Below are 57,671 nucleotides of genomic sequence, written 5' to 3' on the forward strand. Positions count from 1 at the left end.
CGGTATTGACCTTTACGCTACCGCTGGCTGAACCGCAGCCGTTAAGCGGACAGACTTATACCTTTTCAACGTTTGATCCCTCTTATTATGTCGATATGCATTATGACCAGGCCAGCGATATCACGATGCCGGAACCGCTGCGCGAAAAGTGTCGGATTCAGGTTTATACTCCTGCGCCCGGCGAAGAGACGCTACGTTTCGCCCAGTCGCTGGATAAGGAGGACGCGCCGCCGGAGGATATGGATTTAGGTAAACAGTTTGCCCAAACGGTGACCTTGCAATGTCAGTAATTTTTTCTCAACGCACTCCGGGGCGACGCTGGCTCTCGCTGTGGCCATTGGCGTTATTCCTGCTGCTAATGCTGGTTGGCGGTCTGTGGATATGGCAGGCCTGGCCGCAGGTGATGTTGAAAAGCGCTCTTTGGCAGCGGGACGTAAATCAGCAGTTGAGCGCGCTGCTTAATGCGGTGGCGACGCATCCTGAGCGGGCGGGCGGATCGTTGCTTCTGCTGAGTTTTATGTATGGCGTGCTTCATGCGCTGGGGCCGGGGCACGGCAAAGTGGTGATCGCGACATGGCTGGCGACGCATCCTTCGAAGCTGAAATCGAGTATCGTGTTAACCCTCGCCGCCGCGTTATTGCAGGGGCTCGTGGCTATCGGGTTGGTGGTGGGCGTGCTGACCGTATTGCAACTTCCGGCCAGGCAGCTCCATCTGAGTGGTTTCTGGCTGGAAAAGGGGAGCTATGCGTTAGTTGGCGGGCTGGGCATCTTGCTGTGCTGGCGGGCCATAAAAAGGTTACGCGCGCTGCTACGTAAACCTGTCTTTATCGCTTTTACGCCGCGCCATGTTCACCATGAAAAATGCGGCTGCGGACATCAGCATCTACCGACGCAGGAACAATTGCATAGCGGCGATGACTGGCGCGCGCGACTCATGATCGTACTGTCTATGGGGATGCGGCCCTGTTCCGGCGCGATAATGGTGCTGTTATTCAGTAAAGTGATTGGTGTTTTTAGCTGGGGAATGGCGTCGGTACTGGCGATGGCGGCGGGAACCTCGCTAACGATTACTTCGCTGGCGCTGCTGGTACACACTTTTCGTGATCTGGCGGTGAAGCTCAGTGGAAACAAAGCGCCGGCGTTATGGCGGCAGGTAGGCTGGTCAACGCTGGCGCTGGCCGGAGGGGTGATACTGCTTGTCGCGGCGCTGGTCATGTGGTTTAGCGTGCCGCAGCCTGTGGGCGGGCTGCGGCCATGGCGTGGTTGATTAGTGCCCGGCGGGTTTGAGATGCATCCGCGCGACGGATTCGTCTTCGGCCCAGTAAATGCGTTCGGCGACCATCGCTTCCGGATTGAGCTGAACGCCGCGCAGTACCCGTTCTTTAAAACGCAGGTAGCCGCCTTTGTCGATCAGATGGCCCATATGTAGATAGATCGGTTTTCCGCCGAGCATCTCTTTTTCAAATTCATACAGGTTAACGATCACCTGCTTTATCACATCTTCAGTCACCCAGTTGAGGAAGAGCTTGCCGACGCGCGGCGTCTTTTTACTGGTGCGTCCGCCCAGACGGACTTGCCAGAGCTGATCCGGCTTACGTTGCCAGGCCAGCGTCGGACAGGCCAGCACGCACTCGCCGCAGCCGATACAGGCGGACTCTTCTTTGAGCGCTTTGCCGTTCTTCAGCGCCAGGCAGCCTACCGCGTGGTGACTACAGGCCTTCACGCAGGCGCCGCAACCGATACAGCGATCGGCAGTGAAGCGCATTTTCGCCACGCCAATAATTCCCAGATCTGCCATTGACGCCTTCGCGCAATCATTCGGGCAGCCAACGATGACCGTTTTGAGATGATAAGGGCTGGGATAGACCAGTTTTTCAAGACGACGGGACAGACCGGTCGTGTCAGTGTTGGCTTTCTGGCAAATGCGGTTCCCCTGACAGGCGACAATATTTCGCCCGCCAATAGCGAGATAGCCCGCTTTGGTATCCTCAACCTGGACGTCGCACAGTTCTATTTCAATCTCGCGAAGAAATGGCTCCAGCGCAGCGTTCACGTTGTCGATATCTTCGTAACGGATACCCGGCATCGCCAGCTTCTGGCGGGTAGTGAGGTGAATTTGTCCGTTGCCCCAGGTTTCGGCGATGTCACGCGCCACCGTTAGCAAATGCGCGGGCAAAATACCGCCGGGAATGCGGACGCTGATCATGGCTTCGCCGCGCACTTTTGACAGGCGATATTCGTTTTTCGCACGGGCTTTAATGATATCAATATCAATGCTCATGATGTTCTCCTTAATCGGCAAAACGTTGCGCGACGGCGTAGTTAAATATCGGGCCGTCGGTGCAGACATACACTTCGCCCATACGGCAGTGGCCGCACTTCCCGACGGAGCAGGCCATCCGGCGTTCGTAGTCCACCCAAATTTGCTCCGGCTTGAGCCCTTTTTGCAGCAGCATTTTTACGGTAAAGGTAATCATTATTGGCGGCCCAACGACGATGGCCTGCATGGTGTCGATATCGCTAAGCGTCATGTCGGCAAGCCGATCGGTCACCCGACCAATCTGGTAACGGTCATCAGCCTCGCCTTCATCCAGCGTGAGCACCAGATTATGTTTGCCGCGCCACGTCGCCATTTCTTCTTTGTACAGCACGCAATCGCGATTTTTATAGCCGAGAATCATATCCAGTTGACCAATTTCCTGGGGATTCTCAACGAAATAGCGCATTAAGCCTTTCACCGGCGCGACGCCCGTGCCGCCTGCGACAACCAGTAAGGGTTTATGGCGCAGCGTATCGACCGGATAGCCATTGCCATAGCAGCCGCGTAGCCACACGTTGTCGCCTTCTTTCAGCGTAAAGAGGGCGCTGGTCACTTTTCCGACATTACGGATCAGCAGATCTATCCAGCCGTCGCCATAGTCGGAAACGGAGATGGGCGCTTCGCCGACGCGCGGCAGCGACACCTCAACAAATTGCCCCCAGTGCGCAGGAAAATCGACGGCCACGCGGAAATTCCACTCCAGCGGCGTGTGGCGAGTAATACTGAGGATGCGGTACGCCGCAGGCAGCAAACTGTGCTGCGGTTTATCATGACAGGAACAATGTGACATGCGTTATGCCTCCTCTGCCAGCGCCTGCCGAACGGCAGCGGTCATTTTATTGATAATCAAAGAAAATTTGATGTATTGCGGGCAGCGATCGTCGCAGCGGCCGCAGCCGACGCACATATGTTCAATGCCGTTGCGCGCTTTGTAGTCATTGACCTTATGCAGGGCGCGGTAGCGCAGACGCTCGCCGGGTTTTTCGCGAAAACCATGACCGCCGGCCATGTCGCTAAAGCCCGGCACCATGCAGCTTGCCCACTGGCGGCGGCGTTCGCCGCGCTGCGGATTTTCATCATAGGCGACGTCAAAGACGCTATAGCAGGTACAGGTTGGGCACCCGGTAGTGCAGCGGCCACAACTGATGCAGCGGCTGTCGTAAGCGTCCCATAGCGGATGGCGGGTGAGAATGTCGCGAATTTTTTGCGGATCGTGGCAAACGCTGTCCGGCGTGACGACGGTTTCCCGGTTTTCGCTGACGAAAGAGGGGGTATAGTCAGCCTCCTGCCCCAGCCCTTGTATCGCCGCCTCAATAAAGGGATCGCGGATGCTGACAAGCGCGCCCTCATCGCTAAAACGCATGGCGGCGCTATAACAGTCAGTTTTATTGGTACCCATTGAGACGCAGAAACAATTTTCGAAGCTTTCTTCACACTCAATAAGGACGAAACGAATATGCTCCCGTAGCAGTTGATAACTGTAATCGGAATTATTCCCATTTGATAAATACATATAATCCAGCCGCGACATGGCGTTAATGTCGCAGGCGCGGGCAAAGATGATTATCGGGGAAGTGTCTGTCTCGGCAATTTGAATGGTGTCTTTATCGAAATAAAAGAGCGTTTCGGTGATAGGGGCGATAATGGTATTCGGCGACATGTGCGATTTCTCGTGCCAGATGAGATCGCGCCAGCCGCTAATCCGTTGATAAATAATGTTGTCAGTGTCGGAAAAACGTCCGCCGCGAAACTCTGCGGACGGGGCAAACACGCGCCATTTTTTGTTTAATCGCTGGATAAGCAAACTAAACTCGTCAGGCGTAATTTTGATAGCCATCACATACTCCACAGTAATATTCAGGAAAAACAAATGAAAATAAATTGTTATAAAAATCAGTTGAATATTACTGTTACGCTAGCGCTAATCCACCGCCTTCGCTAACGGGAAAAAATGGTTTTTACTATCGGTATAATAAATATATTCTTAATCATAAAATATGCATATATACAGCGTCGCGCTATTTAGCGGATAGCGCGGTCTGAATAAATTTAATCATTGCATCACGGTAAAGGTTTGCATAACGTCCGGAAAAAGCATCAATGTGATCGCCGTCAGGAATGAAGATTTTTTGTTTGGGCTCCCGGGCGAGGGCATATAATTTCTCACTGTCCTGCCAGGGAATAACATGGTCTGCCGTGCCATGAAGAATCAATACCGGAATGGGGCTGACGCTGGCAATATTGCGATCCGCGCTATAGCGGTCATCAAGCAAATAGCCGCTGCCCGGGATCATCTGGTTGGCGATGGAGGAATAGGATAAAAACGTTGAGTCGAGAATAATCGCACGTATGCCCGCCTGGTCGGCGTAGCGCATATTTGCGCAGCCTACGCAGTGGCCTACGGCGGCCAGTACATTATTGCCGCCCAGGCTCTGCCCCAGCAGTACCAGGCGCTCGGGGTTAACGTCGGCGCGATGCCGCACATAATCTATCGCGCTTTTCGTATCGTCCAGTAGCCCCTCTTGTGATGGGGTACCCTCCGATTCGCCAAAACCACGGTAATCAAACATAAACAGGTTTACGTTGCGTTCTGGCAGCCAACTGATTAACGGCCAGTGCGCCGACATATTTCCGGCGTTGCCATGGACATGAATCACCGTCGCGACGGCGTTTTCCGGCCTGCCGAAAGCAGTGGGAATAAACCAGCCGTGCAGATGCGTGCCATCTTTGGCGGTAAAGGTAATGGATTCAGCTTCGGCAGGGGTTGGCCCATAGACTTTATTGTCCGGGTAATAAAAGGCATTGATCGCTACGCGGGGTAGCAGATAAATACAGACCACAATGATAAACAGAATAAAAAGGGATTTGACGATGCGTCGGGTATGTTGAAGGGTCATGTTCGCTTCCTTGCCGCTTTATGCCAATAGCGGAGCAGGGAGCGATCGTACAAAAACATGCAGGCAAGTAAAGCGATGAGGCTGTGTTTAGGAAAAACGCCTGAAAAGGCACGGCGGATGAGTGGCCCCATCCGCCGAAGAGACTTAGCGCTTCAGCGCATCGCTCAGTTCGTCGCGCATATTCGCCAGCATGGCTTTAACGACGCGCGGATTCCCCGCCACGATATTACCGGTCATCATGTAGTTATGACCTCCGGTGAAATCGCTGACGATACCGCCCGCTTCACGAACCAGCAGTTCGCCCGCGGCGAAATCCCACGGACGAAGGCCAATTTCAAAGAAACCATCGACACGACCTGCAGCCACATAGGCCAGATCCAGCGCGGCGGAACCGGTGCGGCGGAAATCGGCGCATTCGGTGAACAGCTTGCCGATAATATTAATGTAGGTGGTCGCGTATTGTTTGGCTTTGAACGGGAAGCCGGTAGCGAGGATAGTGCCGTCCAGATCGCGAGCGGTACTGCCGCGCAGACGGTAGCCGTTCAGCTGTGCGCCCTGACCGCGGGTGGCGGTGAACAGTTCGTTACGCATCGGATCGTACACGACAGCCACTTCAGTACGGCCTTTAATGCGTACAGCAATGGAAACAGCGAAGTGTGGCAGACGTTTGATGAAGTTGGTGGTGCCATCCAGCGGATCGATAACCCATTGAACATCCTGATCTGTGCCAACGTGCTCACCGCTTTCTTCGGTGATAATAGTGTGTTGCGGGTAAGATTTGCGAATGGTGTCGATAATCACCGCTTCAGCGGCCTTATCTACATTGGTCACAAAATCGTTACTGCCTTTTTGGCTCGCTTCTACAGCGTCCGGAGTTTCATAGTTTTTGGCAATTACATTACCCGCCTTGCGCGCTGCGCGCACGGCGATGGTCAGCATCGGATGCATCGGTCTCTCTCACTGGATGTTAAAGAACGGGAAAACGGCGCAGAGTATAGCAGCGAGATCGGAATCTGTCTTGGTTTTATGGTAAGATGTCAGAATAATCTTTAGCTGAAGAAAGACAATGCTGCAAAACATTCGAATTGTGCTGGTGGAAACCTCCCACACCGGCAATATGGGCTCCGTGGCTCGCGCTATGAAAACCATGGGCTTAACTAACCTGTGGCTGGTAAACCCGTTGGTGAAACCGGACTCCCAGGCCATCGCCCTGGCGGCAGGCGCCAGCGATGTGATCGGTAATGCGCAGATCGTCGATACGCTGGATGAAGCGTTGGCTGGCTGTAGCCTAGTGGTCGGCACCAGCGCCCGTTCCCGCACTTTGCCGTGGCCGATGCTTGATCCGCGCGAGTGCGGCTTAAAAAGCGTGGCGGAAGCGGCAAATACGCCGGTTGCGCTGGTTTTTGGTCGTGAGCGTGTCGGGCTGACTAACGATGAGTTGCAAAAATGCCATTATCACGTCGCTATTGCCGCTAACCCGGAGTACAGCTCGTTGAATCTGGCGATGGCGGTACAGGTCATCGCGTATGAAGTCCGCATGGCCTGGCTGGCGACGCAGGAAAACGGCGACGCGGCAGATCATGAAGAGACGCCGTATCCGCTGGTGGACGATCTTGAACGCTTCTACGGCCATCTGGAGCAAACGTTGCTCTCCACTGGCTTTATTCGCGAAAACCATCCGGGGCAGGTGATGAATAAATTGCGCCGTCTGTTTACCCGCGCCCGACCGGAAAGCCAGGAGTTGAATATTCTGCGTGGGATTCTGGCGTCTATTGAGCAGCAGAATAAAGGCAAGTAACCGCATCAATATCGCACGGAACGCTAAATACCTGACTAATTTACTCAAGTAAATAGTTGACCAAATTACTCGGGAATGTCAGACTTGTCCCTGCTATGCAATACCCCCATTTTACAATAAAAAACCCCGGGCAGGGGCGAGTTTGAGGTTAAGTAAGACATGAGACTGACATCTAAAGGGCGTTATGCCGTGACCGCAATGTTAGACGTTGCGCTCAACTCCGAAGCGGGCCCGGTACCGTTGGCTGATATTTCTGAACGTCAGGGGATTTCCCTTTCTTATCTGGAACAGCTATTTTCCCGTTTACGTAAAAACGGTCTGGTTTCCAGCGTACGCGGGCCGGGCGGCGGTTATCTGCTGGGTAAAGATGCTGGCAGTATCGCGGTCGGCGAAGTGATCAGCGCGGTTGATGAATCCGTTGACGCGACCCGTTGCCAGGGCAAAGGCGGCTGCCAGGGCGGCGATAAATGCCTGACCCATGCGCTGTGGCGTGATTTAAGCGATCGTCTGACCGGTTTTCTCAACAATATTACCTTAGGCGAGCTGGTGAATAACCAGGAAGTTCTGGATGTGTCTGGTCGCCAGCACACGCATGACGCGCCGCGCGCCAGTGGTCGTGCGCAGGACGCTATCGACGTTAAATTACGCGCTTAATTAAAATATTACGCCATCTCTTCTGGCGGCCTCATGCGGTGAATGCCGCGGTCGTCTGAAAGATGAAGCGTAAAAAAGAATTCAGAATCAGGCCGGGACGCGGACGTCCCGTCAACACGGTCGTACATCCAGCCGGTTGCCTGATTCCTTGCATTGAGTGATGTACGGAGTTTAAGAGCAATGAAATTACCGATTTATCTCGACTACTCCGCAACCACGCCGGTGGACCCGCGTGTTGCCGAGAAAATGATGCAGTTTCTGACCCTGGACGGAACCTTTGGGAACCCGGCGTCTCGTTCACACCGTTTCGGCTGGCAGGCTGAAGAAGCCGTCGATATCGCCCGCAACCAGATTGCTGAACTGGTCGGCGCCGACCCGCGTGAAATCGTCTTTACCTCAGGGGCGACGGAGTCCGATAACCTGGCGATTAAAGGCGCTGCCAACTTTTATCAGAAAAAAGGCAAGCACATCATCACCAGCAAGACCGAGCACAAAGCGGTGCTGGACACCTGCCGTCAGCTTGAGCGCGAAGGGTTTGAAGTGACCTACCTGGCGCCGCAGCGCAACGGCATCATCGATCTCAACGAGCTCGAAGCAGCGATGCGTGACGACACCATTCTGGTTTCCATCATGCACGTGAACAACGAAATCGGCGTGGTGCAGGATATCGCGACCATCGGCGAAATGTGCCGCGCGCGCGGTATCATCTACCACGTTGACGCCACCCAGAGCGTGGGCAAACTGCCTATCGACCTGAGCCAACTGAAAGTGGATCTGATGTCCTTCTCCGGTCATAAAATTTATGGTCCGAAAGGCATTGGCGCGCTGTATGTGCGTCGTAAGCCGCGTATTCGCATTGAAGCGCAGATGCATGGCGGCGGGCACGAACGCGGTATGCGCTCTGGTACTCTGCCTGTCCACCAGATCGTCGGCATGGGCGAAGCTTACCGTATCGCGAAAGAAGAGATGGAGACCGAAATGGCCCGTCTGCGCGGTCTGCGTAACCGTCTGTGGAACGGCATCAAAGATATTGAAGAAGTTTACCTGAACGGCGACCTTGAGCAGGGCGCGCCAAACATTCTCAACGTGAGCTTTAACTACGTTGAAGGCGAGTCGCTGATCATGGCGCTGAAAGACCTGGCGGTCTCTTCCGGTTCCGCCTGCACCTCCGCCAGTCTGGAACCGTCCTACGTGCTGCGCGCGTTGGGCATGAATGACGAGCTGGCGCATAGCTCTATCCGTTTCTCTTTAGGTCGTTTTACCACTGAAGAAGAGATCGACTACACCATTGATCTGGTTCGTAAATCCATTGGCCGTCTGCGTGACCTTTCTCCACTGTGGGAAATGTACAAGCAGGGTGTGGATCTGAACAGCATCGAATGGGCACATCATTAATCGGTATCGGAATCAGGAGAATTTATAATGGCTTACAGCGAAAAAGTAATCGATCACTATGAGAACCCGCGTAACGTAGGGTCGTTTGACAACAACGACGATAACGTGGGAAGCGGCATGGTTGGCGCGCCGGCCTGCGGCGACGTTATGAAGTTGCAGATTAAAGTTAACGATGAAGGTATCATTGAAGACGCGCGCTTCAAGACTTACGGCTGCGGTTCCGCTATCGCCTCCAGTTCTCTGGTAACGGAGTGGGTGAAAGGAAAATCCCTGGACGAAGCGCAGGCGATTAAAAACACCGACATTGCAGACGAACTGGAGCTGCCGCCGGTGAAAATTCACTGCTCTATTCTGGCGGAAGACGCGATTAAAGCCGCTATTGCGGATTACAAAAGCAAACGCGAAGCGAAATAAAATAGAACGTTAACATTGAGGTTTTGTTATGTCGATTACACTTAGCGACAGTGCAGCAGCGCGAGTTAATACCTTCCTGGCCAACCGTGGTAAAGGGTTTGGTCTGCGTCTGGGCGTGAGAACCTCCGGCTGCTCAGGTATGGCTTATGTACTGGAATTTGTTGACGAGCCAACGGCGGAAGACACCGTGTTTGAAGACAAAGGCGTTAAGGTAGTGGTTGACGGCAAGAGCCTGCAATTTCTGGACGGTACACAGCTGGACTTCGTAAAAGAAGGTCTGAACGAAGGGTTTAAATTCTCCAACCCGAATGTGAAAGATGAGTGTGGTTGCGGCGAAAGCTTCCACGTGTAACCGTGTTCCGCTGTTATACCGAGCATTCGTGCTGTAGAAAAGCGGCAAGCGAGTGAATCCCCAGGCGCTTACTTGAGTAAATGACTGGGGGAACCCGCGCAGACAACGCATCTGCGGCGCGAAGTAAGAAGGTATAACCCCACCGTGGTCGCCTGCGTGTGGGGTTTGTTCTGACAGGCTATCCCTGAGAATGTTATGGATTACTTCACCCTCTTTGGCTTACCAGCCCGTTATCAGATTGACACCCAGGCGCTGAGCCTTCGTTTTCAGGATCTGCAACGCCAGTATCACCCTGACAAATTTGCCAACGGCACTCAGGCGCAGCAGCTTGCCGCCGTCCAGCAATCCGCCACGATCAACCAGGCCTGGCAAACGCTGCGTCACCCTTTGACGCGCGCGGAGTATCTGCTTTCCTTACACGGGTTCGATCTGGCCAGCGAGCAACATACGGTACGCGACACCGCGTTTCTGATGGAACAACTCACGCTTCGCGAAGAGCTGGACGATATCGAACAATCAAAAGACGACGTGCGGCTGGAAAGCTTCATCAAACGCGTACAAAAGATGTTTGATGCTCGTCTTCAGCAAATGGTGGAACAGTTGGACAACGCCGCGTGGGACGCGGCGGCGGATACGGTGCGCAAACTGCGGTTTCTCGATAAACTGCGAAGCAGCGCAGAACAACTCGAAGAAAAGCTGCTCGATTTTTAACTGGAATCTAACATGGCCTTATTACAAATTAGTGAGCCTGGTCTGAGCGCCGCGCCGCATCAGCGTCGTCTGGCGGCGGGCATCGACTTAGGCACTACCAACTCTCTGGTTGCGACGGTTCGCAGCGGCCAGGCGGAAACTCTGCCTGACCACGAAGGGCGCCACCTGTTGCCTTCAGTGGTTCACTATCAGCAGCAGGGCCATATGGTCGGTTACGCTGCGCGTGACAATGCCGCGCAGGATACGGCCAACACTATCAGCTCTGTGAAACGCATGATGGGACGCTCGCTGGCGGATATCCAGGCGCGCTATCCGCATCTGCCTTACCGGTTTAAGGCAAGCGTTAATGGGCTGCCGATGATTGACACGGCGGCTGGATTGCTCAATCCGGTACGCGTATCGGCTGATATTCTCAAAGCGCTGGCCGCGCGGGCTAGCGAATCGCTCTCCGGCGAGCTGGATGGCGTGGTGATTACCGTTCCCGCCTATTTCGATGATGCCCAACGTCAGGGGACGAAAGACGCCGCGCGGCTGGCTGGCCTGCATGTGCTGCGCCTGCTCAACGAACCGACGGCGGCGGCGATTGCCTACGGTCTGGACTCAGGCAAAGAAGGCGTTATTGCTGTTTACGATCTCGGCGGCGGTACCTTCGATATCTCTATTTTACGCCTGAGCCGCGGGGTGTTTGAAGTGCTGGCGACGGGCGGTGATTCTGCGCTCGGCGGCGACGACTTTGACCATCTGCTGGCGGACTATATTCGCCAGCAGGCGGGAATTGTCGATCGTAGCGACAATCGCGTTCAGCGCGAACTGCTGGATGCCGCGATTGCGGCGAAAATCGCCTTAAGCGATGCCGATACCGTTCGCGTTAACGTTGCGGGCTGGCAGGGGGAGATCACTCGCGAGCAGTTTAACGATCTCATTTCCGCGCTGGTTAAGCGCACGCTATTGGCCTGCCGTCGCGCATTGAAAGATGCCGGCGTTGATCCCCAGGACGTTCTGGAAGTGGTCATGGTCGGCGGTTCGACCCGTGTACCGCTGGTGCGTGAGCGAGTGGGCGAATTTTTTGGCCGCACGCCGTTAACCGCTATCGACCCGGATAAAGTGGTCGCTATTGGCGCAGCGATTCAGGCCGATATTCTGGTCGGCAACAAGCCGGACAGCGAAATGCTGCTGCTGGACGTGATTCCACTCTCTCTTGGGCTGGAAACGATGGGTGGCCTGGTGGAAAAAGTCATTCCGCGCAACACCACTATCCCGGTGGCGCGCGCGCAGGATTTCACTACCTTCAAAGACGGTCAGACCGCGATGTCTATCCATGTGATGCAGGGCGAACGCGAACTGGTGCAGGACTGCCGTTCGCTGGCGCGCTTTGCGCTGCGCGGGATTCCGCCGCTGCCGGCGGGCGGGGCGCATATTCGCGTGACCTTCCAGGTAGACGCCGATGGCCTGTTGAGCGTCACCGCAATGGAAAAATCCACCGGCGTCGAGGCCTCCATTCAGGTCAAACCTTCCTATGGCCTGACCGATGGCGAAATCGCCTCGATGATCAAGGATTCCATGAGTTTTGCCGAGCAGGACGTGAAAGCGCGTATGCTGGCGGAGCAAAAAGTCGAAGCCGCGCGCGTGCTGGAAAGTTTGACCGGCGCGCTAACTGCCGACGCCGCGCTGTTAAGCGCCGCAGAACGTCAATGCATTGATGATGCCGCCGCACATTTAAGCGCGGTCGCACAAGGTGATGATGTTGACGCCATAGAACAAGCCATTAAAAACGTAGATAAACAAACCCAGGAATTTGCCGCTCGCCGCATGGACCAGTCGGTTCGTCGCGCGTTGAAAGGCCATTCCGTAGACGAGGTTTAACATGCCGAAGATTGTTATTCTGCCTCATCAGGATCTTTGTCCGGATGGCGCAGTTCTGGAAGCTGAGACCGGTGAAACCATTCTTGACGTTGCGCTGCGCAACGGCATCGAGATTGAACACGCCTGTGAGAAATCGTGCGCCTGCACCACCTGTCACTGTATTGTACGTGAAGGCTTCGACTCCTTGCCGGAAAGTTCGGAAGAAGAAGACGATATGCTGGATAAAGCGTGGGGGCTGGAGCCGGAAAGTCGACTGAGCTGCCAGGCCCGCGTTACCGACGACGATCTGGTTATCGAAATTCCACGTTACACAATCAACCATGCGCGTGAGCATTAACAGAGGGTAGTATGGGACTCAAGTGGACCGATAGCCGCGAGATCGGCGAAGCGTTATACGACGCATATCCTGATGTCGATCCTAAAACCGTTCGTTTCACCGATCTGCATCAGTGGATCTGCGAACTGGACGATTTTGACGACGACCCTAACGCATCCAATGAAAAAATTCTGGAGGCGATTCTGCTAGTCTGGTTGGATGAAGCAGAGTAATTTTTGCGTCATGATCCTCGCCGCAGGTGCGTTGGCTACGTTCGCTCACCCCAGTCACATAGTTTGCTATGCTCCCGGGGATTCGCTCACTTGCCGCCTTCCTGCAACGCGAATCATTTAGCAAAAGATCTAACGGGCTGCCCTACGGCGGCCCGTTTGCTAATAAGGAAAATAACAATGACAGAAGCCATGAAAATTACGCTTTCCACGCAGCCTGCCGATGCGCGCTGGGGCGATAAAGCCACTTACAGTATTAATAACGACGGTATTACCTTGCATCTTAACGGTAAAGACGATCTGGGGTTGATCCAGCGTGCGGCGCGTAAAATCGACGGCCTGGGAATAAAACAGGTCGCGCTGACAGGCGAAGGATGGAATACCGAGCGTTGTTGGGCATTCTGGGCGGGTTACAAAGGACCAAAAGGCGTCCGTACCGTAATGTGGCCGGATTTAGACGATGCCCAACGTCAGGAGCTGGATAACCGCCTGACCATTATTGACTGGGTGCGCGACACCATTAATGCTCCGGCGGAAGAGCTTGGGCCGGAGCAACTGGCGCAGCGCGCGGTGGATCTGCTGTGCAGCGTCGCGTGCGATAGCGTCACTTACCGTATCACCAAAGGCGAAGATCTGCGCGAGCAGAACTATATGGGGCTGCATACCGTAGGCCGTGGTTCTGAGCGTCCGCCGGTGCTGCTGGCGCTGGATTACAACCCGACGGGAGACAAAGATGCGCCGGTTTACGCCTGCCTGGTCGGTAAAGGTATCACCTTTGACTCCGGCGGTTACAGTATCAAACAAAGCGCTTTTATGGACTCAATGAAATCCGATATGGGCGGCGCGGCGACAGTAACGGGCGCGCTGGCGTTCGCCATTACCCGTGGGCTGAATAAACGCGTAAAACTGTTCCTGTGCTGCGCCGATAATCTGATCAGCGGCAATGCGTTTAAACTGGGCGATATTATTCGCTACCGTAATGGTAAGAATGTCGAAGTCATGAATACCGATGCGGAAGGGCGACTGGTACTGGCGGATGGCCTGATTGACGCCAGCGCGCAACACCCGCAGCTAATCATTGATATGGCGACGTTAACCGGCGCGGCGAAAACGGCGCTGGGTAACGACTACCATGCGCTATTCAGTTTTGACGATACGCTGGCGGGGCGCTTGCTGACCAGCGCGGCGCAAGAGAATGAACCGTTCTGGCGTCTGCCGCTGGCGGAGTTCCACCGTAACCAGCTGCCGTCTAACTTTGCGGAACTGAACAACACCGGCAGCGCGGCGTATCCCGCTGGGGCAAGCACCGCCGCGGGTTTTCTGTCGCACTTTGTTGAAAATTACCGCGAAGGCTGGCTGCACATTGACTGTTCCGCCACTTATCGCAAAGCGCCGGTTGAGCAGTGGGCTGCCGGGGCAACCGGTCTGGGTGTGCGCACCATCGCGAATCTGCTGACCGCCTGAACGGTGTTTTTGTAGGCCGGGTAAGCGAAGCGCCACCCGGCATTTTGCCTGATGACGCCGTGCGTCTTATCAGGCCTACAACCCATATACATAATTTGTGATTCCTATGTCCGAAACTAAAAATGAATTAGAAATTTTGCTGGAGAAAGCGGCGACTGAGCCCGCGCATCGTCCGGCATTTTTCCGTACCTTACTGGAGTCCACCGTCTGGGTGCCGGGCAGCGCTGCCGAAGGCGAGGCGATTGTGGAAGACAGCGCTCTGGATTTGCAGCACTGGGAAAAAGAAGACGGCACGACCGTCATTCCCTTCTTTACTTCTCTGGAGGCGCTGCAGCAGGCCGTGGAAGACGAACAGGCGTTTGTGGTGATGCCGGCGCGCACGCTGTTTGAAATGACGCTTGGCGAAACGCTATTCCTCAACGCTAAATTGCCGACCGGCAAAGAGTTTATGCCGCGTGAAATCAGCCTGCTTCTCGCTGAGGAAGGCAGTCCGTTAAGTACGCAGGAAGTGCTGGAAGGCGGCGAGTCGCTTATTTTATCCGAAGTGGCCGAGCCGCCGTCGCAGATGATTGATTCCCTCACTACGCTGTTTAAAACCATCAAACCGGTGAAACGCGCATTTCTTTGCGCGATTAAAGAACATGCGGACGCCCAACCCAATCTGCTGATTGGCATTGAGGCTGACGGCGATATTGAAGAGATCATTCACGCAGCGGGCAATGTGGCGACCGACACGTTACCGGGTGACGAACCGATCGATATTTGTCAGGTGAGGAAGGGCGAGCAGGGTATCAGCCACTTTATCACCGAGCATATCGCGCCGTTCTACGAGCGCCGCTGGGGCGGGTTCCTGCGCGATTTTAAACAGAACCGCATCATCTGAAGAAAAGAAAGCCGCCCAACAGGGCGGCCTCCTGGCTTACCTGCTCTGGACGTTGAGCGTTACGGGAACAGAATTACCTGGGTAGCTTCTGTCTGCGTGAAGACACAACGTGCCAGAAACAAGAAGCACGACACAAAAGCATCGTACCTTCATGTTGCGGTCCTTGCGAAGACCGCATCACGGCAGCACCGCTGGCGATAATGCCGTGATAGCAGGCACTACGGTGTGCCTGCGCTTACGGCCATGGGTTATCCTCTCCTGAAGCCAGCGCCCGTTTGCGAGACGGCGGAAAGGGCCGGGAAAGATAATACCTCAAATGTTGAATAGTTTCCCGGTAAATCATATTGACATTTGCTCCCTTAAAAGGGAGTATTAATCCCCTACGGTGTGCCTGCGTTGCTATGGCAACAAAGCCTGCTGGAAAGGCCGCGAACCGGACCAGCACAAAAAAACCGCTCAATTGAGCGGTTTTTTTGTGGCCTGCTTAAACAGAATTTATGTAGATTCGCTTTAAATCAGCCTGAACGGTAGGCCGGATAAGCGTGAGCGCCACCCGACATCATGTCGATTAATCGACGAGCGCGTCCAGTTTTGCCCAAAACGCCTCATGATAATCCTCCAGGTCAAGTAAAGCGGCATCGCGTTGTTCATTCATTTTTTGCTGTGCCTTCCATTGCGGAAGATGTAAATCCTCTTCGGTAAAGCCAATGTCTTTAGCGCCCGAAATAATATTATAGAGATATTCCACCAGAGAAGACTCCGCCAGCCAGAATTCATTACGTTCCATGCGGGCAATAGGGTATTCGCCGTTGGCATCCCGTTCTGTGATATAGATAAAAATGGCCTGATCGCCGACATGATCGATACGAATTAATGCCGGAAGACGGGGATCGTTACTCCAGACAGGCATCAGATCTTCAATATCAATACCTGAGCTATCCATGCCAGCGCCGTAATACGCCTCTTCATCAGGGGAGTAAGAATGAATTACTCCCTCGTTATCAATAGATCTTTGTAATGTTTCAATCACAGGCATATTATAATTGCTAAGTAGATCGCGGTCGTAGGCCAGTAGCGCCTTCAGGCTTTCAGGTAACTCAGTGGTTTCCGTATTTTGCGGATCGCGATACTTACGCACTCGCAGACGACTTATTTCCTCGGCAGGCATAGGATTAGGCACCTTATTGCGGTTAACCTTTTTAACCAACTCAATTAAATTAGCGAGTGAAATATCCATTTTCCATCCTTAAAAAATTATATTTACAGGAGTTATTTCCCGGTGAAAACCAAAACAGCGGTGATGATACTCCTTATACCCGACGTAAAGTATTTACCGATAAAAAATAGGATTTTATTAAGAGAAAATAATGACCGTTTGCAGGACAGTGGAAAACAGCTGAATAAAAGCAATGTCTGTAGATCGTTTTACATCAGCCTGAACGGTAGGCCGGATAAGCGTGAGCGCCATCCGGCATGGCAGATATTAAGCGGGTTCAACCGGTAAATCGGTACGCGCGCCCCATTCGCTCCACGCGCCGTCGTAAAGCGTGACGTCAGGCACATCCAGCGTGGCGAGCGCCAGCACCACGACCGCGGCCGTCACGCCGGAACCGCAACTGGCGATAATCGGTCTGTCGAAACTCACGCCGTGGCTGAAAAAAACCTCATTCAGTTCGTCAGTGGTCTTTAATTCGCCCTCATACACCAGTTCCGTCCACGGGACGTTTAGCGCGCCAGGAATGTGTCCGCGCCTCAGTCCCGGACGCGGTTCATCAGCCTGAGCGTTAAAACGCGCCGCCGGACGCGCGTCAACGATTTGCGCGGTTTTTTCATGGCTTGCCAGCAATACGTCGGTGAGGCGCACCACGGCTTGCGGCATGAATTTCGCCTCAAACTCGCCTCCTTCATGCGCCTCCTCGCCTTCGCGCAATAGCCATTCGTCGCGCTGCCAGCCCGCCAGCCCGCCCGCCAGAATGGACACTTTCTCGGCACCGAACGTGCGCAGCATCCACCATGCCCGCGGAGCGGAGAACAGATTGCCTTCATCGTATATGACCAGGTGTTTATCCTGACGAACACCCAGTTCACGCATGGCCACCGCAAACGCTTCCGGGCGCGGCATCATATGCGGCAACGGCGATGCGCGATCGGAAAGCGCTTCAATATCAAAAAACAGCGCGCCGGGAATATGTCCGGCGCGATATTCGCCCGCCATATCACGATGTTCCTGTCCTGGCGGCGCCATACGGGCGTCAAGAATCTGTATTTCCGGATCATCAATATGTTCGGCAAGCCAGTCGGCGGCGACAAAAAAGGCGGTGGTCATGGGCATCTCCATTGTTACCTGATTATGGTCAAATTGTCGGACGTTTCCCGAAAAGGGACAAGTAGAAGAGGCTGTTTTGGCTGGCGAAACCACATTTCTGCGTAAAATTTTCGCATCATCACAGTAATACGGACTTACACAATAAAATTTCTCGCGCATAATATCTCATCAACCGTTGCTGACAGGCCGTTAAGGCCAGGGATGAAAGATGAAACATTTACGCGTGGTGGCCTGCATGATCATGCTGGCGCTGGCGGGATGCGATAACAACGATAAAACCGCCCCGACGACTAAAAGCGAAGCGCCAGCCGTAGCGCAGCCCTCGCCCGCGCAAGACCCGGCACAGCTACAAAAGCTGGCGCAGCAAAGCCAGGGCAAAGCGCTCACGCTATTAGACGCCTCCGAAGCGCAGCTCGACGGCGCGGCGACGCTGGTGCTGACGTTTTCAATTCCTTTAGATCCTGAACAGGATTTCTCCCGTGTGGTTCACGTGGTTGATAAGAAAAGCGGCAGCGTTGACGGCGCATGGGAGCTGGCGCCAAATTTAAAAGAGCTAAGGTTACGTCATCTGGAACCTGAGCGCGTGCTGGTGGTCACGGTTGATCCCGCCGTTAAGGCGCTGAATAACGCCACCTTCGGCAAGTCTTATGAAAAAACGATTACCACGCGTGATGTCCAGCCCAGCGTCGGCTTTGCCAGCCGGGGATCGCTGCTACCGGGGAAAATCGCGGAAGGACTGCCGGTCATGGCGCTTAACGTCAACCACGTTGATGTGAACTTTTTCCGCGTTAAGCCCGGATCGCTGGCGTCATTTGTCAGCCAGTGGGAGTACCGTAGTTCTCTCTCTAACTGGGAGTCCGACAATCTGCTGAAAATGGCGGATCTGGTTTATACCGGTCGTTTTGATCTTAATCCGGCGCGCAATACGCGTGAGAAACTGCTGCTGCCATTAAGCGATATTAAGCCGCTGCAACAGGCGGGCGTATATGTGGCGGTAATGAATCAGGCTGGACACTACAACTATAGTAATGCCGCTACGTTGTTTACCCTTAGCGATATCGGCGTGTCCGCGCACCGTTACCATAATCGGCTGGATATCTTTACGCAAAGCCTGGAAAACGGCGCGGCGCAGTCGGGAATTGAGATCGTTCTTCTGAATGATAAAGGTCAGACGCTGGCGCAGGCGACGAGCGACGCGCAGGGACATGTGCAACTGGAGGCTGATAAAGCGGCGGCGCTATTACTGGCGCGTAAAGAGGAGCAGACCACGCTGCTCGATCTCACGCTTCCGGCTCTGGATCTGTCGGAATTTAATGTCGCTGGCGCGCCCGGCTACAGCAAGCAGTTCTTTATGTTCGGCCCGCGCGATCTCTACCGACCGGGCGAAACGGTTATCCTCAACGGATTACTGCGCGATAGCGACGGTAAAACGCTGCCCGATCAACCCGTTAAGCTGGAAGTGGTAAAACCAGACGGACAGGTGATGCGTACCGTCGTCAGCCAGGCGGAAAACGGGCTATACCGTTTGAATTATCCGCTGGATATCAACGCGCCGACCGGCTTGTGGCATGTCCGCGCCAACACCGGCGATAATTTGCTGCGGAGTTGGGATTTCCACGTGGAAGACTTTATGCCGGAGCGGATGGCGCTCAACCTGACGGCGCAAAAAACACCGCTGGCGCCTGCGGATGAGGTGAAATTCTCCGCTGTCGGCTATTACTTGTATGGCGCGCCTGCTAACGGCAATACCCTGCAAGGGCAACTTTTCCTGCGTCCGCTGCGCGACGCTGTCGCGGCGTTGCCTGGCTTCCAGTTCGGCAATATTGCCGAAGAGAATCTTTCGCGCAGCCTGGACGAAGTTCAACTGACGTTGGATAAAGGCGGACGTGGTGAAGTGAGTGCTGCCAGCCAGTGGCAAGAAGCGCATTCGCCGCTGCAGGTAATTCTACAGGCCAGCCTGCTGGAGTCTGGCGGTCGTCCGGTCACTCGTCGCGTAGAGCAGGCGATTTGGCCTGCCGATACGTTACCGGGAATTCGTCCACAGTTCGCCGCCAAAGCGGTATACGACTACCGTACGGATACCACCGTTAATCAACCGATTGTCGACGAAGACAGCAACGCCGCATTCGATATTGTTTACGCCAACGCGCAGGGCGAGAAAAAAGCGGTGTCCGGTTTACAGGTGCGGCTCATCCGCGAGCGTCGCGACTATTACTGGAACTGGTCGGAAAGCGAAGGCTGGCAGTCGCAGTTTGATCAAAAAGATCTGGTGGAGGGCGAGCAGACGCTGGATCTGAACGCGGATGAAACCGGAAAAGTCAGCTTCCCGGTGGAATGGGGCGCGTACCGTCTGGAGGTCAAAGCGCCGAATGAGACGGTCAGCAGCGTTCGTTTCTGGGCCGGCTATAGCTGGCAGGATAACAGCGACGGTAGCGGCGCGGCGCGTCCGGATCGCGTCACCCTCAAACTGGATAAAGCGAGTTATCGTCCAGGCGATACCATGAAATTGCATATCGCCGCGCCGGTCGCTGGTAAAGGTTATGCGATGGTGGAGTCCAGCGACGGTCCGCTGTGGTGGCAGGCGATCGATGTGCCGGCACAAGGTCTGGAGCTCACGATTCCGGTGGATAAAACCTGGAATCGCCACGATCTCTATCTCAGTACGCTGGTGGTGCGTCCCGGCGATAAATCTCGTTCCGCGACGCCAAAACGCGCCGTGGGGTTACTACACCTACCGCTGGGGGATGAAAACCGCCGCCTCGATCTGGCGCTGGAAAGCCCGGCTAAAATGCGCCCGAATCAGCCGCTCACCGTCAGGGTGAAAGCCAGCGTTAAACACGGCGAAATGCCAAAACAGATCAACGTGCTGGTCTCCGCGGTCGATAGCGGCGTATTGAATATCACCGATTACGCGACGCCGGACCCGTGGCAGGCGTTCTTCGGTCAAAAACGCTACGGTGCGGATATCTACGATATTTACGGCCAGGTCATTGAAGGGCAGGGGCGGCTGGCGGCGTTGCGTTTTGGCGGCGATGGCGACGACCTTAAGCGCGGCGGAAAACCGCCGGTAAACCATGTCAATATCATCGCGCAGCAGGCGCAGCCGATCACGCTCAATGAGCAGGGCGAAGGGGTCGTAACGCTGCCGATTGGCGACTTTAACGGCGAACTGCGGGTTATGGCGCAGGCATGGACAGCGGACGATTTTGGTCGCGGCGAAAGCAAAGTCGTTGTCGCCGCGCCAGTGATTGCCGAGCTGAATATGCCGCGTTTTCTGGCGGGAGGGGATGTTTCGCGACTGGTGCTGGACGTCACCAATCTGACCGACCGCCCGCAGACGCTGAATATTGCGCTCGCCGCCAGTGGGTTACTGGAACTGCTTAGCCAGCAGCCGCAACCGGTCAACCTGGCGCCGGGCGTGCGCACCACCTTATTCGTTCCGGTACGCGCGCTGGAAGGTTTTGGCGAAGGCGAAATCCAGGCGACCATTAGCGGTCTGAATCTGCCGGGAGAAACCCTCGGCGCGCAGCATAAGCAGTGGCAAATCGGCGTGCGTCCGGCCTGGCCTGCCCAAACGGTAAATAGCGGCATTGCGCTGGCGCCGGGAGAGAGCTGGCATGTACCAGATCAGCATCTGGCAAACGTCTCGCCAGCCACGTTACAGGGACAACTGCTGTTAAGCGGAAAACCGCCGCTCAATCTGGCGCGCTACATTCGCGAGCTGAAAGCATATCCGTACGGGTGCCTGGAACAAACCACCAGCGGGTTATTCCCGGCGCTGTATACCAATGCCGCTCAATTGCAGTCGCTCGGTATTACCGGCGATAGTGATGAAAAACGGCGCGCCGCGGTGGATATCGGCATCTCCCGCATACTACAGATGCAGCGTGATAACGGCGGTTTTGCGCTATGGGATGAAAATGGGGCGGAAGAGCCCTGGCTAACGGCCTACGCGATGGATTTCCTTATTCGCGCGGGCGAGCAGGGATATAGCGTCCCGCCGGAGGCCATTAACCGGGGCAATGAGCGACTGCTGCGCTATCTGCAGGATCCCGGTACGATGCTGATTCGTTATAGCGATAATACTCAGGCCAGTACTTTTGCCGCTCAGGCTTACGCTGCGCTGGTACTGGCGCGTCAGCAGAAAGCGCCGCTCGGCGCGCTGCGCGAAATCTGGGAGCGCCGTAGTCAGGCGGCTTCAGGACTGCCGCTGATGCAATTGGGCATCGCGTTAAACACGATGGGTGATGCCAGACGCGGCGAAGAGGCCATTACGCTGGCTCTGAATACGCCGCGTCAGGACGAACGGCAATGGATAGCGGATTACGGCAGTTCTCTGCGCGATAACGCTCTGATGTTGTCGCTACTGGAAGAGAACAACCTCAGACCGGACGCGCAAAACGCGCTATTAAGCTCGCTTTCTGAGCAGGCCTTCGGTCAGCGCTGGCTCTCTACCCAGGAGAACAATGCCTTGTTCCTCGCCGCGCATTCGCGACAGGCCAGCGCGGGCGCCTGGCAGGCGCAGACCTCGTTAGAGGCGCAGCCGCTGTCGGGCGACAAGGCGCTGACCCGTAATCTGGATGCTGACCAGTTGGCCACCCTTGAGGTGACGAACACCGGTAGCCAGCCGCTATGGCTGCGTCTGGATAGCAGCGGCTATCCCTCATCTGCGCCTGAGCCTGCCAGCAACGTTTTGCAGATTGAACGACAAATACTGGGGACCGATGGTCAGCGCAAATCGCTGTCCTCGTTGCGTAGCGGCGAACTGGTGCTGGTCTGGTTAACGGTAGTGGCCGATCGCAATGTGCCGGATGCGCTGGTGGTGGACCTGCTCCCGGCCGGGCTGGAGCTGGAAAACCAGAATCTGGCTGACAGCAGCGCCAGCCTGCCGGAGAGCGGTAGCGAAGTGCAAAATCTGCTTAATCAGATGCAGCAGGCGGATATTCAGTATATGGAATTCCGCGACGATCGGTTTGTGGCTGCCGTCGTTGTCAATGAGGGCCAGCCCGTGACGCTGGTCTACCTGGCGCGCGCGGTAACGCCGGGGACGTACCAGCTTGCGCAACCGCAGGTGGAATCGATGTATGCGCCTCAGTGGCGGGCAACCGGCGCGAGCGAGGGGCTGCTGATTGTGACGCCTTAAATGAACGGTTGGCGTGGTAAACGTGGCCGCTGGCTGTGGCTGGCGGGCGCGCCGCTTTTTATTTTCCTGGCGTTATGGGCAGCGGATAAACTCTGGCCGCTGCCGCTCAATGAGGTCCATCCTGCGCGGGTCGTGGTAGCCCATGACGGTACGCCGCTGTGGCGCTTTGCCGACGCCGGGGGGATCTGGCGTTATCCGGTGACGATTGAAGAGGTCTCTCCCCGCTACCTGGAGGCCCTAATCAATTACGAAGATCGCTGGTTCTGGCGGCACCCTGGCGTTAACCCTTTCTCCGTCGCGCGCGCGGCATGGCAGGATCTTACCGCCGGGCGCGTTATTTCCGGCGGCAGTACGCTGACTATGCAGGTGGCGAGACTGCTGGACCCGCATTCGCGCACGTTCGGCGGTAAAATCCGCCAGCTTTGGCGCGCCCTCCAGCTTGAATGGCATTTGTCCAAGCGCGATATCCTGACGCTGTACCTGAACCGCGCGCCGTTCGGCGGCACGCTACAGGGTATTGGCGCTGCAAGCTGGGCCTACTTCGGCAAGCCGCCCGCGCGCCTGAGCTACGCTGACGCGGCGCTGCTGGCCGTATTGCCGCAGGCGCCGAGCCGGTTACGCCCCGACCGCTGGCCTGCGAGAGCCGAAGCGGCACGAAATAAAGTGCTGGATCGGATGGCGGCGCAGGGCGTCTGGCCTGCCGAAACGGTACGCGAGTCGCGTGAAGAACCGGTCTGGCTGGCGCCGCGTCAAATGCCGCAACTGGCGCCGCTTTTTGCCCGAATGATGTTGAGTAAAAGCCAGAACGACAAAATTGTGACCACGCTGGACGCCGGGTTGCAGCGGCAACTGGAAGATCTGGCGCGGGCATGGAAAGGGCGGCTGCCTGCACGCAGTTCGTTGGCGATGATCGTCGTCGATCATACCGATATGAGCGTGCGCGGCTGGGTAGGATCGGTAGACCTTAATGACGACAGCCGTTTTGGTCATGTCGACATGGTAACGGCGATCCGATCGCCGGGATCGGTACTCAAACCCTTTGTGTATGGTCTGGCGCTGGATGACGGCTTGATCCATCCCGCATCATTATTACAGGACGTTCCGCGCCGTACCGGAGATTACCGCCCGGGAAACTTCGACAGCGGATTTCACGGCCCGGTCAGCATGAGCGACGCGCTGGTACGCTCGCTGAATCTGCCAGCCGTTCAGGTGCTTGAAGCCTATGGGCCGAAACGATTTGCGGCAAAACTGCGTAACGTCGGCCTGCCGCTATATTTGCCTGCTGGCGCGGCGCCCAATCTTTCGCTGATTCTGGGCGGCGCGGGCGCGCGGCTTGACGAGATGGCGGCGGCATACAGCGCGTTCGCTCGTCATGGGAAAGCGGCGAAACTACGGTTACAGCCGGACGATCCGCTGTCGGAAAGACCATTAATGTCGCCGGGAGCGGCGTGGATCATTCGGCGGATTATGGCGGATGAAGCGCAACCCTTACCGGATAATGCGCTGCCGCGCATTGTGCCGTTGGCATGGAAAACCGGCACCAGCTACGGCTATCGCGATGCGTGGGCTATTGGCGTTAACGCGCGCTATATCATCGGCATCTGGACAGGCAGACCCGACGGCACGCCTGTGGTGGGGCAATTTGGTTTTGCCAGCGCGGTGCCATTGCTTAATCAGGTCAATAATCTGTTACTGGCGCATACGGGACGCCTGCCGGAAGATCCGCGTCCGCAGGCGGTAAGCCGCGGCGTCATTTGCTGGCCGGGCGGACAGACTCTGCCTGCCGGAGACAGCAACTGTCGCCGCCGCCTGGCGACATGGCTTCTCGATGACAGCCAGCCGCCCACGCTGCTGTTACCTGAGCAGGAAGACATCAACGGTATTCGTTTCCCGGTCTGGCTGGATGATACGGGGCGGCGTGTCGCTGCCGACTGTCCGCTGGCGCGTGCGCATACGTTTATCGTCTGGCCGCGGCCGCTGGAGCCGTGGCTGCCGCCTGCGGAAAGACGTAGCGCCCGCTTGCCCGCGGCGTCCGACCACTGTCCGCCGCTAAAGGGCAGTGATGCCGCGCCGTTAATGCTGTCAGGAGTGAGGGATGGCGCGGTGATCAGGCAATTGCCAGGCCAGGAAAACGTTACGCTGCCCGTCTCGACTACCGGCGGTAAAGGGCGTCGCTGGTGGTTTTTAAATGGCGAACCTGTTAATGGCGAAAATAATCGCCTTTCTTTATTACTCAATATCGCTGGACGTTATCAACTTGTCGTAATGGATGAGTCCGGTCAGGTTGCAGCGGTTAATTTTGAATTAATACGTTAACAACTCTTCAGAATAAATTATGAATTTCATTTAATTTAAAGTTAATGAGAATTATTAATTTTTCCGGAATTACCCTTAATGAGGGAGCTTGATAAATATCAAGAGAACCAGCGCATAAAAACGTGAGAATGGGTTTTTATTTGACGAGTCGGATCATGAAAAATATAAAAAGCCAGGGAAATGGCGAACAGCCCGCTATTTCTCGCCGCCACTTTATCCAGGCCAGCTCCGCGCTTATTGCGTTACCGTTTGTCTCCTCGCCAGCTACCGCTCAGGCGCGCGCTGTGACGGCAACTGAAAACAGGCCTGCGGAAAAAGTCGTTCAGACATGCAGCACTTTTGACTGCGGGGGCAAATGCGATATTCGGGCGTATGTTAGTGACGGTATCGTGACGCGAATTTCAACGCGACCGGATAATGCGCTGGATGCGCAAATGCCGGTGATGCGTGCCTGTGTTCGTGGACGCGCATACCGTAAATTTGTTTATCACCCCGATAGACTTAAATATCCCATGAAGCGTGTAGGAAAACGCGGTGAAGGAAAGTTCGAGCGAATTTCCTGGGATGAAGCGACAACCTTAATCGCCGATAATTTAAAATCGATTACTGAAAAATATGGCCCGGCTTCGCGCTATGTTCATGTTGGCACCGCCGTTTCCGGCGGCACCTTTTCCGGCGATAAAATGGCGCGTCGCCTGCTGAATCTGACCGGCGGCTATCTCGAAAGCTACCATTCTGTGAGTATGGGCAATACGGCGGCCGCGACGCCTTATACTTACGGCATTGCCGCCAGCGGCAGTTCGCTGGATACGCTTTTGGACACCAAACTGGTGATTCTGTGGGGCCATAACCCGACGGAGACCATTTTTGGTCATACCAACTATTTCTTGCAGAAGATGAAGCAGAACGGTACGCGGTTTATCGTGGTCGATCCGCGCTATTCCGACACCGTTTCCTCGCTGGCGGATCAGTGGATCCCGCTGCTGCCCACCACCGACAATGCGCTGATGGACGCGATGATGTACGTCATCATCAGCGAGAATCTGCACGATCGCGCATTTATTGCGCGCTACGCTATCGGTTTTGACGAAGACTCAATGCCGGAAGGCGTACCGGCTAACGAATCGCTGGTGGCGTATCTGACCGGCGCCAAAGACGGTGTCGTTAAGTCCCCCGAGTGGGCGGAAAAGATCACCCATGTGCCGGCGCAAACCATACGCCAGTTAGCGCGTGATTACGCGAATACCAAACCCGCCGCGTTGATTCAGGGGTGGGGACCACAGCGCCACAACTGCGGCGAGCGCACCGCGCGCGGCTCGACCCTACTGGCGACCATTACCGGTAATGTCGGCATCAAAGGCGGTTGGGCTGCGGGTTACGGCGGCTGCGCTAACCGTAAATTTGCCGCGGGTCCGGAGATGCCGGATAACCCGGTAAAAGCCAAAATTTCGGTGATGAACTGGGTGCAGGCCGCAGACGACGCCAGCAAAGTGACGCCGGATATGGGGCTGAAAGATGCCGATAAGCTGGACAGTAACATCCGTATTCTGTTCTCGCTGGCCGGGAACTATCTGGCGAATCAGAACCCCGATCTGCACCAGGCGGTACGCGTACTGGAGGATGAATCAAAGATCCAGTTTATTGTCGCCAGCGATCTGTTTATGACGCCGAGCGCGAAATACGCTGATCTACTGCTGCCGGAAACCAGCTTTATGGAACGCTGGAACATCGGTGAAACCTGGGGCACGGCAAGCTACCTGATACTCTCTGAAAAACTGATCGAGCCTGAATTTGAGCGTCGCTCCGACTACGACTGGCTACGTGAGGTGGCGGCGAAATTAGGCATTGAGAATGAATTTAGCCAGGGGCGCGATGAGAAAGCGTGGATTGAACACATCTGGGAACAGACGCGCCTGGCGATGCCGGACGAAAATCTGCCGGATTTCGCCACGCTGCAAAAGACCCGTCAGCATCTGTTCAAAAGCGCGCCATTTATCGCCTTTGAAGACAATATTCGCGATCCGGAAAATCATCCGTTCCCGACGCCGTCAGGGAAAATAGAGATCTTCTCGAAGCGTCTGTATGACATGCAGCATCCGGAAATCCCGGCGTTATCGCACTACGTTCCCGCGCATGAAGGCCCGGAGGATGCGCTGGCGAAAGATTTTCCGCTCCAGTTAATTACGTGGAAAGGAAAAAACCGCGCCAACTCAACACAATACGCTAACCCGTGGCTGATTGAAGTGCAGCAGCAGACATTGTGGATCAACCCGCAGGATGCGCAAAAGCGCGGCATTACGCATGGCGACATGGTGCGTATTCATAACTCACGCGGGATTTGCGAAATCCCGGCGGAAGTGACGCCGCGCATTATTCCCGGCGTTGTCGCGATGCAGGCTGGCGCCTGGTGGCAGCCGGATGAGAACGGTATTGATAAAGGCGGCTGTGCGAACGTCCTCAGCTCGGCCCGTATTACCGCCCTGGCGAAGGGAAATTCACATCAAACCATGCTGGTGGAGGTGGCTAAAGCATGAGTCAGTTTACACATTACCCGCCGGTGAGCGATAAACAACTGGGGTTTTTCATCGACTCCTCACGCTGCTCCGGTTGTAAAGCCTGCCAGGTGGCCTGCAAAGACAAAAACAATCTGGAAGTAGGCCGTCGTTTCCGCCGCGTCTATGAAGTCAAGGGCGGAAGTTTCATCCCGACCGGGCAGGGCGGGGTCAGCAATAACGTATTTGCTTATACGCTTTCTATTTCCTGCAACCACTGTGCAGACCCTGTCTGCACCAAAAATTGCCCGACTACCGCTATGCATAAACGCCCGGGCGACGGCATTGTGCGCGTTGATACCGACAAATGCGTCGGCTGTGGCTATTGCGCCTGGTCCTGCCCTTATGGCGCGCCACAGCTTAACGAGCAGACCGGCCAAATGTCCAAGTGCGACATGTGCGTTGATTTACTGGCGAAAGGTGAATCGCCCGTCTGTGTCGCGACCTGTCCGCTTGAGGCCATCAAGTTTGGCCCGATTGATGAACTGCGCGCGAAGTACGGTAGCGTATGCGACGTTAACGGGCTGCCAGATTCATCAATAACCAAACCTAATCTGGTTGTCAAAGCGCATCAGGGCGCAGAAAAAGAGGGTAAACGCCATGCATGAGTTACCGCTGCTGATTTTTACGCTCTGTTTGCAAGGGTCTGTGGGCGTGACTCTGTGGCTGGCGTTGGGCCGCCAGTACGCCGTAGAGGGACGGGTGCCTGCACACGGCGCGCTTCCCGCGATGGCGGGGGCGTTTGTACTGGCCTGCGTGGGGCTGCTTGCTTCAGCGCTGCACATGGGCTATCCCCTGAATGCGCTAAATGCGTTACGTCATGTCGCCAGTTCGTGGCTGAGTCGCGAAATCGTCTTTGCCAGCCTTTATCTGGCGGCGCTGGGACTGGGGGTTGTGCTGCTGTTTTTCCGAAAGCCAGGCTGGCAGCCGCTGCTGGCGCTGGCGGCAGCGTTCGGGCTGGTGGATGTATTCTGCATGGCGCAGGTTTATATCCATGCCTCGGTGGCGACCTGGCAGCATAGCAACACGCTGGCGCTGTTCTTTGGCACGTCAGGCATTATCGGCTCGGTAGTCATTGCGCTGGCTTATCTGCGCAACGCTGGCGCCGCAATGCGCTGCGCTGTGGTGGTGGTCGCACTGATGGTGCTGATTCGCCTGATCATGCAGCCGCTATGGCTGGCGGATATTAATGCGGTGGATACGACGGTCGTCACTTTCCCGCATCATCCGCTACAGGCGCTGGCGCAGTTGCGTGACGTCTATCTTCTCGGCTGGTGTGTCTCAGCGGCGGGAATGCTCTGCTTTGCCGCAGGCGGTCTGCGAAACGCCAGAGGGACTCTGGTGGCGGGCAGCGTATTGCTGCTTCTCGGCGAGATTATGCTGCGCTACGTCTTCTTTAGTATTGGCTGATGGTTAACCTGACGATCGATCCGGCGGTAGACGTGACGCAGGCCTGCGTCCGTCGTCGCTTTCGTTTTTCTTCCTGCCGCGCTTGCGCCGATATTTGTCCGGCGCAGGCGTTTTCGCTGGCGCAGGGGCAGGTCAGCATAGATACGACGCGCTGCATAGCCTGTGGCGACTGTCTGTTTGTCTGTCCTGTTGACGCCATTACCGGTATCAAACCGGTTAAACGCTTTGTGCAGGGGGATACGTTGGTGGGGCCGTTTTCGCTACAGGCGCCAACGGTCGATGAACTGCTTCTCTGGCACAGCCAGTACGGTATTCGCTTTATTGATATTGCGGTGGAGCGATCGGCGCAGTGGCTGATGGCGCTGGCGAGGCTAAATTTAGCGCTGCGCCGCTACGGCGAGCCGGGCTGGTCTTTCAAACACGTTGTCGGCGCGGAGATTAACGCCTCGCGGCGTACTCTGTTTCATGTTCCGCGCGACGCCATTACCCCGTGCGCCGTCGAGCCGGGGAAACGGCGTCTCAGACAGGCGTTTTCCGCGTTCAGCGAATGCGTACCCGAAATCAGTCCGCAAGAGTGCAGGATGTGCGGCGCCTGCTGGCGAAGCTGCCCGGAGAACGTTATCCAGTTTGACGACAATACCCTGACGATAGTGGCGGCGCGTTGTACGGGATGCGGCGGCTGTGCGGCGGTATGTCCGCATCAGGCGCTGCGGCTGCGGTTTGACGTGGAACCCGCGTCAACGCGGCATAGTGCGGCGTATACGCTCACCTGCGAAAGCTGCAAACGTACTTTCCATGCTCTCACGCCTGAACACACGCACTGCGTGCTGTGTCAGTCCCCTGAGTTTGCTGTGCGCCTTTAACTTTTGTTGCTAATGCTCATTTTATTTTAAAAAAATGTTACCTATATCCATAGGCAATTGATGGGATGCTCTTTATAATCCGCGCCTGACATAACAACAGAACATATTTCAGAGGTAAACATGGCTATTGAACGGACTTTTTCCATCATTAAACCCAACGCGGTGGCAAAAAACGTTATTGGCAGCATCTTTGCGCGCTTTGAAGCTGCAGGGTTCAAAATTGTTGGCACTAAAATGCTGCACCTGACCGTTGAGCAGGCGCGCGGCTTCTATGCTGAGCACGACGGCAAGCCGTTCTTTGACGGTCTGGTGGAGTTCATGACCTCTGGCCCTATCGTGGTATCCGTGCTGGAAAGTGAAAATGCGGTGCAGCGTCACCGCGATCTGCTTGGCGCCACCAATCCGGCGAACGCGTTGGCGGGTACGCTGCGCGCCGACTACGCTGATAGCTTAACTGAAAACGGCACCCACGGTTCGGATTCGCTGGAATCCGCGCAGCGCGAAATCGCCTTTTTCTTCGGTGAAGGCGAAGTGTGCCCGCGCACCCGTTAATCTCCTTCGTCTTTCACGCTGTAAATGCGTTGGCGATAAATTATCGGTTCAAATATTATTTTTGCTAATGCCGCGTGCAGACGTGGCATCCTTACGCCAGAATTTGTACAATGCAGCGCCCCCGGACGAGCAGTAAGCTTACCGGGGCGTTTCTTTTTTCAACCCTCCAGGGGCCATAACGTGTAATAACGAGGCCGGAATAGCATATGTCTGAACAAATTGTCACACCTGAAAGCAGTACCCCGGTAGTTCTTAACAACGAAACAAAAATCAACCTGCTGGATCTCAACCGTCAGCAGATGCGCGAGTTTTTTAAAAACTTAGGTGAAAAGCCTTTCCGCGCCGATCAGGTGATGAAATGGATGTATCACTATTGCTGCGATAATTTTGATGAGATGACCGACATCAACAAAGTGTTGCGCGGCAAATTAAAAGAGGTCGCGGAAATCCGCGCGCCGGAGGTCGTTGAAGAGCAGCGTTCCTCAGACGGCACCATCAAGTGGGCGATTGCTGTCGGCGATCAGCGCGTTGAAACGGTCTATATCCCGGAGGACGACCGCGCTACGCTGTGTGTCTCTTCACAGGTAGGATGCGCGCTGGAGTGCAAGTTTTGTTCAACTGCGCAGCAGGGCTTTAACCGCAACCTGCGCGTATCGGAAATTATCGGTCAGGTCTGGCGTGCGGCGAAAATCGTCGGCGCGGCCAAAGTCACCGGCCAGCGTCCGATCACCAACGTGGTCATGATGGGGATGGGCGAGCCATTGCTTAACCTGACCAATGTCGTACCGGCGATGGAAATTATGCTCGATGACTTTGGTTTCGGCCTGTCCAAACGTCGTGTCACGCTCTCAACGTCAGGCGTGGTGCCTGCGCTGGATAAACTGGGCGATATGATAGATGTCGCGCTGGCTATCTCCTTACATGCGCCGAATGACACTATTCGCGACGAAATCGTCCCGATCAACAAAAAATACAATATCGAAACGTTCCTGGGCGCGGTTCGCCGCTATCTGGAGAAATCCAACGCCAATCAGGGGCGCGTGACGATTGAATACGTGATGCTTGACCACGTCAACGACGGCACTGAACACGCGCATCAACTGGCGGAGCTATTAAAAGAGACGCCTTGCAAGATTAATCTGATTCCGTGGAACCCGTTCCCTGGCGCGCCGTATGGCCGCAGCTCTAACAGCCGTATCGATCGCTTTTCTAAAGTTTTGATGAGTTATGGTTTCACGACCATCGTACGCAAGACGCGTGGCGATGACATTGATGCGGCATGCGGACAGTTGGCTGGCGATGTGATTGACCGTACCAAACGTACCCTGCGTAAGCGTATGCAGGGAGAGGTGATTGACATCAAGGCTATTTGATAGCAGTTGCGCCACGGGGCATTCATTATACCGTGGCGCAATGTCAGTTGAATAATGTCTGGCGTTGTACTTGTCTGGTCAATAATAACGGTGCGTTTTTGTCGACTTTAAGGCAGTATGTAATGGTGCAACAAGAGTTTAGCCTTGTGTCTTAGCGGTTTTGTCATCTGCGGCCTGACAGGCTTATACTGTCTGACTAAGGTTAACTAACCTGATGTTTCGCGGTGTGGGCGGGCATTACGGCTCGTCGGCGCCTGAATCCTAATTTACACGTACCTGTAGCTGTAGCGAATGAATACTGAAGCCACGCACGACCAAAATGAAGCACAAACCACCGGCGTTCGTCTGCGCAATGCCCGTGAACAACTCGGACTCAGCCAGCAGGCTGTCGCTGAGCGACTTTGCCTGAAGGTTTCTACGGTACGCGATATTGAAGAAGATAAGGCGCCGTCCGATCTTGCTTCAACCTTCCTGCGCGGATATATCCGCTCATATGCGCGTCTGGTGCATGTTCCAGAAGAGGAACTGTTGCCGGGGCTGGAAAAGCAGGCCCCGCTGCGCGCCGCCAAAGTCGCCCCGATGCAGAGTTTCTCATTAGGAAAGCGTCGTAAAAAACGCGACGGCTGGTTAATGTCTTTTACCTGGCTGGTACTGTTTGTGGTCGTAGGGCTGACCGGCGCCTGGTGGTGGCAGAACCATAAGGCGCAGCAGGAAGAGATCACGACAATGGCCGATCAAAGCACGGCTGAACTGAACGCAGATAAGGACAGCGGCCAAAGCGTACCGCTGGACACCCGTGACGCGACAAGCCAGGATACGACGCCAGCGCAAACGGCTCCGGCGCCTGCGACGCCGGTTGATTCGACGGCGGCGACGCAAACGCCAGCGCCAACGGCGGCGGCGACGCAAAATACGGTAGTCGCGCCTTCGCAGGCGAATGTCGATACGGCTGCGACATCTGCCGCGCCAGCGGCAACGGAGACGCCGTCCGCGCTGCCGACCAGTCAGGCTGGCGTAGCGGCGCCTGCTGCCGATCCGAACGCGCTGGTGATGAATTTTACCGCTGACTGCTGGCTCGAAGTCACTGACGCCACGGGTAAGAAGCTGTTTAGCGGTATGCAGCGTAAAGATGGTAATTTAAACCTAACCGGTCAGGCGCCTTATAAACTTAAAATTGGCGCGCCGGCCGCGGTGCAGATCCAGTATCAAGGAAAACCTGTCGATCTGAGCCGCTTTATCAGAACTAATCAGGTTGCGCGTCTGACCCTTAATGCCGAACCGACACCGGCGCAGTAACAGACGGGTAACGCGGGAGATTTTTCATGCATAACCAGGCTCCGATTCAACGTAGAAAATCGACACGTATTTACGTTGGGAATGTGCCGATTGGCGATGGCGCCCCCATCGCCGTCCAGTCGATGACTAACACGCGTACCACTGACGTGGAAGCGACGGTTAATCAGATCAAAGCGCTGGAACGTGTTGGCGCAGATATTGTTCGTGTTTCTGTACCGACCATGGACGCCGCCGAAGCGTTCAAGCTTATCAAACAGCAGGTTAACGTCCCGCTGGTTGCCGATATTCACTTCGACTACCGCATTGCGCTGAAAGTAGCGGAATACGGCGTTGACTGCTTGCGTATCAACCCCGGCAATATCGGTAACGAAGAACGCATTCGCATGGTGGTGGACTGCGCGCGCGACAAAAACATCCCTATTCGTATAGGCGTAAATGCCGGATCGCTGGAAAAAGATCTGCAGGAAAAATACGGTGAGCCGACGCCGCAGGCGCTGCTGGAATCAGCCATGCGCCATGTCGATCATCTCGATCGTCTCAACTTTGATCAGTTCAAAGTGAGCGTAAAAGCGTCCGATGTATTCCTTGCCGTTGAGTCTTATCGTTTGTTGGCTAAACAGATCGATCAGCCGCTGCATCTGGGGATCACCGAAGCGGGCGGCGCGCGTAGCGGGGCGGTCAAGTCGGCGATCGGTTTAGGTCTGCTGTTATCGGAAGGTATCGGCGACACGCTGCGCGTATCGTTGGCGGCCGACCCGGTGGAAGAGATCAAAGTCGGTTTCGATATTCTGAAGTCGCTGCGCATTCGCGCGCGCGGCATCAATTTCATCGCCTGCCCGACCTGTTCTCGCCAGGAGTTCGACGTTATCGGCACGGTGAACGCGCTGGAGCAGCGTCTGGAAGATATCATCACCCCGATGGACGTCTCGATCATCGGTTGCGTGGTGAACGGACCGGGCGAAGCGCTGGTATCGACGCTGGGCGTGACGGGCGGCAATAAGAAAAGCGGCCTGTATGAAGACGGCGTGCGCAAGGACAGACTCGATAACGACGATATGATCGCGCAGCTTGAATCCCGTATTCGCGCGAAAGCAAGTCAACTTGATGAAGCGCGTCGGATTGACGTGCTGCAGGTTGAAAAATAAGAACGTGATGGGAAGCGGCGCGCTTCCCGTGTATGATTGAACCCGCATGGCTCCCGGTTCGTTCGGGGAAGCGCTGAGGGTTCATTTTTATATTCAGAAAGAGAATAAACGTGGCAAAAAACATTCAAGCCATTCGCGGCATGAACGATTATCTGCCTGGCGAAACCGCCATCTGGCAGCGCATTGAAGGCACACTCAAAAACGTGCTCGGCAGCTACGGTTACAGTGAAATCCGCTTGCCGATTGTAGAGCAGACCCCGTTATTCAAACGCGCGATCGGTGAAGTTACTGACGTGGTTGAAAAAGAGATGTACACCTTTGAGGATCGTAACGGCGATAGCCTGACATTGCGCCCTGAAGGTACGGCGGGCTGTGTACGCGCCGGCATCGAACATGGTCTCCTGTACAATCAGGAACAGCGTTTGTGGTATATCGGGCCGATGTTCCGTCATGAGCGTCCGCAAAAAGGCCGCTACCGTCAGTTCCACCAGCTAGGTGCCGAAGTCTTTGGCTTACAAGGCCCGGATATCGACGCGGAACTGATTATGCTGACCGCACGCTGGTGGCGCGCGCTGGGCATCTCTGAACACGTTAGCCTGGAGCTGAACTCTATTGGTTCCTTAGAGGCGCGTGCGAACTATCGCGATGCGCTGGTCGCGTTCCTCGAACAGCATCAAGAGACGCTGGACGAAGACTGCAAACGCCGTATGTATACCAATCCGCTGCGCGTGCTGGATTCAAAAAATCCGGACGTGCAGGCGCTGCTCAACGACGCGCCCGCTCTCGGCGACTATCTCGATGACGATTCACGCGAGCACTTTGCCGGCCTGTGTAAATTGCTGGACGCGGCGGGAATTGCCTACACCGTCAACCAGCGTCTGGTACGCGGTCTGGATTACTACAACCGCACCGTATTTGAATGGGTAACAAACAGTCTGGGGTCACAAGGCACCGTCTGTGCGGGTGGTCGTTATGACGGTCTGGTGGAACAACTGGGCGGTCGCGCTACCCCGGCAGTGGGCTTTGCGATGGGCCTGGAACGACTTGTTTTGTTAGTTCAGGCAGTTAATCCGGAATTTATTGCCTCTCCTGTTGTCGATATATACCTGGTAGCTGCCGGCGCACAAACGCAGTCTGCGGCAATGACGCTGGCGGAGCGGCTGCGCGATGAAATGCCAGGCGTGAAGCTAATGACAAACCACGGCGGCGGCAACTTTAAGAAACAGTTTGCCCGCGCCGATAAGTGGGGCGCCCGTATTGCACTGGTTCTTGGCGAATCTGAAGTCGCCGATGGGACTGTTGTAGTGAAGGATTTGCGCTCCGGTGAGCAAACGGCAGTGGCGCAGGACAGCGTTGCCGCGCATTTGCGCACTTTATTGGGCTAAGGAGAAGGACAGCGTGGAAATTTACGAGAACGAACACGACCAGGTGGATGCGATTAAACGCTTCTTTGCCGAAAACGGCAAAGCGCTGGCTGTCGGAGTGATTTTAGGGGTTGGCGCGCTGGTTGGCTGGCGTTACTGGAGCAGCCATCAGACGGAGTCCGCGCGTGCTGCTTCTCTGGCGTATCAAAATGCGGTGACGGCGGTAAGCGCCGATAAGCCGGATAGCATTCCCGCCGCTGAAAAATTCGCGGCTGAGAATAAAAATACCTATGGTGCGCTGGCGTCTATGGAACTGGCGCAGCAGTTTGTGGATAAGAATGAACTTAAAAAAGCCGAAGCCCAGTTGCAGCAGGGGTTGGCGGCCACCAGCGATGAAAATCTCAAAGCGGTGATTAATCTGCGTCTCGCTCGCGTTCAGTTACAGCTTAAGCAAGCTGACGCCGCGCTGAAAACTCTGGATGCCGTTAAAGGCGAAGGATGGACAGCCATTGTCGCTGATTTGCGCGGCGAAGCGTTGCTGAGTAAGGGTGATAAAAAAGGCGCGCGCAGCGCATGGGAAGCGGGCGTCAATAGCGATGCTTCTCCGGCGTTGAGCGAAATGATGCAGATGAAAATCAATAATTTGTCCATCTGAGAGGGACCCGATGCAATTGCGTAAATTACTTCTGCCAGGGTTGCTTTCCGTTACCCTGCTCAGCGGCTGTTCACTGTTTAGCGGCGAAGAAGATGTCGTCAAGATGTCTCCATTACCGCAGGTTGAAAACCAGTTTACCCCGACCACTGTCTGGAGCACCTCTGTCGGTAACGGAATTGGCGAATTTTATTCTAACCTTCATCCGGTAATGGTAGATAACGTGGTCTATGCAGCCGATCGCGCGGGCGTGGTAAAAGCGCTCAATGCGGATGATGGCAAAGAGATCTGGTCTGTGAATCTGGGCGAGAAAGACGGCTGGTTCTCTCGTTCGTCCGCGTTGTTGTCCGGCGGCGTCACTGTCGCGGGCGGTCACGTCTATATCGGCAGTGAAAAGGCCGAGGTTTATGCGCTGAATACCAGCGACGGTACCACAGCATGGCAGACGAAGGTCGCAGGCGAAGCGTTGTCTCGTCCGGTTGTCAGTGATGGAATCGTTCTTATCCATACCAGCAACGGTCAGTTGCAGGCGCTAAATCAGGCGGATGGCGCAATTAAATGGACGGTGAACCTGGATATGCCTTCGCTGTCGCTGCGCGGCGAATCTGCGCCGGCAACCGCGTTCGGCGCGGCTATCGTTGGTGGTGATAATGGCCGCGTCAGCGCCGTGCTGATGCAACAAGGGCAGATGATTTGGCAGCAGCGTATCTCCCAGGCCACTGGCCCAACGGAAATTGACCGTCTGAGCGACGTCGATACCACGCCGGTTGTGGTAAACGGCGTCGTTTACGCGTTGGCGTATAATGGTAACTTAACGGCGCTGGATCTGCGCAGTGGTCAGATTATGTGGAAACGCGAGCTGGGTTCGGTCAATGACTTTATCGTCGACGGAGACCGTATCTACCTGGTCGATCAGAACGATCGCGTGCTGGCGCTGACCACTGACGGCGGCGTAACGCTGTGGACGCAAAGCGATTTGCTGCACCGTTTGCTGACCTCCCCGGTGCTGTATAATGGTGATTTAGTCGTCGGCGATAGCGAAGGTTATCTGCACTGGGTTAATGTTGATGACGGGCGTTTTGTAGCCCAACAAAAAGTAGACAGTTCCGGTTTTCTGACCGAACCGACGGTGGCGGATGGTAAACTGCTCATCCAGGCCAAAGACGGTACGGTCTACGCGATTACGCGTTAATCGTCACGGTTGTGTGTTTTAAAAAACGGCTCCTGGTGTAGGGGCCGTTTTCCTGTTTTTAACAATGGCGCAAAATGCGCGCGTTGTCTGATGATTTTTTTAATGAGGCTTTAAACATGGTACCTGTGGTCGCGCTTGTCGGGCGCCCTAACGTCGGAAAATCCACGCTATTTAACCGTCTGACCCGCACCCGAGATGCGCTGGTTGCGGATTTCCCGGGTCTGACTCGTGACCGTAAGTACGGTCGTGCGGAGGTTGAAGGCCGCGAGTTTATCTGTATCGACACTGGCGGTATTGACGGCACCGAAGACGGCGTCGAAACGCGGATGGCGGAACAGTCGCTGCTGGCGATTGAAGAAGCGGATGTAGTGTTATTCATGGTAGATGCGCGCGCTGGCCTGATGCCGGCGGATGAAGCGATTGCCAAACATCTGCGTTCCCGTGAAAAACCGACCTTCCTGGTGGCGAATAAAACGGATGGTCTCGATCCCGATCAGGCGGTTGTCGATTTTTACTCGCTGGGATTAGGCGAAATTTACCCTATCGCCGCCTCACATGGTCGCGGCGTATTGAGCCTGCTGGAACATGTGCTTCTGCCGTGGATGGATGATGTCGCGCCGCAGGAAGAGGTGGATGAAGACGCGGAATACTGGGCGCAGTTCGAGGCGGAACAAAATGGTGAAGAAGCGCCGGAAGATGATTTTGACCCGCAAAGCCTGCCGATAAAGCTGGCGATTGTCGGTCGCCCGAACGTAGGTAAGTCCACACTCACTAACCGTATTCTCGGTGAAGAGCGCGTGGTGGTATACGACATGCCGGGCACCACTCGCGACAGCATTTATATCCCGATGGAACGCGACGAACGGGAATATGTGCTGATTGACACGGCGGGGGTGCGTAAGCGCGGAAAAATCACCGATGCGGTAGAAAAGTTCTCGGTGATTAAAACATTGCAGGCGATTGAAGACGCTAACGTCGTACTGTTGGTTATCGATGCGCGCGAGGGGATCTCCGACCAGGATTTGTCTCTGCTGGGCTTTATCCTCAATAGTGGGCGCTCACTCGTTATCGTAGTCAACAAATGGGATGGCCTGAGCCAGGAAGTCAAAGAGCAGGTGAAAGAGACGCTGGATTTCCGTCTGGGCTTTATTGATTTTGCCCGCGTTCATTTTATCTCTGCGCTACACGGCAGCGGTGTCGGCAACCTGTTTGAGTCCGTACGCGAGGCTTACGACAGTTCCACTCGCCGGGTGAGCACTGCGATGCTGACCCGTATCATGACGATGGCGGTGGAAGATCATCAGCCGCCGCTGGTGCGCGGTCGCCGTGTGAAACTGAAATATGCCCACGCTGGCGGCTATAACCCGCCGATTGTGGTGATTCACGGCAACCAGGTAAAAGATCTGCCAGACTCCTATAAGCGCTATCTGATGAACTACTTCCGCAAGTCGTTGGAAGTGATGGGGACGCCGATTCGCATTCAGTTTAAAGAAGGGGAGAACCCGTATGCGAACAAGCGTAACACACTGACGCCAACGCAAATGCGCAAACGTAAGCGTCTGATGAAACATATCAAGAAAAGCAAGTGATGCTTTTTCAGTAATATTCCAGGCCTGACAAGCGCTGCGCTATCAGGCCTTTCAAGTAAAAGTAAGTCACGCGCCTGAGGAGAATGTTATGGAAATAACCTGCCCCGTTTGCCATCACGCGCTGGAGCGCAATGGCGATACAGCGCATTGCGAGACATGCGCTAAAGATTTCTCGTTACAGGCAATGTGTCCTGACTGCCGCCAGCCGTTACAGGTTTTGAAAGCCTGCGGCGCAGTGGACTATTTTTGCCAGAACGGTCATGGTTTAATTTCAAAAAAACGGGTTAACTTCGTCATTTCCGATCAATAAAACCGCTGTCGACGTTGCGCCGCAGAGCAGAGGCGCCGACGTCTTATCCGGCTAAGGGCAAAAGCGTTATTCGATACTCCCGTAATATCAGCATAGTATCCTGCCCGGCGGTTATTTTATTCTTTTTATTGATTCAACTATTTATAGGGAATATTATTCCCGAAAATTAATATTAGAAATAAATAACAGCTTTCTTTTTATTTATTATATCAATATTATAAATCTGTTTCATATTAAAATTTTCTTTTTAGGAATATATTTAGGCCTGTTAGTTATGATTCCATCTGAATCATCCATATAATATCTTTTCATAGAGGCGTGTTTATTTAACGACAGGGATATCATATGGTGCGAAGGATTCGCATTCTGGTTTTGCTATTAGTGTCTGGAGTCTCAGTTGCGGCTTCTGGCGCAGATAACTCTGCATCTGCAAATGATGAAAGCCACTCCTCCCTGCCTGATTTAGCCAGCGAATCCGCGAAAAAAGAAGAACAGGAAAATAAAGGAAAGTCCTTTAAAGAACAGGGCGCTGACTACTTTATTAATTCCGCCACCCAGGGCTTTGATAATCTCACCCCGGAAGCGCTGGAATCCCAGGCGCGTAGCTATTTGCAAAACCAAATCACTTCCTCAGCACAGTCATATCTTGAAGGCGTAATGTCACCTTATGGCAAGATCCGTACCAGCCTGTCCGTGGGCGAAGGCGGCGATCTGGACGGCAGTTCGCTGGATTATTTTATTCCCTGGTATGACAACCAGAGCACGCTTTTCTTTAGCCAGATTTCGGCTCAGCGTAAGGAAGACCGCACCATTGGTAACTTTGGGCTTGGCGTTCGCCAGAACGTCGGCAACTGGCTGCTTGGTGGCAACGCATTCTATGACTACGATTTTACGCGCGGTCACCGTCGATTAGGTCTGGGAACCGAAGCCTGGACGGATTACCTGAAATTCTCCGGCAACTATTACCATCCTCTTTCTGACTGGAAAGACTCCGAAGATTTCGACTTTTATGAAGAACGACCCGCGCGCGGCTGGGATATCCGCATGGAAAGCTGGCTGCCGTTTTATCCGCAGCTTGGCGCTAAATTAGTTTACGAACAGTACTACGGCGATGAAGTAGCGCTGTTTGGCACCGATAATCTGCAAAAAGATCCTCATGCCGTCACTTTGGGGCTGGAATATACGCCGGTACCGCTGGTCACGGTTGGTACGGATTACAAAGCCGGTACTGGCGATAGTAACGACTTTAGCGTTAACGCGACCGTGAACTACCAGATAGGCACGCCGCTGGCGGCGCAGCTCGATCCGGAAAACGTTAAAATTCAGCACTCCTTAATGGGCAGCCGCACCGATTTTGTCGATCGTAACAATTTCATCATTCTCGAATATCGCGAGAAAGATCCGCTGGACGTCACGTTGTGGCTGAAGGCTGACGCCACCAACGAACACCCGGAATGCGTGATTGAAGATACGCCTGAGGCCGCGGTGGGGCTGGAGAAATGTAAGTGGACGGTCAACGCGCTGATTAACCACCATTACAAAATTATTTCTGCCTCCTGGCAGGCGAAAAACAACGCCGCCCGTACGCTGGTGATGCCGGTGGTAAAAGCTAATGCGTTAACCGAAGGCAACAATAACAGCTGGAATCTGGTGCTTCCTGCCTGGGTTAATGCCGATACCGAAGAGCAGCGCACCGCCCTGAACACCTGGAAAGTACGCATGACGCTGGAAGATGAAAAGGGCAATAAGCAGAACTCCGGCGTGGTGGAAATCACCGTCCAGCAGGATCGCAAAATTGAGCTGATCGTCAACAACATTGCCGATACCGATCGCAGCGATCACAGCCATGAAGCCAGCGCGCTGGCCGATGGCGAAGACGGCGTGGTGATGGATCTGCTGATCACCGATTCCTTTGGCGACTCCACGGATCGCAATGGTAACGAACTGGTGGACGATGCCATGACGCCCGTGTTGTACGACAGCAATGATAAAAAAGTCACCCTGGCCCAGACGCCCTGCACCACGGAAACCCCCTGCGTGTTTATTGCCAGTCGTGACAAAGAAGCGGGGACGGTGACGCTTTCCAGCACCCTGCCGGGGACTTTCCGCTGGAAGGCGAAAGCAGACGCCTATGGCGACAGTAACTACGTTGATGTCACTTTTATCGGCGACAACCTGAGCGCGCTGAATGCGGTGATTTATCAGGTCAAAGCCGCCAACCCTGTCAACCTTATCGGCAAAGAAGATAAGCACCCTACGGTCAATAATGCTTACCGTTTCCTGCTGTGGCGCGACAAAAATAAAGACGGCGTATTCCAGATGTCCGAGCAGCTCACGGAAGAAGAGATGGCGCTGTACGACTACCAGTGGGAGTTTACCGGGCAGAGTACAAACGGACATACCGGCGCGCTGGCCAACACCATGAATGAAGATCTTGTCCTGCCAGTAACCAATAAAGAGGCGGCGCAGAAGTTTGCCGCCAATGTGGAAGATGGCGTTCAGGGTTACGGCATACGCGTTACGTATAGTCAGAAATAGCGTCAGCGTTGTGGCTGACCAGCCAGCCGCTGAATTTTGAGAAAAAGGAGAGTCTGAATGCAAGCAACAGTAAAACGGCGGCTGACGAAGGTCGCTTTAGCATTAGTAGTTGCCGGGTATTGCGCCGCGCCAGCGGTGGCGGCAAACGGTAATCTGAAATCGGGGCAGTGGCAGATTGTCTCTGAACAGACGGGCACCATTCAGGGTACGGTGCCGTGGATTACCCGTGCGGCGGATAAAACTGCGGATACCGACAAAGATCACGTAACGGTAACTATCGATCGCGGCGATCGTAAAATTGTGACCGAAGGCGATAAGCAGTTCCACGTTGGCGATAAGGTCACGGTGAACTGGGCGATTGGCGATACGGAAGGCGACCTGGACACCGACAACACGGCAACTAAAGCCACCGTGAAATGGGTGAGCTTTAGCGATCAGAATGGCAGCGACCCCAAAGATCTTGGTACTGGTGACAGTTATGAAATCCAGGCCGCTGATGCGGATCGTTATATCGGTATCAAAATCACGCCAACCACTACCACCGGTGACCCTGCCGTGGCAACCGAACTGCTGTTGAAAGACCTGTCGACCGATGCGGGCGGTGGTTCGGATGATGACGAAATTCCGGAAGGTCCGGTGGTGGATGAAAACGTCCATGTGGTTATTCATGAGAAAGATTCGAATACCAACCTGTTGAAGAATTCAGGGACGACACTCAAAACGAATACCACCTATCAGGTATTGCTGTGGAGCGATAAGAACGGCAACGGTACCTATGATGCCGGTGAAAACGTTACCGACCAGTATGACTACCGCTGGAAATTCGTCGGCACCAGTAAAATTGCAGGTACCGGTACCGGCGGTATCGTCAACGAAAGCTGGAACGATAAAGACCTTGTCATCCCTGTCACCAACGCCGAAGCGAAAATGGCGTTCGAGGGAGCAGACGGCGGCGTTACCGTGGGTAGCGACGGTGTCCAGGGCTTTGGTCTGTCCATCGACTACAAACGCAAATAAGTTGTCCTCAACATACCACTCCCCGCGGGGAGTAGTATTTTCCGCGCACTTTGCTTAGCCGCGCGCTAAGCAAAGTGGGTTGAATTACGACAGAGAATGAAAACGGGTGGCTATCGCTCATGGACAGGAATCGGCAAGTGAATAAAGTTGTACATTTCTTACTGACATTACTGATCATGTTTGCAGTGTCGATCGCACCTGCGCAGGCGCTATTGAAGGGCGGAACCTGGCAAGAGCTGAACTCAGTCACCGGTGCGGTTAACGGCACCGCGCCGCTGGCCGACGGCGCTATTATCCCCCTTTACCAGGGAAGTACGCTGCTTGACTCGAGCAAAACCCACGATATTGAATTCAGCGCCATGCCGCGCGATTTTAGCGCGGATGCTACCTCAACCTCGATGCGGGCGGTCAATTCCACCGATACCGAAGGCGATCTCTTTAGCGATCCGCCCACCATCGCCTGGGAAAACCGCCAGCCGCCCGCCATGGGTCTGGTATGGGCCGATGCCGCCACGCCCGATACGCCGCTCTCGCCGCAGCCGGTTCCGAACCTGACCTTTTGCGCCCAAAACCTCGCCGGGCGACAGCTGGTGGCCTGGGCGCAGGTGGAAGATGAAACCAACGTTCCCGCGCTGTGGCTCTTTACGCGTACCGGGGTGCCGAATTATGCGACCATTCCGCTGTTAAGCCCGAAAGTGGCGCTGAATATCAAACCAGCGGTGAGCGACCCTGTTTCTGTGAGCGGCGATCATGTCGATGCCAGTTTTGAAGCATCGAAAGTTAAGGTCGGAGAAAGTATTACTCTTACTGTCACCACCAAAGCGTGTGATGGCGAACCTGCGATCAATGCGCCGTTTGTGATCCGTCGCGAGGATGCAATAAATCGCCAGGGTGTGGTCAATAACGCTAACCCGGTGCGCGTTGGCAATACCGAGTTAACGACTGCGCAAACAGAATATCATGGTGTAACGGACGGGCAGGGCAACGCCACGGTGGTGGTAACGCAAGAGAACGGTCCGGGGGTAAAAACGCGACTTATCGTCTCTTCGCAAAACTATCCCACGCTGACCGACAATGTCGACGTCATTTTCACCACCATCACCAGTCCAGACAGCGATAAGGCCAGTATGTACGGCCACATGATAGAGAGCGCTACCGCGACGCTGAACGGTATAACCTACACCTTCACCCGCCCGAAGCTGGCGGCGGAAGCGAGCGGCGCTGACAAAAGCGTCGTCGATACCAACGAAACCTGGGCGCTGTTCGACTGGAACGGCGCCGATAACCATTGCAATATTCTGCCGGACGCCGAACAACTGGTGCAGATGCGACATGAGCACAGCACGCTGGCAACGTACACCGGCTGGCCGGCGACGGACGATGCCGAATACTGGTCGTCGACCAAAGATCAGATGAGCGGCTACCACGCTGCCGTACATATGAACAGCGCATCGGTCGTCAGGGCCGCCGACAGCGACACGCTGCTGGTCAGTTGTGTGGATAAAGCCCAGCCTGCGGCGCACCCGCAGATTACTCTCTCCCCACAAGGACCGTATAAAGCGCAGGTGGGGGAGTCGATTGATCTGACGATGACCGTAGTTGACCGGGACACGCAAAAACCGCTGCCTTACCGCTACATGGAGCTGTTTATCGACCCGGCGAAAAACCGCAAAGGGGAACATCAGGACGCATGGGATAACCTGCGGGTCACCGTTGATTCCGAAGGTATGAGCGCCTCGTCGCCGGAGCACTATACCGGCGTGACTGACGTCAACGGCCAGGCGCACCTGACGTTAAAACATAACAGCGGCCTGGGCGTCGAAACGCCCATCCGCATCGTGATGCCGGACGACGAAGGCGGCAACGTCGAGCTGTCCTTTAGCGTAATTTTCACCGTGGTCACCAGCCCGGACGTGGACGGCGCCAACATGTGGGGCCATATGCGCGGCGTGGTGGACGCGGGCAACCTGTACAAACGTCCGCTGCTGGCGGTGGAGGCCAGCCATAAAGACGGCCAATTCAGCGAAAATAACGAAGAGTGGGCGACGTTTAACTCCGTGGCGTCGGCCACCGCGCAGTGCGGTGTCGGCCAGGTGCCGGATCAGTCGTCGCTGGCGCATTTGTACAGCGAACATGCGGGCGGACAGATGGAAAGCGAGCACGGCTGGCCGACTGAAGATTATTTCATCGCCGCCGACAGCGACGCCTCCGGGACGGTACACGTCAACCTCGAAAACGGCGATAGCGGCAAATTTACCGATACGCCCAACTACCTGACCTGCTCGGCCAATGAAATGGTGGCGGTGCTGGACGTCTACTTCAACGACGACCCGGTGATCAAAAACGCCGACGCCAAAGTGGGTGAACAGGTTAAGATGAACATCCATTCGCGCAACGCCCTTAACGGCATAGCGATCGGCAATACCGACTTCACCATCACCATGGCGAACGGCAGGCGGCGTGACGGGCTGACGACCGGCTTTACCGATACCAGCAACGGCGAGATGCAGTTTGACGACGTGGGCTACGTTGCCGGGCAGGTTTATCACGGGATCACCGACGCTAACGGCGATGCGACCATTATCCTCACCCAGAAAAAGGGCGTGGGGCTGCTGACGCCGTTAAATATTGCGCCCGTCGATTCATTAATCAGCACGCCGGTTTCCCGCAGCGTGAAGTTTACCGTCGCCACCAGCCCGGATACGCCAGCGGCCAAAATGTGGGGCCATATGGCCGACACGATTACCGTGGGCGACTGGACTTTTGAGCGGCCCAAACTGGCGGGTGAAGTGAGCAACCCGCTGCGTACCCAGGACGAGAGCAATGAGACCTGGGCGCGCGTGGCCCATAGCGACGCGGTGGGCAACCCGGATGCGGGCGGCTGCGCGGCGAACCGCCTGCCGCGCATCGACCAGCTTGAGGCGCTGTATAACGCCAACAGCGGCGGCAAGATTCACAGCATTCAGGGCTGGCCGACCTATCTTAACTACTGGTCGTCCACCTACCAGAGCGCCACCACCTAGAAACTGATCGCGCTGACGAACGGCAGTGAATTTGCCAACAGCAACGTCTCGATTTACGCCAGCTGCCTGGCCAGCGATAACCCGGTGGCGGCGTCCATCACCATTGAACCGGTCAATCCGTCGCAGTGGTACGACGGCAGCGACGTCCACGCGGTCAAAGTGAAAAAGGGCGAGACGATGCAGCTCAAGGTGACGGTGAAGGACGCCAGCGGCAACCCGATCCCGGAAGCGCCGTTTGTGCTCACCCGCGGCGACGGTTACGATCGCCGGGGCGAAAAGTATACCGCTCAGGACGGTGACGATCTGCAAGGCATCGTGACGCCCGTGGTGATCGACGGCGAATCGCTGGCATGGACCACCACCAAAATGGGGTCGCAGACCGGCACTGACGGCACCCGTATCATCAGCGTCACCCGCCCGGACACCCACGGCACCCGCACCGCGATTAACGCGACGCTGTATGAAAATGCCGCCGTGAGTGCCAGCATCGACACTATCTTTACCGTCGTCACCAGCCCGGATGTCAGCGTTGCCCGCATGTGGGGGCATATGGCGCCATCGCTGACGGCGGCGGATGGCGCGGTGTACCAGCGCCCGCTGCTGTACGCTGAGCTGTCCAGTACGGACAATACTGCGTCTAAGCAAGAAACCAACGAAACCTGGGCGGTTTTTCATGGGCCAGCCAGTGAAGGGGCCAATCCGGCCCGTTGCGCGGCGGGCTATTACCCTGCCGTTGAGGCGCTGGATTCGCTCTACAGCAAATACCCGAGCCGAACGATAAATACCGCCCAGGGCTGGCCGGTCTACTATTCTTACTGGAGCGGATCGAACTCGACGTCATTTTCCAGCGGAGCAAAACTTGACTTCTATTACGCAGTCGATCTGGCTGATGGTTCGCGTCGGTCAGAAAACAGCGCGACCAGCACTGCCTGGCAGTATCAAATTTGCGCCACGACGCCGCTGCCGCAGGCCACGCAGATTACCCTCACCTCCCCGCAGGCGATGGATGACGCTATTCAGGCGGTAAAGGCGAAAAACAGCGAGTCGATCCCGCTACTCATCACCACTACCGATGCGATGGGCAACCCGGTGCCTTATGCGACTTTTTCGCTTAAACGCGACGCCGGGAAGGCGCGCAACCCTGACTATAATAAATTTGTAGCCACTAACGGCACCAACATGACGGTGACGCCGCTCACCGGTGCGCAGCAACAGTTTTACTATGCCACATCGGTTCTGACCGGCGCCACCGGCGCGGATGGTACGCTGGCCCTGACGCTTGCCGAACCCGGCGGCATAGGGTTGAAAAACCAGCTGACCGCGAATCTGAACGATACGCCGACGGCGACCTCATCGCTGCCGGTGGTGTTCACCGTCCTCACCAGCCCGGACAGCGACAAGGCCAACATGTACGGCCATATGCCGGAGACCTTCACCGCCAGCAACGGTGCGGAGTTTAAGCGCCCGCTGGTGGCAGGCGAGCCCTCATCGGAGGCGCACACGGATACCTATTTCGAAACCAATGAAAACTGGATCATGGTGAATAGTTTTAATACCGGCAATTACGGCGGGTGTCCGATGAACCAGATGGCTGCGATAGATGATTTCACTGCGCTGTACAACGATCACCCAAGCGGCAAGGTGGCGACCGATATTGGATTGCCCGTCGGGAAGCGGTGGTGGGCGGGGGATAGCCTGCTGAAAGGCTCAACCCTTTACTGGCAGTATAAAGATCTCAAGACGGGGAAAAACTACAGCATGTCGGAAAACCCGGGTAACTACTACTTACAACTCTGCCTGACAACATCGCGCAGCGGGCTGAATATCGCGCTCTCTTCCGACGCATGGAACGCCGATAAATCAGCGGCCATGGCGAAAAAAGGCGAAACGATACCGATGACGGTAACGGTGACTAACGACGCCGGGCAGCCGCAGGCCGGGGTGGCCGTACTGTTGACGCGTGAATACTCTTATTCGCGCGGTGAGGTGGATAAGCAATACATTGAACTAGGCGTGATTGGCGAGCCGGTTCCGTTTACAACTTCGCCTGCGAATATGATGCTGACGCCGGTTGCACCTGCGGGTACGGCAGTGGCGTTTAATAACCAGAATGGCCTCAGCACAAAATGGTCTGGCTTCACCGGCGATGACGGTAAGTTGCGGTTTACGTTAACTCAGGATAAATCGCTGGGGTTAAAAACGTCTGTCACGGCGGCGCTTGCGAATCAATTTGATGAGGCGGCGAGCGTGGATGCAATCTTTACGGTACAAACCAGCCCGGACACGCCGTATGCGTCCTACTGGGGTCATATGCCGGATACCGTGCAGGTGAACGGCGTTACGCTGCGCCGCCCGTACCTGAAAGCCGAGCTCTCTGCCGCGCCCCGGGATACCTGGCCGTTTAATAATGAATTCTGGGGGACGAACTATTATTATCAGTCCGAACACGTGGAAACGTCGTTGACGCATCTTTGCGGATCGCAGGAAAATATAGCCTCGCTGGACGATCTGAAAGCGTTGCAGAGCGTTATCGGCACGTTGCAATGGCCGACGACATCATCCTGGGACTATGTGTCGCAAGATGAAGGTCAAAGCAATAAGTACTACTGTTCATTTAACGAAACGACCGGCCAGACAACCTGTACTCGTGAAAAAGCGACGACCTCGGGCTTAGGCTCGTGCCGGGTGCCGTAGTGAATGGGGAATGGGGCCGGGAGCGGGTTTGAATGTTGGGTGACGCTTTGCGGCGCCCAACCTGAGTATCCCTTGTAGCTGGCGCTGTTCCGGTAGCGATGTATTTTTACGTTTTTGTATTCATGGAATGAACTGCAACGAAATGGACTTTTCTCAGGTACGTCAGTGAAATCGAAAAAGTGTGTCGGTTTTTTACCCTGGCTGCTGCTATGCGCCCTCAGTTTAACGCCTTTCTTCGCGCAGGCCGTGCGAAGCAGCGGCGCATGGCAGGAACTCACTGAGCAAACTGCGGCTATTAATGGCACTCCGCCTCAGGCCGACAGTGTAACGATCCCGGTATATCAGGGCAGCGTGCAGTTGCGCTCTGATGCGGCGAATCCTGTTGACTACTCCGCGAAGCCCAGCCAGTTCAGCACCAGTGATGCTGGCAGCGCGCTGACCTTAACCAATCCGCACGACACCGAAGGCGATATCTTCGCCGTGCCGCCGCTGGTCTGGCAGGCTGAACGCGCGCCCACCGTCACGCTGGTGTGGGCCGACGCCGCCACGCCGGACACGCCGCTTGATCCACAACCCGTCAGCAATATAAGTTTCTGCGCGCAGAATCTGGCGGGCCGCCATCTGGTGGTCTGGTCGCAACTGGATACCTCAACCGCCATACCGCCGCTGTGGTTGCTTACCCGCACCGGCGTGCCTTATAACACGGCGGTCGAAGTGCTTGATCAAAAGTTTGCCGTGGATATCGCGCCCGCCGTGGGCGACCCGGTAACGCTCGCCGCCGATCATCTGGATGAGTCGCTCAACGCCGCGAAGGTCAAAGCGGGCGAAAGCATCATGCTGACGGTAACGACCAAAGACTGCGGCGGCGAACCGGAGGGCAACGTTGATTTCGTAATTACCCGCGGCGACGCGCAAAACCGCCAGGGCGTGGTAAACAATGCCGCGCCGGTGCGCGTCGGCAACACCGAACTGACCACCACCGCCACGGAATATCACGGTACGACCAACGCCGAGGGCGTGGCGACCGTGGTCGTCACCCAGGCGAACGGCCCGGGCGTTAAAACGCCGCTGATAGCGCACCCGTCGAGCGCGCCAGCGCTGAAAGCCAGCGTGGACGTGATTTTTACCACCCTCACCAGCCCGGACAGCAGCAGCGCCAACATGTACGGTCATATGGCAGAGACGTCCACCGCCACGGTGGACGGCGCAAGCTACACCTTTTACCGCCCCAAACTGGCGGCGGAAACCGACGGTGAAGACCGCACCGCCAGCATCAACAATGAAACCTGGGCGCAGTTCAACTGGGGCCACGCCGACGCGCACTGCGATATTCTGCCGGATGCGCGCCAACTGGAAGGGTTAAAAATTGCGCGCGGCGATCTGGCCACCACCCTCGGCTGGCCGGTAGGGCTGACATCCGGTGATGAAGAGTACTGGTCCTCCTCCCAGGGATCGACTGCCACTGACCATATCAGCATTGATATGCGCAGCCGCAGCCTCACGCAGATGCCGGACGCCACGCAATCGCTGGTTAGCTGCGTGGATAAAGCCCCGCCTGCGGTCACGCCGAAATTAGTGATTAGCGCCGATAATTTTGATTCAACGGTCAACGCGGCGAAAGTGAAGGTGGGCGAAGAGATCAACATGAAGATCACCGTCACCGACAGCGCCACCAATAAACCGCTGCCTTATCGCTACTTTAACGTCTACCTGGGCGACGAGCAAAATCGCCAGAATCAAAAGAACGCCGATATTGATAGCGGGCATCAGTGGACGGATGATCCGGTAATTATCACCAATCTGGCAGGCAGCGACGGCCACTATCATGGCGTCACCGACGCCAACGGTCAGTTCTCGCTGGTGTTGACTCAGGATAAGGGTGCGGGCGTATTAACCCCGGTGCGCGTGGTGCTGTTCGACGGCACGGAAGCGACGCAGAACGTGATTTTTACCGTCGTCACCAGCCCGGACGTGGCGCAGGCGCGCATGTGGGGCCATATGCAGGGCGTGGTGGAAGCGGGCAATATCTACAAACGCCCGCTGCTGGCAGAAGAGGCCGCGCAGGATACCGGTTCCGAATTTGAGAATAACGAATACTGGGCGACGTTTAACTCGGTAACGGCGGCGACGAACCAGTGCGGTACCGGCCAGGTGCCGGGGCAACTGCTATTGGATACGCTGTATCAGGCCCATTCCGGTAACGCGATGGAAACGACCTACGGCTGGCCGACGCAGAAACACAGATATATCGCGGCGGATACTGATGGTTCCACCACCGCGCACGTCAACCTGGCGACCGGCGCGGACAGCATGTTCAGCGGCGCCGAACCGAACTATCTCTCCTGCTCCGGCAATGAGTTGGTGACCAGTCTGGACGTTTACTTTAATGGCGATGAGTCGTTACGTAATGCGGTAGCCAAAGTCGGCGAACAAATCACGATGAACGTCCATTCCGTTAATGCGCTGAACGGGTTAAGTGTGCCCAACGCCAGCTTTACCGTCACCATGTCGCACGGCAAAAATCGCGACAACGCCACCACGGGCTTTACCGATCCCAGCGACGGAACGCTGGTGATGGGCGGAACGCCTTTCGGCTCTTCCCGGGCGTCGATGACGTACCAGGGCATGACCGATGCCGAGGGCAACGCCACGCTGGTGATTGAACAGCCGCAGGGCGTGGGCTTGCTGACGCCGCTGAGCGTCCTGCCGGTCAACTCACTGATTACCACGCCCATCAACCGCAGCGTGAAATTTACCGTTCCCACCAGCCCCGATACGCCGGAGGCGCAGATGTGGGGCCATATGGCGGACACGCTCACCGTGGGTGGTATGGAATTCCAGCGGCCAAAGCTGGCGGCGGAAGCGACTGCCGCCACCCGTACCCAGGAGCAGGATAACGAAACCTGGGCGCGTGTCAGCCACGCCGACGCGCTGAATAACCCCAACGCCGGGGGCTGCGAGGCCGGCCATCTGCCGCGCGCCGATCAGCTTGCCGCACTGTATGCCTCCAGCGACGGCAATAAAATCCACACCGTATCCGGCTGGCCGACGACGTATGACTACTGGTCTTCCACCTTCGCCAGCGCCGCTACATGGCAGGCGGTATCACTGGCTGCGGGCGGCTATACCGCTTCCGGCGATGCGTCGGACTACGTGAGCTGTCTGGTCAGCAAAAATCCGACGGCGGCGTCTATCACCATTGAGCCGGTGGATGCGGCATTGTGGTATAACGCAAACAGCGAACACGCGGTGAAGGTGAAAAAGGGCGATACGCTCCAGCTTAAAGTGACGGTAAAAGACGCCAGCGGCAATCCGCTGCCGCAAGCGCCGTTCGTGTTAAGCCGCGGCGACGGCTATACCCGCCAGGGGGAGAAACATATCGCCGGTAGCGGCGACGGCATCGTCTCGGCGGTGGTGATTGACGGCGATTCGCTCAACGACAGCGCCACCCAAATCGGCGGTATGACCGGTGAAAACGGCAGCAAAATCATCAACGTCACCCGCCCGGATGCCCACGGGACGAAAGTCGCGATTACGGCGGCGCTGTACAATAACGCCAGCGCGACGGCCAGCATCGATACTATTTTTACCGTGGTCACCAGCCCGGACAGCGACAAAGCCAAAATGTGGGGCCATATGCCGGAAACGACGACGGCGGCCAACGGCGAGGTGTTTAAGCGCCCGCTGTTATCGGCTGAAATCGCCAGCGGCGTTACCCACGGCGACAATACGGAAAACAACGAAGCGTGGGGAATCGTCGATTTTGAAATGGCGAACGACGCCTGCGGCGCGGGATACGTGCCGACCCTTGCCGATATGCAATCGCTGTACGACGCCAGGCCCGGCGGCGCCATGAATACGCAGCAGGGCTGGCCGCTGGACGGTAAAAACTACCAGGACAGCACCGCCGATTTGAGCCGGAGTACGCAAAACCGCTACGTTAAGTCGATTAATCTGCGCGACGGCGGCGTCGGTTCGCTATTGTGGAATGAACAACTCTATTTTGTCTGCCTGCAAAACGCCCATCCGGCGGCGACGCAGATAACGCTCACTTCGCCTGTGTATAACGACAGCGACGGATTCGCCAAAGCGAAAGTCGGCGAGACCATCCCGGTCATCATCACCACGCGGGATGCCCAGGGCAACCCGGCCGCCGACACGCCGGTTATCTTTACGCGCGGCGACAGCGTCGGGCGCGCGAATCAGGAGGTGAATAGCTCGGCGGCGGCGGATATACAGATAAACCACAGCGACGGGCGTAGCAGCGGCGCTAACTATTACACCGCCACGGGCGCCGACGGCACACTGACGCTGAATATCAGCCAGGACAGCGGCGCGGGCTTTAAAACGCCGCTGACGGCGGCGATAGAACACAACGGCGTAACGAGCGCGCCGCTGCCGGTCATCTTTACCGTGGTCACCAGTCCGGACACGCCGAAGGCCAACTACTGGGGCCATATGGCGGAAACGCTGACCGACAGCAGCGGCGTGGCGTACAGGCGTCCGCTGCTGGCCAGCGAGTTTAGCGCTACGCCCGGCAAAACGCTGACCATCGCCAACGGCTACTACGACAAAGGCGAAACCTGGGGCATGATAACCGTCGATAAAGCCTGGAACGGCACCGGTGGCGGCTGTGGGCGCGACACGCTACCGACCGTAGCCAACCTCCAGACGCTGTACGGGACATACCCGGATAACGCCATGCGCAGCCGTAACGGCTGGCCGATGACCAGTTCAGGCAACAACAACGTCAGCCGCTACTGGTGGGCGGGGGATTACGTGATATCGTCAGACGGCACGAAGTCGCTCTATGCGGCGGTCAACCTGTTTAACGACGGCAATGATGTCAAAACGACGACCAGCACCTCGATGTACTACATGCAGACCTGTCTTGCCTCGCCGCGCAGCGCCGCCGCCAGCCTGACGCTGACGCTGGCAGGCCAGGATGAAACCACCGGAAGCGCAAAGGCGAAGAAGGGCGAGCAGATGGCCGCCACCATCGACGTGAAAGACGCCGCAGGTCAGCCGATGAAAAACGTGATGGTGAAAATCAGCCGCGGATCTTCGTACAATCGCGCCAACAGCGCCACATCGTCCTCAAGCGTCACAGACGATATTACGCTGCGTAATGTGATGCCGTCCGGCCTGGCGACATACCTGCTGGATACCTCGGCGAAATATCTGTATGCGCAAACTGATGCCCAGGGACAGGTGACATTTACCCTTGCGCAGGATAGTACCGCCGGTTTAAAAACCACTATCAGCGCCGCCACGATGGACGGCAGCAACCTGACAGACAGCAAAGACGCAATCTTTACCGTAGTGACCAGCCCGGACAGCGATAAGGCCAAATACTGGGGCCATATGCCGGAAACCTTTACCAACAGTAAGGGGGTTGAATTTAAGCGACCGCTGCTGCGCGCTGAACTTTCTTCAACGGCGGACACGTCGGGTTATACGGAAAATAACGAGACCTGGTATACCTGGAGCCGTTATCCGAATATGTATCAGGACACCGCCAGCCCGTGCGATCGGCTGGGGTTGCCGACGGTAAATGATTTACAGACGCTATATACCGATTATCCCAATGGAGCACTCACGACAACGCTTGGCCTACCGGTGGCATCAGGAAAATATTGGGGGGCGGGTAACTCAGTACCAGATGCCACGCACTCAGACAGTCAGTTTCAGTATGTCAGACTCAGCGATAATAATACGCTGACAACCAAAGCCAATACCGCCACGGCGCAGCTTTGTCTGGCAAAGCGCCGGGACTTGTCGATAGAACTCACCTCCAGCGACATGGATGCGGATAAAGGCGCTCCAGTGGCGAAGAAGGGCGAGAGCCTGCCGTTGACCGTCACTGTGAGGGATGGTTCCGGCACGCCGCAGCCCAATACCGCTATCCGTTTGGGACGAACGCTTTCGATAGACCGGGCGGGTGTCGTTGATGGCAGTTCCGGCGGAGGCATGGTACTCACATCGGTTGCGCCGTCTACGGGCTCAATGACGTTTAACTGCACGGTATCTTCGTGCACAAGTTATTGGTATGGCATTACGGATGAGGATGGTAAAGCGCAACTCGAAGTGACGCAGGATGATTCCCGTGGCCTGAGAACACCGCTACAGGCGATGCTTGTCGACGATCCGCTGACAGTTAGCGATATGGACGTCATTTTCACCGTCATTACCAGCCCGGACAGCGATAAAGCCAAATACTGGGGACACATGCCGGAAACCGTGACCAACAGCGCGGGCGTGAAGTTCCGGCGTCCGCTGCTGGCGGCGGAGATGACGTCGAATAGCGGTACTTACCTGGTTAACAATGAAACATGGCCCTTAGTCACCGCAGCGAACACTGAAAAAGCGGGCGCAACCGGCTGTGATGCGGAATACCAGCCGTTGTCGGGCGATCTGCAAACGTTGTATAGCGACAATCCTAACGGCGCAATCGGTACAAATTACGGCTGGCCGGTGGCGGGGAACAAATCCTGGTGGGCGGCGGATCGTGCGCCGAATACCGGATATTACCAATTTATAAACCTGAATAGCGGCGGTAAGGGCACCGCCAGTTCATCGACTGCCACCGGCGCTCAGGTGTGTCTGGTCGAGCCGCGTACTTCTACTCCTGCCAGTATTACGCTGACCTCGACGGCGATGGACAGCGCGAAAAATGCGGCGGTAGTGGCGAAGGGAAGTGCGATGCCGTTAACGGTGACGGTAAAAGATAGCAGCGGTAACCCGGTCGCCAACGTCGGTTTTACGTTGTCACGTGGCGATTCGAAAAATCGGGCAGGTATGGTGATAACGGATGGCGACGTGGCAGCGGATGCCGGAGCAGACGATCTCATGCTTAAAGAGCTGACTCCCGCAAGCGCCAGCCAAAGTATGACCACCACCGGGATTGTCTTTACCGGCACTACCGGCAGCGACGGTACGGCAACGTTTACGCTTAATCAGGATAAAAGCCTGGGGTTGAAAACGCCACTCACGGTGAAAGTGACGGACAATACGACTCTTCACGCATCGCTGGATGTGATTTTTATGGTACTTACCAGCCCGGATACGGATAAAGCGTTGTTCTGGGGAAATATGTCGGATACGACATCCGTCAACGGAAAAACGCTGCATCGTCCGTGGCTTCAGGCTGAGATGCTGTCAGGCGTAACGCCAGTATTTACCAACGGAGTGCATGCAAATAACGAGTACTGGGCGATGGCGCATACGGTGGACAACACGAAATGGGATATTGCCAAACAGTGCGGTAGCCTTAGCAAAGCACCGGATAATAACGACCTGTTGACGCTGTATCATTCAATTAGCTCGTTAGGCTGGCCGACGCAGGGCTATCCCTATTTATCTAAATCAACCTCAAGCGGCGGCATGTATTGCGGCGTAGATGAGAATACCAAGAGTCAAAACTGCGCCATTAAGCCGGCAGGCTCAGCGGGTTATGCGACGTGCGTGGAGTAACGTATTATGCGTCTGGCACGAAAATAATCTGCTTTTCACATTCAATTGAGCTTCATGAAAAAGTGAAAGTAGCATTCATTGAAAAGTATATGTTCTGCTAATTGGCGTCACCACCGTTTGCCACGCGTGTGTAAAAGCGCCGTCTCCCTTCTGCAACCCGGCATCTGGCGCTACGTATATACTCTAAATAATTCGAGTTGCAGGAAGGCGGCAAGCGAGCGAATCCCCGGGAGCTTACTAAAGTAAGTGACTGGGGTGAGGGAACGCAGCCGCAGCACATGCAACTTGAAGTATGACGAGTATATTTAAAATAACGCCAGGTGTCGCATGATAATCACACCTTTTTGTTTCACGCATTTATTTATTTTAATATATGAAGTTATTAAATGTTATTCACGACATAAATATTTATTAAATGGATGAATTTATTTATATCAATTATAAATCAACCAGAAATTGACCTGGCATTGAAATAAGCCTTGAAATTAGTTAATAATTTGGCTTGGATAATATATTGTTTCAGGTGATTGCAACCATTCATAGAGCTGTATTTTTGTTATTTATTATTTAACTCATTGATAATGTAGCATTTAAAGGCTATTTGTAGCCCAATCAAAATCCAGTTTGCTTCGTGAACGTTATTAAAGGGAAATTTAAAAATTGAACAGGACTTACAGTATTGTCTGGAGCGCCGTGCGAAATATGTATGTCGTGGCTTCAGAATTGGCGCGAGGCCACAGCAAAGTTAAAGCGCAAGTATGCGCGAGTGAAATCCATTCTCCAAACCAAAAGTCCGAATATGGACAAATAATAAAAGCAACGCGCGCGGCGCTGGCTTGCGCCGTGGCTGCGGCACTCGGATTTTTCAGCCCGCTGGCTATGGCCGATAATCAGGTATCATATGCTGATGCGCAGCCCCACGTTCTGGATGCGTCAACGCCGCCGATGAGCTATTCGGGCACCGATGAAGGCGCGGCGCTATATGTCTCGGGTGTCGCCACCGTCGGCTGGCAGCCCACAAAGGTCACAGGGTCGGGGCTCGTCATTGAAACAAGCGGAGGCGGAGCTGATGATCCGGATGGCGGTAAGTACGTTTCCAACGCCATTTCGCTGGATCATTACGCTATCCTTGAGCTTACCGACGCGCAGATAACCACTACGGGCATTTACACCCAGGGTATTTCCGCAGCGGATGGCAGCACACTGACGTTAACGGACAGTACGCTAACAATTGACGGCAATTTCGGCGTAATGACATTGTATACGGGTTCAGAAGCGACGCTGAACGACACCACTGTTCAGGCGGCTAACGGCAGCAGCGTGCAGGTGCAACAAGGCAGTACGCTGAACGTGCTGGACGGTAGCAAAATCACCCTGGCGCAAGGCCAGATAAACGTTGTTGCCGGAAACACCGCGACAGACGAGGGTTCCACCCTGAACCTGTCGGATAGCTCGGTCAGCTCTGCAGGTACGATGAGCACCATCCAGGGTACCAATAAGGCCGCTCTTAATCTCACCAACGCGACCATAACACATACCAATGCCA

The 57,671-nt window shown here is 55.5% G+C and carries 42 protein-coding genes and 1 pseudogene (2 of these 43 running past the window's edge); 35 read left to right on the forward strand and 8 right to left on the reverse strand.

The annotated features are described in order from the left end of the window. Nucleotides 1-290: the end of a DUF1007 family protein gene (locus ACLJNW_RS19475; RefSeq protein ID WP_001540629.1), read on the forward strand. Its footprint begins 349 nt before the window's first position; only the last 290 of its 639 coding nucleotides appear in the window; its start codon lies off the left edge, out of view; it ends in the stop codon at nucleotides 288-290. After that, nucleotides 281-1,267 carry a nickel/cobalt transporter gene (locus ACLJNW_RS19480; protein ID WP_000111021.1) on the forward strand — a complete coding sequence of 329 codons (987 nt, stop codon included), beginning with the start codon at nucleotides 281-283 and terminating at the stop codon, nucleotides 1,265-1,267. Before ACLJNW_RS19475 ends, ACLJNW_RS19480 begins: the two co-directional genes overlap by 10 nt. Here the strand turns inward: ACLJNW_RS19480 and asrC are convergent, their stop codons facing one another. The 5 genes from asrC to suhB form a co-directional block, all read right to left on the reverse strand. Then, nucleotides 1,268-2,281: a sulfite reductase subunit C gene (gene asrC, locus ACLJNW_RS19485; RefSeq protein ID WP_023204499.1), complete on the reverse strand. Its 1,014-nt coding sequence runs from the start codon at nucleotides 2,279-2,281 to the stop codon at nucleotides 1,268-1,270. 10 nt (nucleotides 2,282-2,291) lie between these two features. After that, a complete protein-coding gene (asrB, locus tag ACLJNW_RS19490; RefSeq protein ID WP_000017587.1) occupies nucleotides 2,292-3,110 on the reverse strand; it encodes an anaerobic sulfite reductase subunit AsrB in 819 nt (272 codons plus the stop codon). Nucleotides 3,111-3,113: 3 nt separating this feature from the next. Further along, nucleotides 3,114-4,157: an anaerobic sulfite reductase subunit AsrA gene (gene asrA, locus ACLJNW_RS19495; protein ID WP_000985205.1), complete on the reverse strand. Its 1,044-nt coding sequence runs from the start codon at nucleotides 4,155-4,157 to the stop codon at nucleotides 3,114-3,116. A gap of 181 nt (nucleotides 4,158-4,338) precedes the next feature. Next, the gene (locus ACLJNW_RS19500; RefSeq protein WP_000174941.1) at nucleotides 4,339-5,217 is read right to left on the reverse strand and encodes an alpha/beta hydrolase; all 879 of its coding nucleotides are present in this window, start codon (nucleotides 5,215-5,217) and stop codon (nucleotides 4,339-4,341) included. A 144-nt stretch (nucleotides 5,218-5,361) separates the two neighbouring features. Beyond that, nucleotides 5,362-6,165 (reverse strand): inositol-1-monophosphatase, encoded by an 804-nt coding sequence (suhB, locus tag ACLJNW_RS19505; RefSeq protein WP_000553467.1) that lies wholly within the window; start codon nucleotides 6,163-6,165, stop codon nucleotides 5,362-5,364. 118 nt (nucleotides 6,166-6,283) lie between these two features. Between suhB and trmJ the strand changes: the two genes are divergently transcribed. The 11 genes from trmJ to sseB all read left to right on the forward strand — a co-directional run bounded on the left by trmJ (nucleotide 6,284) and on the right by sseB (nucleotide 15,297). Next, on the forward strand, nucleotides 6,284-7,015 hold the full coding sequence (trmJ, locus tag ACLJNW_RS19510; protein ID WP_000940032.1) for a tRNA (cytosine(32)/uridine(32)-2'-O)-methyltransferase TrmJ: 732 nt from the start codon (nucleotides 6,284-6,286) through the stop codon (nucleotides 7,013-7,015). 159 nt (nucleotides 7,016-7,174) lie between these two features. Continuing rightward, a complete protein-coding gene (gene iscR / locus ACLJNW_RS19515) occupies nucleotides 7,175-7,669 on the forward strand; it encodes a Fe-S cluster assembly transcriptional regulator IscR (protein ID WP_001241346.1) in 495 nt (164 codons plus the stop codon). A 180-nt stretch (nucleotides 7,670-7,849) separates the two neighbouring features. Continuing rightward, a complete protein-coding gene (iscS, locus tag ACLJNW_RS19520) occupies nucleotides 7,850-9,064 on the forward strand; it encodes a cysteine desulfurase (RefSeq protein WP_000775263.1) in 1,215 nt (404 codons plus the stop codon). Nucleotides 9,065-9,091: 27 nt separating this feature from the next. Beyond that, the gene (gene iscU / locus ACLJNW_RS19525; RefSeq protein WP_000331704.1) at nucleotides 9,092-9,478 is read left to right on the forward strand and encodes a Fe-S cluster assembly scaffold IscU; all 387 of its coding nucleotides are present in this window, start codon (nucleotides 9,092-9,094) and stop codon (nucleotides 9,476-9,478) included. 28 nt (nucleotides 9,479-9,506) lie between these two features. Further along, nucleotides 9,507-9,830 carry an iron-sulfur cluster assembly protein IscA gene (gene iscA, locus ACLJNW_RS19530; RefSeq protein ID WP_000028952.1) on the forward strand — a complete coding sequence of 108 codons (324 nt, stop codon included), beginning with the start codon at nucleotides 9,507-9,509 and terminating at the stop codon, nucleotides 9,828-9,830. Between the two features lie 195 nt (nucleotides 9,831-10,025). Beyond that, nucleotides 10,026-10,541, forward strand: coding sequence for a co-chaperone HscB (gene hscB / locus ACLJNW_RS19535; RefSeq protein ID WP_000384398.1), 516 nt, complete (start codon nucleotides 10,026-10,028; stop codon nucleotides 10,539-10,541). A gap of 12 nt (nucleotides 10,542-10,553) precedes the next feature. Beyond that, on the forward strand, nucleotides 10,554-12,404 hold the full coding sequence (hscA, locus tag ACLJNW_RS19540) for a Fe-S protein assembly chaperone HscA (protein WP_023204498.1): 1,851 nt from the start codon (nucleotides 10,554-10,556) through the stop codon (nucleotides 12,402-12,404). A gap of 1 nt (nucleotide 12,405) precedes the next feature. Continuing rightward, a complete protein-coding gene (gene fdx, locus ACLJNW_RS19545) occupies nucleotides 12,406-12,741 on the forward strand; it encodes an ISC system 2Fe-2S type ferredoxin (RefSeq protein WP_001124466.1) in 336 nt (111 codons plus the stop codon). An 11-nt stretch (nucleotides 12,742-12,752) separates the two neighbouring features. Then, nucleotides 12,753-12,953, forward strand: a complete 201-nt coding sequence (gene iscX, locus ACLJNW_RS19550) for a Fe-S cluster assembly protein IscX (RefSeq protein WP_000523621.1) — start codon at nucleotides 12,753-12,755, stop codon at nucleotides 12,951-12,953. 177 nt (nucleotides 12,954-13,130) lie between these two features. Next, the gene (gene pepB / locus ACLJNW_RS19555; protein ID WP_023204497.1) at nucleotides 13,131-14,414 is read left to right on the forward strand and encodes an aminopeptidase PepB; all 1,284 of its coding nucleotides are present in this window, start codon (nucleotides 13,131-13,133) and stop codon (nucleotides 14,412-14,414) included. A gap of 106 nt (nucleotides 14,415-14,520) precedes the next feature. Next, entirely contained in the window at nucleotides 14,521-15,297 is a 777-nt protein-coding gene (sseB, locus tag ACLJNW_RS19560) for an enhanced serine sensitivity protein SseB (protein WP_001522413.1), read from the forward strand. Between the two features lie 36 nt (nucleotides 15,298-15,333). Here sseB and timP read toward each other — a convergent pair whose 3' ends face one another. Both timP and ACLJNW_RS19570 read right to left on the reverse strand, forming a co-directional pair. Then, nucleotides 15,334-15,450: a small toxic inner membrane protein TimP gene (gene timP, locus ACLJNW_RS19565; RefSeq protein WP_242617172.1), complete on the reverse strand. Its 117-nt coding sequence runs from the start codon at nucleotides 15,448-15,450 to the stop codon at nucleotides 15,334-15,336. A 415-nt stretch (nucleotides 15,451-15,865) separates the two neighbouring features. Next, nucleotides 15,866-16,534 carry a DUF5066 family protein gene (locus tag ACLJNW_RS19570; protein ID WP_000355298.1) on the reverse strand — a complete coding sequence of 223 codons (669 nt, stop codon included), beginning with the start codon at nucleotides 16,532-16,534 and terminating at the stop codon, nucleotides 15,866-15,868. A 42-nt stretch (nucleotides 16,535-16,576) separates the two neighbouring features. On the opposite strand from ACLJNW_RS19570, the gene ACLJNW_RS19575 reads away from it, so the two are divergent. Continuing rightward, nucleotides 16,577-16,801: a hypothetical protein gene (locus ACLJNW_RS19575; RefSeq protein ID WP_024143097.1), complete on the forward strand. Its 225-nt coding sequence runs from the start codon at nucleotides 16,577-16,579 to the stop codon at nucleotides 16,799-16,801. Here ACLJNW_RS19575 and sseA read toward each other — a convergent pair. Then, on the reverse strand, nucleotides 16,781-17,623 hold the full coding sequence (gene sseA, locus ACLJNW_RS19580; protein ID WP_000205246.1) for a 3-mercaptopyruvate sulfurtransferase: 843 nt from the start codon (nucleotides 17,621-17,623) through the stop codon (nucleotides 16,781-16,783). The two genes, ACLJNW_RS19575 and sseA, sit on opposite strands and share 21 nt — an antisense overlap. A 208-nt stretch (nucleotides 17,624-17,831) precedes the next feature. Between sseA and ACLJNW_RS19585 the strand changes: the two genes are divergently transcribed. The 21 genes and pseudogenes from ACLJNW_RS19585 to ACLJNW_RS19685 all read left to right on the forward strand — a co-directional run. Then, nucleotides 17,832-22,766: an alpha-2-macroglobulin family protein gene (locus ACLJNW_RS19585; protein WP_024154448.1), complete on the forward strand. Its 4,935-nt coding sequence runs from the start codon at nucleotides 17,832-17,834 to the stop codon at nucleotides 22,764-22,766. Then, nucleotides 22,767-25,082 (forward strand): peptidoglycan glycosyltransferase PbpC, encoded by a 2,316-nt coding sequence (gene pbpC, locus ACLJNW_RS19590; protein WP_023204204.1) that lies wholly within the window; start codon nucleotides 22,767-22,769, stop codon nucleotides 25,080-25,082. 155 nt (nucleotides 25,083-25,237) lie between these two features. Further along, on the forward strand, nucleotides 25,238-27,616 hold the full coding sequence (locus tag ACLJNW_RS19595; protein WP_023204203.1) for a DMSO/selenate family reductase complex A subunit: 2,379 nt from the start codon (nucleotides 25,238-25,240) through the stop codon (nucleotides 27,614-27,616). Continuing rightward, nucleotides 27,613-28,242 (forward strand): DMSO/selenate family reductase complex B subunit, encoded by a 630-nt coding sequence (locus tag ACLJNW_RS19600; RefSeq protein ID WP_000077440.1) that lies wholly within the window; start codon nucleotides 27,613-27,615, stop codon nucleotides 28,240-28,242. The genes ACLJNW_RS19595 and ACLJNW_RS19600 overlap by 4 nt, the downstream gene beginning before the upstream one ends. After that, complete coding sequence (locus ACLJNW_RS19605; RefSeq protein WP_000544876.1) at nucleotides 28,235-29,044, forward strand: dimethyl sulfoxide reductase anchor subunit family protein; 810 nt, start codon at nucleotides 28,235-28,237, stop codon at nucleotides 29,042-29,044. The genes ACLJNW_RS19600 and ACLJNW_RS19605 overlap by 8 nt, the downstream gene beginning before the upstream one ends. Next, the gene (locus ACLJNW_RS19610) at nucleotides 29,044-29,907 is read left to right on the forward strand and encodes a 4Fe-4S binding protein (protein ID WP_024154449.1); all 864 of its coding nucleotides are present in this window, start codon (nucleotides 29,044-29,046) and stop codon (nucleotides 29,905-29,907) included. Before ACLJNW_RS19605 ends, ACLJNW_RS19610 begins: the two co-directional genes overlap by 1 nt. A gap of 120 nt (nucleotides 29,908-30,027) precedes the next feature. Continuing rightward, entirely contained in the window at nucleotides 30,028-30,459 is a 432-nt protein-coding gene (ndk, locus tag ACLJNW_RS19615; protein WP_000963846.1) for a nucleoside-diphosphate kinase, read from the forward strand. Nucleotides 30,460-30,665: 206 nt separating this feature from the next. Further along, on the forward strand, nucleotides 30,666-31,832 hold the full coding sequence (locus tag ACLJNW_RS19620) for a bifunctional tRNA (adenosine(37)-C2)-methyltransferase TrmG/ribosomal RNA large subunit methyltransferase RlmN (RefSeq protein WP_000003206.1): 1,167 nt from the start codon (nucleotides 30,666-30,668) through the stop codon (nucleotides 31,830-31,832). Nucleotides 31,833-32,123: 291 nt separating this feature from the next. Beyond that, entirely contained in the window at nucleotides 32,124-33,128 is a 1,005-nt protein-coding gene (gene rodZ, locus ACLJNW_RS19625; protein ID WP_001090898.1) for a cytoskeleton protein RodZ, read from the forward strand. 26 nt (nucleotides 33,129-33,154) lie between these two features. Next, nucleotides 33,155-34,273, forward strand: a complete 1,119-nt coding sequence (gene ispG, locus ACLJNW_RS19630; RefSeq protein WP_000551804.1) for a flavodoxin-dependent (E)-4-hydroxy-3-methylbut-2-enyl-diphosphate synthase — start codon at nucleotides 33,155-33,157, stop codon at nucleotides 34,271-34,273. A 110-nt stretch (nucleotides 34,274-34,383) separates the two neighbouring features. Next, nucleotides 34,384-35,658, forward strand: a complete 1,275-nt coding sequence (hisS, locus tag ACLJNW_RS19635; RefSeq protein WP_001107146.1) for a histidine--tRNA ligase — start codon at nucleotides 34,384-34,386, stop codon at nucleotides 35,656-35,658. A gap of 13 nt (nucleotides 35,659-35,671) precedes the next feature. After that, nucleotides 35,672-36,292, forward strand: coding sequence for a YfgM family protein (locus ACLJNW_RS19640; RefSeq protein WP_000409190.1), 621 nt, complete (start codon nucleotides 35,672-35,674; stop codon nucleotides 36,290-36,292). Nucleotides 36,293-36,302: 10 nt separating this feature from the next. Beyond that, complete coding sequence (gene bamB, locus ACLJNW_RS19645; protein ID WP_023204199.1) at nucleotides 36,303-37,481, forward strand: outer membrane protein assembly factor BamB; 1,179 nt, start codon at nucleotides 36,303-36,305, stop codon at nucleotides 37,479-37,481. A 116-nt stretch (nucleotides 37,482-37,597) separates the two neighbouring features. After that, entirely contained in the window at nucleotides 37,598-39,070 is a 1,473-nt protein-coding gene (gene der / locus ACLJNW_RS19650) for a ribosome biogenesis GTPase Der (RefSeq protein WP_000249411.1), read from the forward strand. A gap of 88 nt (nucleotides 39,071-39,158) precedes the next feature. Further along, complete coding sequence (locus ACLJNW_RS19655; RefSeq protein WP_000406469.1) at nucleotides 39,159-39,380, forward strand: zinc ribbon domain-containing protein; 222 nt, start codon at nucleotides 39,159-39,161, stop codon at nucleotides 39,378-39,380. Nucleotides 39,381-39,725: 345 nt separating this feature from the next. Further along, complete coding sequence (gene sinH / locus ACLJNW_RS19660) at nucleotides 39,726-41,918, forward strand: intimin-like inverse autotransporter SinH (RefSeq protein ID WP_023204198.1); 2,193 nt, start codon at nucleotides 39,726-39,728, stop codon at nucleotides 41,916-41,918. Nucleotides 41,919-41,975: 57 nt separating this feature from the next. After that, nucleotides 41,976-42,935 (forward strand): SinI family autotransporter-associated protein, encoded by a 960-nt coding sequence (locus tag ACLJNW_RS19665; protein WP_001149065.1) that lies wholly within the window; start codon nucleotides 41,976-41,978, stop codon nucleotides 42,933-42,935. A gap of 119 nt (nucleotides 42,936-43,054) precedes the next feature. Next, a pseudogene (gene ratA / locus ACLJNW_RS19670) lies at nucleotides 43,055-48,652 on the forward strand (DUF823/DUF824 repeat adhesin RatA). A gap of 165 nt (nucleotides 48,653-48,817) precedes the next feature. Next, on the forward strand, nucleotides 48,818-56,125 hold the full coding sequence (gene ratB, locus ACLJNW_RS19675) for a DUF823/DUF824 repeat adhesin RatB (protein WP_058663588.1): 7,308 nt from the start codon (nucleotides 48,818-48,820) through the stop codon (nucleotides 56,123-56,125). After that, nucleotides 56,113-56,226, forward strand: a complete 114-nt coding sequence (locus ACLJNW_RS19680) for an IS1 family transposase (protein ID WP_001667815.1) — start codon at nucleotides 56,113-56,115, stop codon at nucleotides 56,224-56,226. The genes ratB and ACLJNW_RS19680 overlap by 13 nt, the downstream gene beginning before the upstream one ends. Nucleotides 56,227-56,785: 559 nt before the next feature. Next, nucleotides 56,786-57,671: part of an autotransporter-associated beta strand repeat-containing protein coding region (locus ACLJNW_RS19685; RefSeq protein WP_410961058.1), annotated on the forward strand (this coding region is incomplete at its 3' end). 1,805 nt of the annotated region lie beyond the right edge of the window; the window shows 886 of its 2,691 annotated nt.

Source organism: Salmonella sp. SAL4457 (assembly GCF_046548235.1).
Lineage (GTDB): Bacteria > Pseudomonadota > Gammaproteobacteria > Enterobacterales > Enterobacteriaceae > Salmonella > Salmonella enterica.

Bases quoted from the DNA above. Each gene is read 5' to 3' on its own strand.
- ACLJNW_RS19480 (WP_000111021.1), top strand. From the start codon at position 281: ATGTCAGTAATTTTTTCTCAACGCACTCCGGGGCGACGCTGGCTCTCG.
- asrC (WP_023204499.1), bottom strand. From the start codon at position 2,281: ATGAGCATTGATATTGATATCATTAAAGCCCGTGCGAAAAACGAATAT.
- asrB (WP_000017587.1), bottom strand. From the start codon at position 3,110: ATGTCACATTGTTCCTGTCATGATAAACCGCAGCACAGTTTGCTGCCT.
- asrA (WP_000985205.1), bottom strand. From the start codon at position 4,157: ATGGCTATCAAAATTACGCCTGACGAGTTTAGTTTGCTTATCCAGCGA.
- ACLJNW_RS19500 (WP_000174941.1), bottom strand. From the start codon at position 5,217: ATGACCCTTCAACATACCCGACGCATCGTCAAATCCCTTTTTATTCTG.
- suhB (WP_000553467.1), bottom strand. From the start codon at position 6,165: ATGCATCCGATGCTGACCATCGCCGTGCGCGCAGCGCGCAAGGCGGGT.
- trmJ (WP_000940032.1), top strand. From the start codon at position 6,284: ATGCTGCAAAACATTCGAATTGTGCTGGTGGAAACCTCCCACACCGGC.
- iscR (WP_001241346.1), top strand. From the start codon at position 7,175: ATGAGACTGACATCTAAAGGGCGTTATGCCGTGACCGCAATGTTAGAC.
- iscS (WP_000775263.1), top strand. From the start codon at position 7,850: ATGAAATTACCGATTTATCTCGACTACTCCGCAACCACGCCGGTGGAC.
- iscU (WP_000331704.1), top strand. From the start codon at position 9,092: ATGGCTTACAGCGAAAAAGTAATCGATCACTATGAGAACCCGCGTAAC.
- iscA (WP_000028952.1), top strand. From the start codon at position 9,507: ATGTCGATTACACTTAGCGACAGTGCAGCAGCGCGAGTTAATACCTTC.
- hscB (WP_000384398.1), top strand. From the start codon at position 10,026: ATGGATTACTTCACCCTCTTTGGCTTACCAGCCCGTTATCAGATTGAC.
- hscA (WP_023204498.1), top strand. From the start codon at position 10,554: ATGGCCTTATTACAAATTAGTGAGCCTGGTCTGAGCGCCGCGCCGCAT.
- fdx (WP_001124466.1), top strand. From the start codon at position 12,406: ATGCCGAAGATTGTTATTCTGCCTCATCAGGATCTTTGTCCGGATGGC.
- iscX (WP_000523621.1), top strand. From the start codon at position 12,753: ATGGGACTCAAGTGGACCGATAGCCGCGAGATCGGCGAAGCGTTATAC.
- pepB (WP_023204497.1), top strand. From the start codon at position 13,131: ATGACAGAAGCCATGAAAATTACGCTTTCCACGCAGCCTGCCGATGCG.
- sseB (WP_001522413.1), top strand. From the start codon at position 14,521: ATGTCCGAAACTAAAAATGAATTAGAAATTTTGCTGGAGAAAGCGGCG.
- timP (WP_242617172.1), bottom strand. From the start codon at position 15,450: ATGAAGGTACGATGCTTTTGTGTCGTGCTTCTTGTTTCTGGCACGTTG.
- ACLJNW_RS19570 (WP_000355298.1), bottom strand. From the start codon at position 16,534: ATGGATATTTCACTCGCTAATTTAATTGAGTTGGTTAAAAAGGTTAAC.
- sseA (WP_000205246.1), bottom strand. From the start codon at position 17,623: ATGACCACCGCCTTTTTTGTCGCCGCCGACTGGCTTGCCGAACATATT.
- ACLJNW_RS19585 (WP_024154448.1), top strand. From the start codon at position 17,832: ATGAAACATTTACGCGTGGTGGCCTGCATGATCATGCTGGCGCTGGCG.
- pbpC (WP_023204204.1), top strand. From the start codon at position 22,767: ATGAACGGTTGGCGTGGTAAACGTGGCCGCTGGCTGTGGCTGGCGGGC.
- ACLJNW_RS19595 (WP_023204203.1), top strand. From the start codon at position 25,238: ATGAAAAATATAAAAAGCCAGGGAAATGGCGAACAGCCCGCTATTTCT.
- ACLJNW_RS19600 (WP_000077440.1), top strand. From the start codon at position 27,613: ATGAGTCAGTTTACACATTACCCGCCGGTGAGCGATAAACAACTGGGG.
- ACLJNW_RS19605 (WP_000544876.1), top strand. From the start codon at position 28,235: ATGCATGAGTTACCGCTGCTGATTTTTACGCTCTGTTTGCAAGGGTCT.
- ACLJNW_RS19610 (WP_024154449.1), top strand. From the start codon at position 29,044: ATGGTTAACCTGACGATCGATCCGGCGGTAGACGTGACGCAGGCCTGC.
- ndk (WP_000963846.1), top strand. From the start codon at position 30,028: ATGGCTATTGAACGGACTTTTTCCATCATTAAACCCAACGCGGTGGCA.
- ACLJNW_RS19620 (WP_000003206.1), top strand. From the start codon at position 30,666: ATGTCTGAACAAATTGTCACACCTGAAAGCAGTACCCCGGTAGTTCTT.
- rodZ (WP_001090898.1), top strand. From the start codon at position 32,124: ATGAATACTGAAGCCACGCACGACCAAAATGAAGCACAAACCACCGGC.
- ispG (WP_000551804.1), top strand. From the start codon at position 33,155: ATGCATAACCAGGCTCCGATTCAACGTAGAAAATCGACACGTATTTAC.
- bamB (WP_023204199.1), top strand. From the start codon at position 36,303: ATGCAATTGCGTAAATTACTTCTGCCAGGGTTGCTTTCCGTTACCCTG.
- der (WP_000249411.1), top strand. From the start codon at position 37,598: ATGGTACCTGTGGTCGCGCTTGTCGGGCGCCCTAACGTCGGAAAATCC.
- ACLJNW_RS19655 (WP_000406469.1), top strand. From the start codon at position 39,159: ATGGAAATAACCTGCCCCGTTTGCCATCACGCGCTGGAGCGCAATGGC.
- sinH (WP_023204198.1), top strand. From the start codon at position 39,726: ATGGTGCGAAGGATTCGCATTCTGGTTTTGCTATTAGTGTCTGGAGTC.
- ACLJNW_RS19665 (WP_001149065.1), top strand. From the start codon at position 41,976: ATGCAAGCAACAGTAAAACGGCGGCTGACGAAGGTCGCTTTAGCATTA.